The sequence below is a fragment of the Bradyrhizobium sp. FW305-F6 genome (genome assembly GCF_058782905.1).
On sequence record NZ_JBYSYD010000002.1, the window covers coordinates 618,424 to 673,978 of the forward strand.

A 55,555-nucleotide genomic window follows, 5' to 3' on the forward strand; every position below is an offset into this window, starting at 1 on the left:
CGCAGCACGACACCGAGCTCTTCGGACTGCACGCGGAAGAAGCCCGACAGCAGCCAGAATGCGACGATCAGCAGGATGATCAGCGTGATTCCGATGCCCGAGAAGTAACCGCCCGGCATGATCTGCTGGAGGCGGTCCTGGCTGCGGCGCAGAAGGTCTTCCAGATCCGGCGGCCTCGGCCCGACCGGTTGCGGGCCTGAGCCCCATGGTCCCTTTGGACCCGAGCCCCATGGGCCACCGCCCTGATTCTTCCACGGCATTCGACGCTCTCCTCGGCAGGGCAGAATGCCCCCGCCCGCTTTGTCCGGTCCGGCTTTATAGGGGACAGGCAGGTCCCTTACAACGCAACCCGGGCCGTCCTCCGAGCTAAGCTCAGGGGCAGAAAAGTCAATGTTAACATTGGCAAATGCGGTTAATGCCCCGCCCGCCGACGATATGTCACATAGGAGAAGTCGGCGCTGTCGTCAGGTCCTGCAGGATGACGGATGCGCGTCGTCTCGTCCCACCCCGCCTTGTCGATGGCGAAATGCGTGTCGCCTTCCGGCCGCGCATGCACTTCGGTGATTTCGAGGCGATCAGCGCGAGCGAGCCAGTGCCGGTAGATCTCGGCGCCGCCGATCACCGCGATCTCAGTGACCGAACGCCGCAGGGCATCGCCGCGCGCGACCGCCTCCGCATCCGCTGCGGCCGTCGTAACGATGGCGCCGGCGGCACGATAGGCCGCATCGCGCGTGATCACGATGTTGGTGCGGCCCGGCAACGGCCGGCGCAGGGACTCGAAGGTCTTGCGGCCCATGATCACCGGCCTGCCGATCGTGAGCGCCTTGAATCGGGCCATGTCGGATTTCAACCGCCACGGAATGGCGTTGCCCGCGCCGATGACGCCGTTCTCCGCGATGGCAACGACGAAGACGATCTCCATCAGGGCGCGTTCCCGGCGAGGCGCGTCAGCGCAGGCCCGGTGACGCGGCACAGCGTCCAATCATCCATCATGACCGCCCCGAGCGATTTGTAGAATGCGATCGACGGCGCGTTCCAGTCGAGCACCGCCCATTGCAGGCGCGACCAGCCGTTCTCGACGCATTCCCTGGCAAGATAGACCAGCAGCGCCTTGCCGAGACCCCTGCCCCGATGTGATGGCCTTACATAGAGATCTTCGAGATAGATGCCGTGGCGACCGCTGAATGTCGAGAAGTTCGCAAACCACACCGCGAAGCCGGCCGGCTCACCGTTCCACTCCGCGATCGCGCAATAGAGCTGCGGCTTTTCGCCGAACAGTGCGTCGGCGATGTCAGCCTCGGTCGCCTCCACCTCGTGCGACAGTTTCTCGTATTCAGCAAGCTCGCGGATGAAACCCAGAACGAGCCCGGCTTCGCCCGGGCGCACGTGGCGGATGTTGAGCGACATAGACGCTAGACCGCGACTTCCGCCTTGATGTGCGGATGCGGATCATAGCCGACGAGCTCGAAATCCTCGTAGCGGAAGGAGAAGATGTCCTTCACCTCGGGATTGATCCGCATCACCGGCAGCGGCCGCGGCGCCCGGGTGAGCTGGAGCCGCGCCTGCTCCAGATGGTTGGAATAGAGGTGGGCGTCGCCGAACGAATGCACGAAGTCGCCGGGCTTCAGGCCGGTGACCTGCGCCACCATCATGGTGAGCAGCGCGTAGGAGGCGATGTTGAAAGGCACGCCGAGGAATACGTCGGCCGAGCGCTGATAGAGCTGGCACGACAATTTTCCGTTCGCGACATAGAACTGGAACAACAGGTGGCAGGGCGGCAGAGCCATCTTCTCGACGTCGGCGGGATTCCAGGCGGTGACGATCAGCCGGCGGGAATCGGGCGTGCGCTTGATCATGTCGATGACATTGGCGATCTGGTCGATGCTGCGCCCGTCCGCCGTGGGCCATGAGCGCCATTGATGGCCGTACACCGGGCCGAGATCGCCATTGGCGTCCGCCCATTCGTCCCAGATGGTGACGCCGTTGTCGCGGAGATATTTGATGTTGGTGTCGCCCTTCAGGAACCAGAGCAGCTCATGCACGATCGCCTTCAGCGGCAGCCGCTTGGTGGTCAGCATCGGGAAGCCGGCGGACAGGTTGAAGCGCATCTGATGGCCGAATACCGAGAGCGTGCCGGTGCCGGTCCGGTCGGTCTTCTCCGCGCCGTCCGAAAGAATCCGTTCGAGCAGGTCCTGATACTGATGCATGTGTCATGAGCCTTTGGGAGGCGGCGAACTTAACGGTGCCTCCCGTGCGACGACAGCCGCGATTCGCTGCCTCCACCGATTATACCCGGAAAAGTGAGCCTTTCCGGCAAAACGACAAGGGGCGGAACTCAGCGTCCCGCCCCTCGCCTATCGACTTGATGGCTTTGCTTAATTTGCCGGCTTGAGCACCGGGCTCCACTTCGCGATCTCGCTCTTGACGAGGGCCCCCAGCGCCTCCGGCGTGCGGTCCTTAGGCCCCGGGATGACGCTGCCGAGCTCGAGCAGGCGCTTCTTCACGGTCTCGTCGTCGAGCGCCTTGTTGGCGGCGGCGTTCAGGGTCGCCACGATGGCGGGCGAGGTTCCCTTGGGCGCGAACACCGCGTTCCACGCCTGGGCCTGGAAGGCCGGCAGGCCGGCCTCCGCCGTGGTCGGCACGTTCGGCAGCGACGGGTTACGCTCGGCCGTGGCGATCGCGTAGGCCTTGATGGTGCCGGCATTGATCTGCGGCACGGCGTTGACGATCTGGTCGCACATGTAGTCGACCTGTCCGGCCACGAGCGCGTTCATCGCGGGTCCGGTGCCGCTGAAGGGCACGCCGACGGGCTTGATGTCGAGAATGGAGTGAAGGAGCTCGCACGAGACGTGCGAGACCGAGCCGATGCCGGCATGCGCAGCATTGACCTTCTCGGCATTCGCCTTCACGTAGGTGACGAACTCCTTGAGATCCTTCGGCGGAAAATCCTTGCGCGCCAGGATCAGGATCGGCGTGCCCGCCAGCAGCGCGACCGGCTCGAAATCCTTCTCGGGGTGATAGGCCAGCTTCGGATAGAGCGGCACCGAGGCGGCATGCGTACCCATGTGCCCGGTGATCAGCGTGTAGCCGTCATTGGCCGCGCGCGCAGCGCGCGTCGTGGCCGTGGTGCCGCCGGCGCCGACGACGTTCTCGATGACGATGCTCTGCCCCAGCGTCTGCGCCATGTTCCCCGTGACGATGCGCGAGATCACGTCGGTCGGCCCGCCGGCCGCGAACGGCACGATCATGGTGATCGTGCGGGTCGGATAGGTCTGCGCCTCGGCCGGCGCGATGAAGCTGCCCAGCGATGCGAGCGTTGCTGCACATGCGCCCGTGAGCGCGCGAATGAACGTCATGGCGATTCCCCTGTCGGTTCTTTGGGCTACAAACAAAATGCCGGCCCAAAGGCCGGCATCTCCATTTCACGAAGCCGTAACACAAGTCGATTCGACTTCCGAATGCGGCGCGCCGACGCAGGACTGAGCCGACGCAAGCGCACCCAACATCAATTCTCGGACTCGGTGAACACCTCGTCGCGCTTGGCGCGCAACGCCGGTAGCACCGTAAGCACAAGAAGGCCAGCCGCGACCGCCAGCAGCACCGCCGACAACGGACGCGTCAGGAACACGCTCCAGTCGCCGCGCGAGATCAGCAGCGCACGGCGCAGGTTCTCTTCCATCAACGGTCCGAGCACCATGCCGAGCAGCAGCGGCGCCGGCTCGAAATCGTGCTTGATCAACCAGTAGCCGACGAGACCGAAGATACCGGCCAGGATGACGTCGACCGGAGCATTGTTCACCGAATAGATGCCGATCGCGCAGAAGATCACGATCGAGGGGAACATCAGCCGGTACGGCACGCGCAGGAGCCGCACCCAGATGCCGACCAGCGGCAGGTTGATGATGATCAGCATCAGATTGCCGATCCACATCGAGGCGATCATGCCCCAGACGAGATCGGGCTGCTTCTGCATCACCTGCGGGCCCGGCACGATGCCGTGGATCGTCATCGCGCCGACCATCAGGGCCATCACCGCGTTCGGCGGGATGCCGAGCGTGAGCAGCGGGATGAACGAAGTTTGCGCCGCAGCATTGTTGGCACTCTCCGGCCCCGCCACGCCCTCGATCGCGCCGCGGCCGAACCGCGACGGGTTCTTGGCGAGCTTCTTCTCGAGCGTGTAGGCTGCGAACGAGGCGATCACCGCGCCGCCGCCGGGGAGAATACCGAGAATGGAACCGAGCACGGTGCCGCGCAGGATCGGCGGCGTCGCATCGATCAGATCCTTCCTGGTCGGCATCAGGCCCGTGATCTTCTGCTGAACGAGATCGCGGTTCATCTCGGCGCCATGGTCGAGATTGCGGATGATCTCGGCAAAGCCGAACACGCCCATCGCCACCGTCGCAAAGCCGAGGCCGTCGGCAAGCTCCGGAATGTTGAAGGCCATGCGCGAGGCGCCGGTCTCGATGTCCGAGCCGACCATCGAGAGCAGCAGCCCGAACACGATCATCGCGATCGCCTTCAGCACCGAGCCCTTGGCCAGCACCACCGCGAAGATCAGGCCGAGCACCATCAGCGAGAAATATTCGGCCGGACCGAACGCCAGCGCGAGCTTCGTGAGCGGCGCACCGAGGATCGCAATCAGGACAGTGGCCACGCAGCCGGCGAAGAACGAGCCGATCGCCGCGATCGCCAATGCCGGGCCGGCACGGCCCTGCTTCGCCATCTGGTGACCGTCTATGGCTGTCACGACCGATGTCGCTTCACCGGGTATGTTGACCAGGATCGACGTGGTCGAACCGCCATATTGCGCGCCGTAATAGATGCCGGCGAGCATGATCAGCGCGCCGACCGGCGGCAGTCCGAACGTGATCGGCAGCAGCATCGCGACGGTCGCGATGGTGCCGATACCGGGGAGCACGCCGACCAGCGTGCCGACCAGGGCGCCGATCAGACACATCAGAAGGTTGATCGGAGTAAATGCGACGGCGAAGCCGTGAGCGAGGTTCGCAAAAATATCCATCACGCCCTCACTGGATCAGGAAACGCGGATACATCGGCATCGGCAGTCCGAGCACGTACGGAAACAGGATTGCGCAACCGAGAGTCAGGCAGGCGCCGACGATCGCCGCTTCGAGCCAGCGCGTCTCGTGCGAGCCCGCTGCCGCGATCATGAAGCTCCCGAAGGCCGTGACGATGAGACCAAGGGACCGGATCGACAGGGCAAAGAAGACGATCGCGACCACAACGAACAGCGGTCCCCGCCAGGAATAGTGGGCCATCGCCGGCCCATTGGTCAGAAGACCGGTCAGCGCGATCGCGGCAGACAAGGCGACCAGCAGCCCGCCGAACATGCGCGGCGCGGTCCCTGCGCCGAACGAGAAGCCCCGCATGCCCTGCAAATCGCTCGATGCATACAGCGCGAACAGCGCAACGGCCATCAGGACGACGCCGCCGACATAGTCCTGTGCCGATCGGATCGTCATGAACAGCGTAAGGATCGCCACCGCGAACAGCGGGTAGGAATAGATCAGCGCCAGCAGCACCTCGGACGACATCTTCTTGGTGCCGCCGCCGAACGATCCGAACACGGCACTCGGCGCGCCAGCCAGCAGCGCCGTCACATGGCCGGTGATGACCGCCGCCGGACCGCGGCCGGCCCCCCAGCCGAAGATCGTCCCGATCGACCAGATCAATTCGAAGATCTGCGGCGCAATCGCCAGCAGACAAAATCCGAGCGCCATCCGGGTGTTTCGGTTGGCCGTCGCTGAGTGGCCCATCGTGTCGGCCATGCATGTCTCCTCCGCGACCCGTAAGTCACGAGCACTGTTGTTGTAAATCGCCTGGAACTGGATCCCCCGCCCCGGACCACTGCCTAGCGATTTTCGTCACACAATGCCAGCAAAACCCAACATCCCGCCGGCCAGCAGGAGCCAGAGTGGATTGATGCGCGAGACTGATGCGATCACCGCAACCACGACGGTCAGGAGCAGTGCAGCAATCGTGCGATCGGCCGACTGGGCGAGGATCAACGCGCTCGCCGCCATCAGACCGATCGAAAGCGGAACCAGTGCAGCCTGAATCACACCGGGCCAGCGCGATTGGCCGGGGCGGTTCAGAAGCCGGCTGACATAATAGGCAAACAGCGCCGTCGGCAGGCACATCGCCAGCGTCGCCGCCATCGCGCCGGGAATGCCCGCGACGGCATAGCCTATTAACGTCACGATAAGAACGTTCGGACCTGGCGAGAGCTGAGCGATCGCATAGGCATCCGTGAACTGCTTGTCGGTCATCCAGTGATTCACCTCGACCGCGATGCGGTGCATCTCGGGCACTGCTGCCGCGGCCCCGCCGACGGCGAACAGCGACATCAGGCCAAAGGTGGAGATCAGCGACCAGATCGGGCTATGGCTGGTCATGCTGCTACTTTCCGCCGCAGGAAATAGGTGAGGCCGACACTAACGGGGATCGCGACCAGCGGCACCGCCTGGAGCGGCAGGCGAAGCACGCCGATGGCTAGGAACACGCCGAGCATCAGGATCATCGCGGGCGGATCCGCCCGCTTCAGCAGCGGCGTCATCATGCGAAAGACCACCGCTATCAAGAGGCCGACTGCCGCGCAGGAGATGCCGGCGAGGATCCGGCTGAGCACCGCAAGGTCCCCGAAATGGGCATAGGCGATGGCAAGCACCGTCACGATCAGTGTCGGCGGCACCAACAGCCCCGCGAAGGCGGCAAGGCCCCCGGCGACGCCGCGCAGTCGCGATCCGAACACCATGGACAGATTGACGATATTGGGGCCCGGCAGGAAGTGGCAAAGCGCAAAGGTCTCATTGAACTCGTCCGCCGTCATCCAGCGGTGCTGCTCGACGATCGCGCGCCGGGCAAACACCAGGACGCCCCCGAAACCGGCCAGCGACATCCGGGCGAAGGCCAGGAATAGTGCGGCGACGCTCGGCGGGGTGGCAAGAATACCCGGCTGCTGGGCGGCCGGCGCTGAATCCGGGGACATGTCAGGAGCTTAGAACGAGGATTGCGCGGCGGCCAAGACGAGTCCGGAACTTACCCAGAGGGAATAACCCTCCAACCCTCTGTTTTTTGAGAGCTTTGTCCCCTATATTGGTGATGCCGGTTCGCCGGCTATGGAAATAAACGGTCGTCGCAATAAACCATTCGGACCCGGGGGCGGTACCCGGCGCCTCCACCAAAGCCCACGATCAGGGCATCCCGGAAGCGGGCTTTGGCGGGGGCGAAATAGGATCGACGAGGGCGTAAAGGGCGTACTTTTTCCCGGTATTGTTCCGCCGTTATCGGGCTACTGCAATAGTTGCCAACGACAACTTTGCTCCGGTTGCTCAGGCTGCGTAACGCAGTTTGAAAGACCACTCTAAAGTCCTAACGGGTTAAGCTCCGTTAGGCGGGGTTCGGAGGCACCTGGCAACAGAAGCCTCCACTTTACTCTTTTAGATTTCTCCCCGGCGGGACTCCTGCTCAACCGTCAGGCGCGGTACTATCGAGGCTTGACGAGTCGGGGCCGGCAGGGTCCGGCTTCGGGATGCAACAGGACGACCATGGCGACCGATCATATCCGATACGATGTGCTGGCCCGCGACGCGCTGCGCGGCGTGCTGCGGAAGGTGCTGACCGACGCCGCGGCCCATGGCCTGCCGGGCGAGCACCATTTCTTCATCACCTTCGTGTCGAAGGCCGATGGCGTGAAGCTGTCGCCGCGGCTGCTCGCGCAATATCCGGAAGAGATGACGATCATCCTCCAGCACCAGTTCTGGGACCTGACCGTGCTCGAGGATCGCTTCGAGGTCGGCCTGTCCTTTGGCGGCATCCCGGAGCGGCTGGTGGTGCCGTTTGGCGCCATCAAGAGCTTCCTCGACCCGTCCGTGAAGTTCGGCCTCCAGTTCGACACCTCCGACGTCGCCGAGGTCGCGGCCGAGACTTTGCCCGCAGCGCCGGCGCCGTCGGCTGTATCGGTCCCGGCACCTGCGACCGAGACAGCGGAAGCCACCGACGAACCGCCTTCGCCGAGCCAGGGCGGCGCCGAAGTCGTGCGGCTCGATCGTTTCCGCAAGAAATGATCTAGATTGGGCTCCCGCCCGTCGTACGCACCCAAACTGCCTATATAGAGAAGCACATGGAAAAGCCGCGCGGCGTTTCGCGCGGCAGAATGGATGTGCTCATGGCCAAAGCTTCCCGCGCGAAGACGACCCGCCCCTCAAGCGCCGCGACCCGGATCGAAACCGACAGCTTTGGTCCCATCGAGGTCCCAGCCGATCGCTACTGGGGCGCGCAGACCGAACGCTCGCGCCAGAATTTTCGCATCGGCACCGACCGCATGCCGATCTCGCTGGTGCATGCACTCGGGATCGTCAAGCTCGCCGCCGCACAGTCCAATCGCGAGCTCGGCCTGCTCGACGAGCGCCGCGCCAATGCCATCATCCGCGCCGCGCGCGAGGTGATCGAGGGCAAGCTGGACGACCATTTCCCGCTCGTGGTGTGGCAGACCGGCTCGGGCACGCAGAGCAACATGAACCTCAACGAGGTGATCGCCAACCGCGCCAATGAGCTGCTCGGCGGCGAACTCGGCGCCAAGACACCGGTGCACCCGAACGACCACGTCAACATGAGCCAGTCGTCGAACGACTCGTTTCCCACCGCGATGCACATCGCGGCCGCAAGCCGCATCAATGTCGATCTGGTCCCTGCTCTCGGCGAGTTGCTCAGCGCGCTGCGCAAGAAGGAGAAGGAGTTTTCCAGGATCGTCAAGATCGGCCGCACCCATACCCAGGATGCGACGCCCCTGACGCTCGGTCAGGAATTTTCCGGCTATGCCGCGCAGGTCGAAAGCGGCATCGCCCGCCTCAGGAGCGCGGTGAAGGAGCTCTATCCGCTGGCGCAGGGCGGCACCGCCGTCGGCACCGGCCTCAACTCCAAGCCGCGCTTTGCAAAGCTGTTCGCCAAGCACGTCGCTGAGATCACCAAGCTGCCCTTCACCAGCGCCGCCAACAAATTCGAGGCGCTGGCGTCGAACGATGCCTATGTGCTGGTGCACGGTGCCATCAATTCGGTCGCCACCGGCCTGTTCAAGATCGCCAACGACATCCGGCTGCTCGGCTCCGGCCCGCGCTCGGGGCTCGGCGAATTGATCCTGCCGGAGAACGAGCCGGGCTCATCGATCATGCCGGGCAAGGTCAATCCGACCCAATGCGAGGCGATGACCATGGTGTGCTGCCAGGTGTTCGGCAATCACACCGCCATCACCGTCGCCGGCAGCCAAGGCCATTTCGAGCTCAACGTCTACAAGCCCGTGCTCGCCTACAACATGCTGCACTCGATCCGTCTGATGGCGGACGCCGCACGCTCCTTCACCGAACATTGCGTCAGCGGCATCCGCGCCGACGAAAAGCGCATCCAGGAGCTGATGCAGCGCTCGCTGATGCTGGTGACCGCGCTGGCCCCGAAGATCGGCTACGACAACGCCGCCAAGGTGGCCAAGACGGCGCACGCCAACGGTACCACGCTGAAGGAGGAGGCGCTGCGGCTCGGCTTCGTCTCGGCCGACGAGTTTGACCGCCTGGTGCGCCCCGAGAAGATGACCAGCCCGGGCTAGCTTCCGAATTCCGATTGCCATCCGTAGTGATACGGACGCTCGGCGCCCTAAAAAGAAGCGGTTTTGCGGGCGGGATTTGATTACCGTCAATGTTGCCGCGGGGCGGCATGCTACGCAGCCCTACTGCCCCCGACGGGGCGAAATTCATCGTTTGATGGCCTGATGGCCGATTGACGAGGACGAGCGAATGGCGATCAAGTCTTCTGGGGCGCAACGAAGCGCTCTGTATCTGAATATTTCATCCGGCAAGAAGAGGATCGGGTGATGGAGACGCGGCATGGGGAACGTCATCAACCTGAATCGTTTCAGGAAGCGCGTCGAGCGGGAAGCCTCGGCGAAGCAGGCGGACGCCAACCGGGCGAAATTCGGGCGCACGAAGGCGGACCGGTCGGCGGAGGAGAAGCGGGCGGACCAGGCCAAGGAGCATCTGGACCAGCACCGGATCGATCGCGAGGAGCAGCCATGAAGTCGCCGGTCGTGAAACGGTCGATCGTCGTCGCCGGCCACAAGACCAGCGTCAGCCTCGAAGAGGCGTTCTGGAACGGCATGAAAGAGATTTCCGGGCTGCGCAACATGACCCTGTCGGAGCTGGTCGGCGAGATCGACAACAACCGTCAGCAGGGCAATCTGTCGTCTGCAATCCGGCTCTTCGTCCTGGACTACTTCAAGAGCCGCGCCATGGCCGCCCAGCCGGACAAGGTCCCGGCCCAGTAGCCGACCGGAGGCGCCCTCGACGGCGTCTCTCCCCTGCACCTTATAATCGCTCTAAGGTGCGGCTTCGGCGCGCGCGTACGCTTGACCTCCATGCCCGGCGTTGAAAATACAGGGCATGACCGACACTACTGACACGCGTCCCCACATGCCGCTGGGTCTGGCCCAGCGCGGCTATACCGGCGTCATCCAGCGCCTCGCCGCCCAGCAAGCCGGCTCGTCGCTCTCGGACGTCGAGCTCGAGAGCCGTCTGATCGAACTCGGCTTCGTCGAGGGCGCCCGGGTCGAGATCCTGCATGAGGGCTTGGTCGGGCGCGACCCGATCGCCGTCCGGGTCGACAGCATCACCATCGCGGTCCGCCGTCGCGAAGCCATGGCCGTCATCGTCGCCTGACGAGCGACCGAAATCCCGCCCCCAGGCCATCGATCCATGGAAGCACCCCTGCTGCATCTCGCCCTGGTGGGCACGCCCAACAGCGGCAAGACATCGCTGTTCAACGCCCTGACCGGCAGCCGGCAGAAGGTGGCGAACTATCCCGGCGTCACCGTCGAGCGCAAGGAAGGCTTCTTCGTCACCCCCGGGGGACGCCAGGTCTCGGTCGTCGACCTTCCCGGTACCTATTCGCTGCGCGGCCGCAGCCCGGACGAGGAGATCACCCGCGACTTCGTGCTCGGCAAGGCCTCCGGCGAGACCGTGCCCGATCTCGTGCTGTGCGTCGCCGACAGCACCAATCTGCGCCTGACCATCCGCCTGCTGCTCGAGCTCAAGCGCACCGGACGGCCGATGATCCTCGTCCTCAACATGTTCGACATTGCGAGCCGCCGCGGCGTCACCGTGGACGTCGAGCGGCTCGCCAAGGAGCTCGACGTACCCGTGGTCACCTCGATCGCGGTGCGCAAGGGCGGCACCGCCGACCTGCTCAAGCTGACCGACGAGATCTCCGCAAAGCTCGCCGCCGAGCCGGCCGAAAACAGCTGGCGCGCGCTCAGCGTCGGCGAATTGCGCGCAACCCAGCGCGAGGCCGACCGCATCATCGCCGATTGCGTCAGCCTGCCTGCCAGGCCCGACACCTGGACCGCGCGGATTGACGCGGTGGTGCTGCATCCCGTCGGCGGCCTCATCGTGCTGGCGCTGATCCTTTTCGTGATGTTCCAGGCGGTGTTCGCCTGGGCGCAGCCGCTGATGGAGCTGCTCAACTCCGGCTTCGAGGCGCTGGGCGAACTGGTCCAGGCCACCCTGCCCGGCGGCCTGCTGCAGAGCTTCCTCCAGAACGGCGTGATCTCAGGCGTCGGCAGCGTGATCGTGTTCCTGCCGCAGATCATCATCATCTTCCTGTTCATCCTGCTGCTGGAAGATTTCGGCTACATGGCCCGCGCCGCGTTCCTGATGGACCGCATCATGGGCGGCGCCGGGCTGCACGGCCGCGCCTTCATTCCGCTGCTGTCGAGCTTTGCCTGCGCCATCCCCGGCATCATGGCGACCCGCGTCATCGACAACAAGCGCGACCGCCTCACCACGATCCTGATCGCGCCGCTGATGACCTGCTCGGCGCGCATCCCGGTCTACACGCTGATCATCTCCGCCTTCATTCCCGCCAAGGAGGTCTGGGGCTTCATCAACCTGCAAGGGCTCGTGATGTTCGGCCTCTATGCCACCGGCATCGTCAGCGCGCTTGCCGTCTCGTACGTGATCAAGTTCTTCATGATCCGCGACTATGCGCCGGCGCCGTTCATGCTGGAGCTGCCGGACTACAAGATGCCGCGGCTGAAATCGATCGCGATCGGCATCTACACCCGCGCCAAGATGTTCCTCGTGCGCGCCGGCACGACGATCTTCTCGATGATGGTGCTGATCTGGTTCCTGGCCTCGTTCCCGCAGCCGCCGGCAGGCGCCACCGAGCCCGCGATCGACTTCAGCCTGGCGGCGATGATCGGCAAGGCGCTGGAGCCGCTGCTCGCTCCGGTCGGCTTCAACTGGCAGATCGCGGTGGCGCTGATCCCGGGCATGGCGGCCCGCGAGGTCGCGGTCGCAGCCCTCGGCACGGTCTACGCCATCGAAGGCGGCAAGGAAGCGGCCGAGCAGATCGGCCAGGTGCTGGCCACCAAATGGTCGCTTGCGACCGCGCTGTCGATGCTGGCCTGGTACATCTTCGCCCCGCAATGCGCCTCCACGCTTGCCGTGATCCGGCGCGAGACCGGAAGCTGGGCCTGGATGGGCGCGACCTTCACCTACATGCTGGTGCTGGCCTATGCGGCGAGCTTCGTGACGTACAACATCGCGGTCGCGCTGGGCGCGGGATGATCCCCCAAAACAAAACTGCGAAAACAACCCCATGCACAGTAGACCGTGGGTCGTAAAATCAATAACTTACGGATTTTCCTAAGTCTGCTTGCTCCGCCGGGCAAAACAGTGGCATGATGGCAGCGTGGAAAGGATTCGGAGCGCTCCTGCCTTGGCCGACACGGCCCGCTTGCTCGCCAGTCACTATGTGACCGCAAGCGCTGCAGCGATCGGCTCATTGCCACCGACACGCCCGCGGCGCGATGCATCACTGGCAATGAACCATTTCAGCACCCACAGACTGACCGCCGAACGGCTTCGCGAGCACCACCTTGCCGACCTCGTTGCGTTGCATCGCGATGCCGAGGTCTCCCGCTATCTCGGCGGGGTGCGGACGCCCGAGGTCACGAAGGCCTATGTCGCGACCAACATCGACCATTGGAACCAGCACGGCTTCGGCCTCTGGACGCTGCGGACGAAAGACGGGTTCTTCGCGGGACGGGCGGGCCTCCGGCACATCCTGGTGGACGACGTCGACGAGATCGAGATCTTCTACGCGTTCAAGCTCGAATACTGGGGGCGGGGATTTGCCAGCGAGATTGCCACCGCATTGACGGACATCGGCCTGTCGCAGCTGATGCTGCCGTCTCTCATCGGCCTCGTCTATGTGGGGAACGGTGCGTCCCGGCGCGTGCTGGAGAAATCGAACTACCTCCTGGAGCGTAGCGCGAACCGCCACGGCGAGGACCTCGTGATCTACCGCATCCGACGGTGAATGCCACGCGAGGATGGCAACGGAGGTGGAGCTTGTGTTCATTTTTGGACGGAGGCCACCCAGGGATCATCCGCATTGTCTTTCATAGCGGAACCGCTGACCCGATGACGCGTCAGCTTCCCTGATCCGCCCATGCTCCGAAGACGGGAACTGGAGCGCGGCCCGGGAGTTCCCCAAACGGACTCATTTCAACCGATTCGGCTCCCGGCGGGAGCGCATCGAGAGCTTTCTGAACATACGCTTAAGGGGGGTTCATGACCGGTCAATCCGCGGCTGCTCCAGGTAGCGACCTCAAGGATTTGCCGAGAGTTTCGACCGGCAGCGAAGGGCTGGACGACATCCTGGGCGGCGGCTTGGATGCCAACCGGATGTATCTCTACGAAGGGCGGCCGGGCACGGGCAAAACCACGATTGCGCTCCAATTCCTTCTGCGTGGGGTGCGCGAGGGCGAACGCGTTCTCTACATCTCTCTCTCCGAGACCAAGCGCGAGCTTACCGTGGTGGCCCGGCGACACGGATGGTCACTGGACGGTGTCGACATCTTCGAGCTCGTTCCGCCGGAAACAACGCTTGATCCCGAGCGGGAGCTCACGGTTTTTCATCCCGCCGAAATGGAGCTGAGTGAAACCACCGGTTTGATCTTCAAGGAAGTCGAACGGATCAATCCCTCCCGCGTGGTGCTCGACAGCCTGTCCGAACTTCGCCTGCTGGCGCAGAACCCGCTGCGATACCGGCGCCAGGTGCTGGCGCTCAAGCACTTCTTCACCAATCGCAACTGTACCGTCGTGCTACTCGACGATCTCTCGTCGTCTCAGGACGACCTGCAGCTGCACTCTATCGCGCATGGCGTGGTGATGCTCGAACAGCTTGCCATCGACTACGGTTCCGAGCGGCGACGGCTTCGCGTGATCAAGATGCGCGGCATCCGATTTCGGGGCGGCTTCCACGACTTCAAGATCACGCAAGGTGGGGTGCGGATCTTCCCTCGGCTGGTGGCGGCCGAGCATCACAGATTGTTCGAAGGTGAAACGGTGTCCAGCGGCAGCGCCGCCCTCGACCAACTCCTGGGAGGCGGGCTCGAGCGCGGCACCAACGCGCTTCTCCTCGGCTCTGCTGGCGTCGGCAAATCGTCCGTTGCACTGACCTACGCCATCGCAGCAGCGGAACGTGGCGAGCACGCCGTATTCTTCGCCTTCGATGAAGGGCGCGGAACGGTCGAGGCACGTGCCCGGGCGCTTGGCTTGCCCCTGGACAAGCATCTCGCCTCCGGGAAGATCCGGTTTCAACAAATCGATCCCGCCGAATTGTCGCCCGGCGAGTTTGCGGCAAGTATTCGCCGGAGCGTCGAGGTCGACAACGCCCGCGTGATCATCATCGACAGCCTGACTGGCTATCTCAACGCGATGCCGGATGAACGCTTTCTCATTCTGCAGATGCACGAACTGCTCAGCTACCTGGCCCAGCAGGGCGTATTTACAATCCTCATTCTTGCTCAGCATGGGCTTGTTGGCCCCATGGATACGCCAGTCGATCTCAGCTATCTGAGCGATGCAGTCGTAATGCTGCGCTATTTCGAGTTCGCGGGAACGGTTCGGCGCGCCTTGTCGGTCGTCAAGAAGCGCAGCGGCAGCCACGAGCATGGCATCCGCGAATTCCGGCTCGGTAGCAGCGGGATCAAGCTTGGCCCGCCACTTCTCGAGTTCAGCGGCATCTTTTCCGGCAATCCGCGCTATACCGGCACGGTACTCCCGGAAGGGACCGGCGAATGACCGCCGATCGCGATCACCGCGTTCTCGTATTCGCCCCGATCGGCCGCGACGGACAGGCCTCGGCCGAGCTTCTGCGTAGCGCGAATCTCGAGGCGGTCAATTGCCGGGACTTGCCCGAGCTCGTCAGCGAAATGGCGGCAGGTGTCGGCACCGTGTTTCTGGCCGAGGAAGGACTATTCGGCAAAGACACGGCGCCGCTGGCACAATGGATAGCGAGCCAGCCGCCTTGGTCGGACCTGCCTTTCGTCGTCCTCACCAGCCATCGCGAGCAGCCTTCGGTCGTCGCCTGGCGGCGCAGCATCGTCGGGCTTCTTCGCAATGTTTCGTTGCTCGAACGGCCCGTCCAGCCGATCACGCTGACCAGCGCCATTCAATCGGCGATGCGGGCGCGCCGGCGCCAATATGAGATCCGGGCTCTGCTCGAGGCGCGCGAGCAGACCGCGCAGGAGCTCGAAAAGCTGGTGATCGAGCGGACCAAGGCGCTGGAGGAAGCCAACAAGCAGCTTCGCCTCGAAATGGAGGAACGTGCGCGGGTCGAGGAAACGCTTCGCCAGGCTCAGAAGATTGAAGCCATCGGCCAGCTCACCGGCGGCGTGGCCCACGACTTCAACAATCTGTTGATGGTGATTTCCGGCGGCCTCGACATGCTCGACCGCCAGGCCGATCCGAACCGGCGCCGCCGGCTGATGGACGGGATGATCCAGGCGGCGCAGCGCGGGGCCAGCCTGACCAGGCAGCTTCTGGCGTTCTCACGGCGGCAGAAGCTCCGGCCGGAGCCCGTCGACGTCGCTGCGCAGATCGGCGGCATGCGCGAACTGCTCGATCGCAGCCTGAGGGGCGACGTCCATGTCGAGTTCGACTTTCCTGAGCAGCTCTGGCCGGTGGAGGTCGATCCCGGAGAGCTCGAGCTCGTCATTCTCAACCTGGCCGTCAACGCCCGCGACGCCATGCCCAACGGCGGCACCATCGTCGTGCGCGGGGAAAATCTTCCCGACCTAAAGGAGGGGGAGATCGCCGGCGACTATGTCCGCCTGTCCGTCATCGACACCGGCGTCGGCATGCCCCCGGATATCCTGTCGCGCGTGTTCGAGCCGTTCTTCACGACCAAGGACGTCGGCAAGGGGTCGGGACTGGGGCTGGCGCAGGTCCATGGCTTTGCCACGCAATCGCGCGGCACGGTGCGAATCCAGTCGGAAGTCGGCCGGGGCACCAGCATGGAGCTGTACTTGCCGCGATCCTTCGACGTTCCCTCCGGCGAAAGACACCTCATCGACATCACCAGGGTGCGCCCGAAAAAGAGCAATCAGGGGCAGATCCTGCTGGTGGAGGACGATGACGAGGTTGCCGCACTCGTCAGCGAGATGCTCGGCCAACTCGGTTACGACGTCACGCGCGCCGCCAGCGCTGCCGCGGCGCTCGGCGCCCTCGCCGACGGCCGCTCGGTCGATGTCGTCTTCTCGGATATCATGATGCCGGGCGGCATGAATGGCGTCGAGCTTGCGCACGAGATCAAGAAGCGACGAAGCGACATACCGATATTGCTGACCAGCGGATACGCCGAAGCCTCGGTCCGTGAGGCGGAGAGCGCGGGTATCGAGATCTTGCCGAAACCCTATCACATCGACGATCTGGCTGCGGCCCTGTCCGCGGCAAAATCCAGTCTGCAGCGCGATGCGGCATCCCAGCGCTCGAATTCGCGTTGAGAGCAGCTCGGATTTGGCTGGCGCTGTATCTGTGGCCATCCTTCGAGACGCCCGCCATTGGCGTGCCCTCAGGATGAGAGGACCTGGCCTACCTGAAATATCCCAGCACGAGATCGACATCCGCGCTGCGGGCCACCGTGCCGTTCAGCTCGGCGTCGATGACGCGGCGACAGGCTTCGATCGCGGCGTGGTCGCCGAGATCGTTGGCAGCTTCGAGCGCGAGCCAGGCGGCATCCACGGAAGCCTTGTCCGGCGCTGCGCCGCCGAGATCGGCGGCAGCGGCATTGCCGAGATTCTTCTTGCGAACGGCGGTACCGAATTGAGGCAACATTGCAGATACTCCCCTGTCCTTGGTGTACCGGTCAGTGAACTTGGAGCTCGGGCTGACGGCCCGCCGCGTCGGCGCCCGTGCCGGTCTTGCGCGACTGGTAGAACTTCAAGATGCTGCGCGAGGTCTCGATCTTGAGCCGGCCGAATTCGCGCTCGTTGTCCTTGAGATCGCGCGCCGTGATCAGGTGATCCTTGGCGCCGAGGAACAGCAGCGACATCGTCGTGTCCCAGGAGAAGTCGAGCGCCTTGCACAGCACGAGGATCATCTCGCGGTTGCGGTCCATCAGCGCGCGCTCGATCACGTCGACCGGCAGCGACGACAGCAGCGACAGGCCGATCTGCACTTCGTCGAAGCGGTGCTGGCGCGCGTAGTTCGAGATGGAGTCCTGATTGAGGTTGCCCTGACGGTACTGCGTCGTCACCACGCGCTTGGCGACGAAATAACTGCGCGAGGACGGGCCGAACTTGGACTGGAGATCGCCGGTGACGTCGGTCACCGAGCTCTGGATCTGCGCCATCATCTCGGGCCGCTCGGTCTCGAGGCGGCGGCGGACGTCTTCCGAAGCCTTCGCGATCAGCTGCTGGAAGATGTGGCGCGGCACGTCCTTGCGCAGGCCGAGCTGCTCGGCAAGGATCGAATCGCCCTCGGCGCGGCGGACCATGTGCAACAGGCCAGATCCGGAGAAGCGGGCCCCTTCGTTCTTCGCAACCGAGGTCACGACCTCCTGGTTGCCGCGCTTGACCAGCACGTCGGTCACGGCTTCGCCGAGCGACTGGCGCTGGGAAATCGCGAGCAGATGCGCCTGGCCCTTGGTCATGGCGCTCTCGACCAGCATCTTCTCGTCGATACGGGTGGAGTCGCGCAGCACGGGACCGGCGACGTCGATCTCGTCGTCGAGGGCGAGCTTTGCGATGACGTTGAGCGGTGCGTGATCGCAGCCCGACATCATCTCGGATAGCTGCGCGCGTGCGGCAACCTCGATCTCGTCGGCGAGCCGCCCGATGACCTCGCCGAACGTGGAGATCTCGTCGTCGCTGTAGCGGCCGGTGATCAGGATGTCGGTCGCATGCCACAACGCCTTCGCCCGGCTTTCTTCGCTGCCGCGCGCGATCGCGTCGTCCAGATCCTGAAGAAGCGATTTCGCCCCGTTCATCTCGATCACCCCAGTTCTTGGCCGTTGTTCGGTCCGCCGCGGGTGGCGGGACACCGAGTCCTCTGGGAACCAAATCTAGAGGCGAAACGCGAGAATCCAGTAAAATCGACAAATCAGTTTTGCCGGGCAAAATTCATTCAAATGAGAGGGATTGCGTTAGCGGGTGAGCAGTGGTGCCCACCTCTCCCGCAGGGAGAGGTGAACCAAGCCCAGCCGCGAGCGTCGTCCCTCACGGATTCTGCGGCGTCAGCACCAGCGGCGGCTTCGGCCTGGGCTTGGCGGGCGGCGGGCCCGGGGCCGGCTTCACGTCGATCGGCGGCGGGAGCGGTGCGAGTTGCTGACTCGCAAGCGGCGCGCTTGGGAGTTGCGAGCTTGGAAGTTGCGGGCTCGGCGCGGCCGGAGCAGCCTGCGGAGCTTTCGGGGTCGGCGCCGGCCTCGTTTCCACCTTGGGCTTTGCCGGCGCGCGGCGCGGGTCCTGGCCCGGCAGCGGCACGCTGGCGGGCGCAGGCTCGGGCGCAATTTCCGGAGACACCAGCGTCGGCAGCGCGGCGGTGGCCGGCGGAGGCTCGCCGCGCTCGATGGCGTCGAGACGGCGCGTCTCGCGGTCGATGGTCCGCACCGCAAGCCATGACGACAGCGGCGTGAGGTCGATGGTGCGGCTCAGCCTGTCCGGAGGCCCGGCCGCGAACAGCTGGATCTCGGGCGGCGCGCCGGAGAGCCCGGTCATGATCGGCGTCAGGCTGGCGCGGATGTCGGCCTGGTCGGCGGGAATGTCGTAGCCGCCCGAGACGATGGCGCGCGCGTTCTTCGCTTCCAGCGGCGTTGCCCCGACGCGCAGGCGGCCGTCGCGGATCGTGAACGGAATCTGTGCCGAAGGCACGGCGATGCGTCCCGCCGATAGCGCCGGCTCGACGAGTTGCCGCAACCGGTTGTCGTCGCTGACCTGGCCGCCGTCGCTGGCGCGGATGGCGATCTCGAAGGCACGCGGATTGAGGCCGCCGATCTCGGCGGATTCCAGCGTCACCGTGCCGTTGCCGGCGAGCGCACCGGTGAGCGCCGCGACGCTGCGGCCCTGGCTGGTCAGCGCCATCTGCACCGAGGCGCGCCCCTTGGGCAGCGCGAGGTCGCGATAGCGCAGCGCCGCCGCATCGGCATTGCCGAGATCGATGCGAGCGTTCAGCGCAAGGCCAGCCGGGCCATTGCGCGCGTCGAGGCTTGCGGACAATTCGCCGCCGCCGAGGCCGCCCTTGAGCGCATCCAGCGCGAGCGACTGGCCGTCGCTGCGAACCGTGCCGCCGAAGGGACGCAGCTCGATACCGCCGGGCAACGTTGCCCGCAACGCCTGGAACGCGATGCGGCCGCGCCAGCCGCTGACGAGTCCTGGCGTCAGCGGCTCCCCGGACTCCTGCCCGGTCGCGCCGATGGCGATTGCGAGCGCCGGCGCAAGATCGAGCGTATCGAGACCGACCTCGCCGTCGACGGTCCTGTCCTGATCGAGCGTAACCGAAACATGCCCGCGCAGATGCGAGCCGGCTGCATTGCCGTCGAGATCGTCGAAGGTCAGGCGATTGCCCGACAGCGTGAGGCGGGAGGACAGGCTGACATTCCGCGCCGATGTGCCGGCAGGGTTGATGCCGAGCAGCGGCGCCAGATTGGCGTTGCGCACGCGCAGGTTCACGCTGCCCTTCGGCTCCGACAGATCGACGCTGCCTTGCGCGTCCGCATCGAGCCCGCCGCCGCTGAGTCTCGCATTCAACTGCATCGGACGGCGCCAGACGCCGGTGAGCTTGCCCTCGAACTGCGAGGCGCCCTCGCCTGCGGCCACGAGGCGATCGAGCCCGAGCAGCGCCAGCAGCGCGCCGGCCTGCGGCGTCGAGACTTTCGACTCCAAAGTAAAGTCGCTGCTGCGGAGGCGATCGAGGTCGATGCCGCCGATCGCGGCCGCCGGCGTCTGCGCGGCCAGCGTCGCGGTCGCCTTGAGCTGCGGCGCGTCGAGTTCGAGCACGGCGCGGGCGCTGCTGCGATCGGCATGTTCGGCATTCTTGTCCAGGCTGAGGTCGAGCTTGAAGCGCGTGGCGCCGGGCTGTGACGGCATCGCCTCGAAGCGCGTGCGCACAGCGGGCGCAAACGGCTCGATCAACGCGGTGAGCTCGCGCAGCGAATTGGCGGAGGATTTCAGCGTGAGCTTGCCGGTCACCCTGGCGCGGTCGAAGCTGCCGCTCGCCTCGGTGGTGATGCCGCCGGCCTGGCCGAAGCGCAGTTGCTCCAGCGACAGCGATGCCGGGCTGTAGGCTAGCCTGGCGGCGAACGACCGCAGCTCCTGGCCGGCGGAGATCGCCCGGCCGATATCGAGCGAGAGTTTCGCCTCTACCGGCCACTCGCCTTGCGGCCCTGCCATAGCGCGCACGAAGCTTGCCGCGGCGTCGAGGTCGAGACGGTCGGCCTTGAGGTCGGCGTCGATCCGCGAGCCTTTGCTCGCGCCTGTCTGCACGAAGGCGATGCGGCCTTCGACGGCGCCGCCGTCGATGTCGGCCTTCAGCCTGTCGATGGCGAGATGATTGGCGGCGATGGTCACCTCGCCGGCGAGGCGCAGCGGCCGCGTGCTGCGGCGATTGACCTCGCTGCGGCCCTGGAGCCAGGCCACCAGCGTGTCGGGGTCCGAGGACTCGATGCTGAGCCGGCCGCTGAAACTGTCGGCGCCGGGAGCCGCGCCACTGAGCGAGAGCTGAGTCATGCCGGGCGCACGCAGCTCGAGCCGCCGGAAGGTCCAGGACCGGCCGTCGGTCGCGAGCTCGGTCGCGATGTTCTGGAGCGGACGGCCGCCGAGCATGATCTGGTCGGCGTTGAACTCGATCTGCGCCGGGATGGGCGCCTGCGGGATCGCCGCCAGCCCTGCGCGCAGTGCCGGCAGCACGCGCTGCGGATCGGCATCGTCCCTGGCTGCCAGCCTGTCGGCGTCGACCTGCCGCGCCGACAGCACCGCGCGCAGCAGCGGGGAGGCGCCGAACCTGAGATCACCGACGCCGCCGAGCTTCAGTGCGCCGTCCTCGGGGCCGAAGCTCGCGTCGATCTGCTCGAACTTGGCGCCGGCCGGATCGGCCTTGAGCCTGGTCGCGAGCTTCCATGGCATCGGCCCCGCCTCGCCGGTCTTCTTGGCAGCCGGGACAGCAAGCGTCAGCGCGCCGTCGAATTTGGGCTGGCGGTTGTCGAAGGCGAGCACGCCTTCGAGGTCGGCGAGAATGGCCCGCTCGCCGGGATCGATGTTGAGGTGCAGACGCGTGGCCTTGCCGTCGGCACTTGGACCGGAGGATATGCGGAACGGGTAGCGCACCCCATTGGCGCGGAAGCTGCCGTCGCCCCGTACCGAGCCCGCGAGCGAGCGCACGTCGCCGGAGAAGGCGATGTCGTTCAATTCCAGCGTCGAGCGGCTGGCGGCATCGTGCAAGGCGATGCGGCCGGTGAGGTTCAGCCGTTCGATGGCGAGGGACGCCAGATCGAAGGCCCCGCTCGCGATCGACGGCAAATCGACCCGCCCGCGCGAGTCCAGACCGAGATCCAGCGCCATGCCGCCAACCGAAAGCTCGGTGGCGCGCCATTCGCCGCGCATCAGGGAGCCGAGGCTGAACTCGACGTCCAGCTTGTCGGCGCGCAGGCGGCCGAGGTCGTTGTTGCCGCCGAAGGTGACGCCGCGCAGCCGCAGCGTCGGCGCCGGCAACAGCCGTGCATCGAGCTCGCCCGCGACCCGCACCGGCACGCCGATGATCTTGCCAGCCTCCGCCTCGAACTGGGGCCTGAACTGGTTCCAGTCGATGTAGTAAGGCCCGATCAGCGCGGCCAGCAGCGCAATGATGAAGGCAATCGCCAATCCGAGCAGCGTCGTCTGCACGGGTCTCCCCTCGGCCAAACCGGCCCGGGCCGAACCTGAGGGCCTCAGGCGCGCCGGAACAGCTCCCTATATAAAGGGAAGTGTGGCGAAGTCACAGCGACTGTTGCGCGCGGCGGTTAACGCGGAAGACCCTCACCAGCTCGCCGGCAGCCGCTTCAGCCCGCGCAGCACGAAGGTCGGCCGCCATTCCGGGTTTTCGACGTCGTCGATGCGCAGGTCCGGCAGCCGCCGGAGCAGCGTGGCGATGGCGATCTCGGCCTCGATTCGCGCCAATTGGGCGCCCAGACAGAAATGGATGCCGCCGCCGAACGACACCGGCTTGACGTTCGCCCGAGTGACGTCCAGCCGGTCAGGCCGGTCAGGATAGACCGCGGGATCGCGATTGGCCGAGCCGAGCAGGCACAACACGCTCTCACCCTTGGGAATCCTCGCGCCGCCGAGGTCGACATCCTCCAGCGCGACGCGCCCGGTCATCTGCACGGAGGAATCGTAGCGCAGGAATTCCTCGATAGCGCCCTCCATCAGTTCCGGCCGCGCCTTGAGCAGCGCCAGCTGGTCCGGATTGCGATGCAGCGCGAGCAGGCCGTTGCCGATCAGGTTGACCGTGGTCTCGTGGCCTGCGCCGAACAGGAGGATGATGTTGGCGGTCAGTTCCTCGTTGGTGAGCTTGTTGCCGTCCTCCTCGGCCTGCACCAGCTGGGTGATGAGGTCGTCGCCGGGATTCTTGCGGCGCAGCTCGAACAGCTGCTGGAAATACATCTGCGCCATCAGGTTGGCGGCGTTGCCCTGTTTGATCTCTTCCGGCGAAAGCGGCACGGGATCGAGCAGCCGCCCGCCGTCGCGCGAGCTCTTGTAGAACACCTCCCGGTGCTCCTCGGGGATGCCGAGCATGTCGCAGATGATGGTGACGGGCAGACGGAACGCGAAGTCCTCGATCAGATCCATGCGGCCGCGCTCGATCACGGCATCGATGGTCTGGTCGACGATCTCCTGGATCCGCGGCCGCATGTCCTCGACGCGGCGGGCGGTGAAGGCCTTCACCACGAGACCGCGCAGGCGGGTGTGGTCCGGTGGATCGGCCTGCAGCATCCAGTAGCTCATGCTGCGAAACACCGGCTCCTTCATGATCTCGGGGCCGTAGCGGCGCGTGGTGCGCTCGACGAAATCCTTGCCGAAGCGCCTGTCGCGCATCACGAGGCTCACCTCGGCGTGACGGCTGGTGACGAACTGGCCGAACGACGTCACATGGACGGGATCGATCGTGCGCAGCCGTTCATAATGCGGATAGGGATCGCGGATGAAATCGGGCGAGAGCGGGTTGAACAGCGGTCCGCCGGCGCCTTGCACTTGCTCGTTCATGGTGACCTCGGACCGGTTGCCGCATGACACGAATACGCAAGGCTGGCTCCATCGCCCGGCGTAACCATCCCTGAAATCATCAACTCGATACATTGTTGTATCGAGTTGCATTCTGCCCTAACCTGGTCCGATGTCAAGGGTGAGAACCAGGCCGACCAGGGACGACACGCGCGACAAATTGTTCGAGGCGGCCGCGCGCGTGTTCGAGCAGGACGGCATCGGCGGCGCCAGCATCGAGGCGATCGCGGCCGCGGCCGGCTTCACCCGCGGCGCGTTCTATTCCAACTTCAAGAGCAAGGACGAGCTGATCATCGCCATGCTCGAGGATCATGTCGCGCAGTCGATCCGGCGCAACATGGACATCCTGGCCCAGCACGACAATCTCGACGATTTCATCGCGGCGCTGAAGACGATGGACCGCAGCCGGCAGGATCCGCTCGGCCGCTCGCCGCTGCTGCACATGGAGATGATTCTGTTCGTCGCGCGCGCCGAGAAACGCCGGCCCGAACTCGCCAAACGCCTGCGCGCGCGGCGCAAGCTGGTCGCCGACATCGTCGAGGCGACGCTGAAGAATAGCGGCAGGAACAATTCGCTGAACCCGCCCTGGACGGCGTCGATCGTGCTCGCGCTGGAAGACGGCTTTCGCCTGCACCGGTTGATCGATCCGGAGACGACGCCGGCCGACAGCTTCCTGCGCGCGATCACCGAGCTCAGGCGCAGGACCGGGTTGGCGTCGGGCTAGCAAGCGTTTCGGAGGGCGGCGCCACCCGAGGCGGCTTGAGCGCGCGAGCGTTGCCATCTCGGATGCCGCTGGTGGCTGCAGCTCTCGCTACTTCTTCTTCGCGGGTCCGAAATCCGGTTGCCAGGCGGCGTCCTTGCGGGACGGCGCCGCGGCGATCACCTTGGTCTTCTCCTTCTTCGGCTTCTTGGTCTCGCGGTTGCCGCGTTGCTGGCCCTTTGCCATGTCGCTCTCCCTTGCTGGTTTGAGTTCGTCGAATTCATCGGGCTGCAAAACACGGCCACGCGGGGTGCAGACCCTGACGTCCATGTAGCCCTCGCGCAGCAGCTTTTTCGCGAGACGTAGCGCCACCGTCGCAGTTCCACGGCCGAGATTTGAGCTGCCGTATTCGTTGGTGCCGCTGACCAGATACGGCACGCGTATCGTCCTAGCCATTGAGGACCGCAGCGGCGCAGACGAGCAGAAGAAGAAACAACGGAACCATCACCGGCGGCACGATCCATTCCGAGATGCGAACACGCGACATCGAACGCTCCTGAAGCCTTCGGCGGGAGCACACGTGACCCTCAGTCACCGGTCGATACCGTTGAGACGTGCGGTGATGCGAATGACCCTACGCCCGCGCCGGGCCAATGGCGAGCGCCAAATGCCGTGCAGAAGGCCGCCGCCGCGGTATTATCGTTTCCGGCATCAGACGATATCGCTGGCTATTGCGCTGCCAAAGGCGCATGCTCGCGGCAGTCGGCACCGGTTGGGGCTTCACTTGCGAAAGGCACGCGTGCATGACCACCCGATCGCGGCGAGAGACCGTCGTCTTCAGGCATCCGTTCCGTATCCGCGGCATCGAGCGCATCTTGCCGGCGGGCGCCTATGAGGTGGTCACGGACGAGGAATCTATCGACGGCTTGACCTTCGCCGCCTATCGCCGGATTGCCACGATGATCACGGTGCCCGCCGAGAATGCGCGCGGCACCATGGAGAGACTGTCGATCGGCTCTGTCGATCTTGCGAATGCGCAAGCTGCGGACGCGAGTATCGCCAATGACTGACCATCCGGTCGATCTCGACAAGCGCCGTGGCATGGCCGCGCAGAAGGCCACCGACCTGCGCCGAGCGCTGGCCGAGGTCGAGGCCCATGTCCGGGAGCTGCGCGAGCGCGAGGCCGATCTCGAACACCGCATGATGACGGTGCCTGCGGCTTCCTGGCCGGAGGCTGCCGTGAAGGCACGGCATCTTCTCAACCTCTATGCTGCGAGCCTGCCCGCGGAGGACACGCGCCACCGCGCGCTCGTGTCGGCGCTGTTCGACGATTTCGCCCGGCTGGCTGGAGAGGGCTGAGGCGACCGGCACCCGCTGGATGCTCGATTACGCATGCTGGGCGCCAGCCGGAACAGGCGAGGTCCGGGTCAACGATTGCACGGCGAGCTTCGCCGAGCTGCAAACATGAAACGGAGTGTGCCATGACACTGACGAGCGGCCGCTTTATCGATCACGAATACGACCGGATGATCGTCCGGTTCTCGATGCATGACGGTGCAAGGGAGATTCCTTGCGCGATATCGACCTCCGCGATGGACGATCTCGAGCGAGGCCCCCAGGTGAAGCCCGAGCAGCGGGAAGCCCAATTCACTCGTCTCCGCGATCGCATCGAAGCATGCGCCGCGAACAAGTATCGCGCCACGGAGTTCGAAGGCACGCCGCCAGGCATCGTGCTCAGAGGAATCGATTTCAGGCCATAAGCAACGAAGATGGTCGCTACTCCGGCCTCGCCTTGATTTCCGGCAGCGGCGCCTTGCGCTCGAACGGCTTCTTCTTCGGCGGCGCGGGCAGCAGTCCCTCCCTGATCGCCTGCTTTCGGGCCAGCTTGCGGGCGCGGCGAATGGCCTCGGATTTCTCGCGGGTCTTCCGCTCGGACGGCTTCTCGTAAGACCGGCGCTGCTTCATTTCACGGAAGACGCCCTCGCGCTGCATCTTCTTCTTGAGAACACGGAGTGCCTGCTCAACATTGTTGTCTCTGACGAGTACGTGCAAATGATCCTCCTAGCTGAGGCTGCGCATGCGACACGTCCTGCAGGGCAGCCAATTGCGCAGGAGCTTTCATTGCGATTGTTGAGGATCATGGCGGCGACATTCGTCGCGGCCTCCGACGAGCCGATCTGCCTGTCACGGCGAGCAGCTTGGTGACCTTGACGTGACCACCGTCGCGCCGCGCTGTCAATCGATAACGACCGGCTTGCATGTCGAGGGACACACGCAAGGCGGCGCGATCGGGAACGGCAGATCGCTACGTCAAAACAAACCGGCTTCACTTCTTGCAAAACCGTGAAAGTCGTGTATATTGAAGCTGTTCGATTAGCCGCTGTGCCTTGTTGAATGCGCCCGCGGGCTCCTTTTCCAAAGACATCGACGAAGTTGAAGGTAACCGCGCGAGCGTCGCGCGGGATGCGCTTGCGCGCTTTGGAGAAGAAAAATGACGACAGGTACCGTTAAGTGGTTCAATGGTCAAAAGGGCTTCGGCTTCATTCAGCCGTCCGACGGCGGCAACGATGTGTTCGTTCACATCAGCGCCGTTGAAAGAGCCGGTCTTGCCGGTCTCGGCGAGGGCCAAAAGGTCAGCTTCGAGATCAAGACGGACAAGATGCGAGGCAAAGTCAGCGCCGAGAACCTCGCGCTGGCTTGATATTATGGCGCCGTTTCACGGATGTACTGAAACGGTCATTCTGCCCGCTCAATCCTTGGATTGAGCGGGTGTAGTCGTTTGCGGAGCCGGTGAGCGATGAGCACCAAGCGATCGGCTGAGCCGTCACCCGAGAGTATCGCGCGTTCCGATCGCAGGCGTCTGGCCGCCGAAGAAGGCGCAAGGGCCCTAGCAGACGTCGAAAAGCAGGGCATCGAGGTTCGCAAGAACATGGCGCGGCTCCGGGAGGCGCGCGAGGCGAAGGAAGCGGCCGATGAAGCTCTTCGGTTGACCTTGCCTGCGCCGACACTCAAGAAACGTTCAAGGAAGCCGCCGCGATAGTCGCCTTCGACGCAGTCGGCGAGGCTCTGACGTTCCGATCACATGCCGGAGAGTGCCGATCGTGCCGCGAATCAAGCCAGACCACGGAACCATCACTTTCTTTCTCGCGTCCGGCGCAAATCGGCAGTTGTGCCGGCTTGCCACGGAATTCGACACACAGAAGCAGGCCTTCAGCTATCTGCGGAAGCATCGGACCGAGTTCGAGCGCATAGCGCGGGCACGCATGGCCTCGGGAGAGTTCGAGGACGGCATCGTCGTGCTTTCGATGCTCTAGTCTGAACATGCGAGCATTATGGCTCTAACGCGTCCTTTCGGACTGGCCTTGTTGTTCCGCCTCTCTCGCCAGCCGTTCAGCCTTCAGCCGCTCCCGATTTGCCTGGAAAGCCTGGTCCGCCTTCTCATAATCAGTCGCGGGCTTGGTTGGGCTCTGTTTGAAGAAGCTGTTCGCCTCGGTCTCTGCACGCGATTGAGACTGCCGTTTCATTGCTGGTACTCCATATCTCCGGTACTTTCAGGCCCGGCGGTGTCGGCGCGTTGGTGCTCGACCTATTCTGTGATTGGCTTGTTGCGCTTCGACCGATCAAATCGTACCTCGTCGAACTCCTTGGGTCCATCGAGCAATTCCCGCTTGCGGGTTGCCCTGCCCTGCGCCGTGGCTGCCGCGTCCTCCATGTCATCGATCGCATCGGCGGCCATTTTGCGAGCGCGCCTTTTCTGACGATCCGGATCGGCGTGCAACGAAAGCCCCAGTTCCACCAATCGGCCTATCGCCTCGGACAGGCTGGGCTCGTCGCTTTGACGAGCGATCCATACCGTGATCGCCTTGAGCTGCTGTTGCGAAGGTCGAAAGCCTGCCGCTCGGGCGGTTGCTGTGCTTTCCGGTTTTTTCATCAGGCCAATGCAGTTTGAAAGCGCGGCATGACGCAATACCCGTCCAGCGGCGGTCAAAGACCAAATCGCCGGACGCAGATCCGTTCCAATCGGCCAGGGAATATCGCTCGAGGTAGCTACGCCGACCGCTTCACCGCCTCGCGTCCCGATTCCGCAACATCGAGCCGTCCCAGCATCGTCCTCGCCCGCTCGGCGCAATGCTCGATCAGCCAGCGCTCGAAGGCGACCGGCGGTAGCGCGGGGGCGTAGAGGAAGCCCTGGACAACGTCACAGCCGATCCCGGCCAGCGTCTTGCGCTGGCCCTCGGTCTCGACGCCCTCGGCAACGACGGTCATGCCGAGGCCCTGGCCGACGCGGACCACGGCGGTGGCAATCGCGAGCGCTCCGGCGTCACGCTCGATGTCGCGCATGAAACTGCGGTCGATCTTCAATTCGCGAATCGGAAGATGCGCAAGCCGGCTGAGACTCGAATAGCCGGTGCCGAAATCGTCGACGGAGAGGCCGACGCCGAGCTCGCGGATCGCGTTCATCGTCTCCAGCGCTGCGGCGCCGTCCTGCATGAACGCGCCTTCGGTGATCTCCAGCATCAGCGCGTCCGCAGGCAGATCGTGCTCGGCCAGGATGTCTTCGAGCCGCGCGGCCAGCGTGACGTTGCGGAAGTTGATCGGCGACAGGTTCACCGACACGCAAGAAATGTTCAGGCCGGCGCGGCGCCAGCTCGCCATCTGCCGGCACGCCTCGCGCACCGACCACAGGCCGATCTGCTCGATCAGGCCGCATTCCTCGGCGAGCGGAATGAATTTGGCCGGCGAGACGTCGCCGAGCACGGCATCATGCCAGCGCGCCAAGGCCTCGACGCCATGGATCGCGCCGTCGCAGCTGCGGACCTGCGGCTGGTAGCTGAGGCTCAGCGTGCCTTCCGCGATGGCACGGCGGAGCGCTGCGATCAGCGCCAGCCGCTGCTCGGTGAGCCCGTTCATCTCGGCGCTGAAGATGCGATGGGTCGAACGACCGGCCTGCTTGGCCATGTACATAGCGGCGTCGGCCTGCTGCATTAGGGTATCGATATCGGTGGCATGATCCGGATAGAGGCTGATGCCGATGCTGACGGACATCGGCATCAGCTTCGATCCGAGCCGCAGCGGACGAGCCAGCGCATCGGTGATGTCGGCCGCGACGCGGTCGGCGGTCGCGGCGTCACGCTGCGGCAGCAGGATGACGAACTCGTCGCCGCCGAGCCGGCCCAGCATGTCGCCGGGGCCGATTTGCTCGCGCAGGCGCTGCGCCAGCTGGACCAGGAGCTCGTCGCCGGCGGCATGACCGAGCGTGTCGTTGACGTCCTTGAAACGATCGACGTCCAGGAAGGCCAGCGCGACGTGGCCGCCGGTGGGGCAGGCGCCGATCGCGGTGGTGATCAGATGCCGGAGCTGAGCCCGGTTCGGCAGACCGGTGAGGATGTCGTGATAGGCGAGCCGCGCGATTTCGGCGCGGGCCTCCTTGCGCTCGATCGCGAAGGCGCCGAGGCTGACGCAGGCCTCGACGATGCGCCGGTGCCAATTGCTCGGCGCGCGCGGCTCGCGATAGTAGAACGCGAAGGTCGCGATGACGCGGCCGTCCTTGGCCTTGATCGGGGTCGACCAGCAGGCGCGCAGGCCGATCCCGAGCGGCATCGTCTTGTAAGGCTGCCAGCGCGGATCCGTCTCCAGATCGGTCGCCAGCACCGGCTCGCCATGGAAGGCCGCGCTTCCGCAGGAGCCGACGTTGGGGCCGATTGCGACGCCGTCGAGCGCACGGGAATAATCCTCAGGCAGGCTCGGACCCCCGAGCGGATGGATCAAGCCGGCGGCGTCGATGTGAAGCAGCGAACTGACGACGTCGGGTGCGATCTCCTCGACGCGGCGGCACAGCCGGTCTGCGATCTCACCGATCGGCACCTCGTCCGCGAGCGCGCTCATGATGAGTTGCTGGAGCGAGCGCAGCTGCTTCGTCTCGGTGATGTCGTCGAGCAGCACGAAGATGTATTTGACCCGCCCCTTGCCGTCGCGGAAGGCATCGATCCGCGCGGAGACCCAGATTTCCTCCCCGTTCTTGTCGTAAACCAGCACCTCCGTCTCGCCGCCATGACCACCGCGCTTGAGGCGGCCGACCCACTTGGCGACGGCCCTGCGATCGGTGTAGCGGCCGGCAATGAGCTCGCTGGCGCGGCGGCCTTCGGCCTCGTCGCTACTGTAGCCGAACAGCGCCGTGAACGCCGAGTTGACATAGACGATGTTCTGCTCGACATCGGTGATGATCACCGCGCGGTTGGTCTGGTCGGAAACGGCGTTGAGGAGCCCGATCCTTGCGCGGCGGTCAGCGTCGACAGTGACGTCGCGTGCAAACACGATATGATGGGCGGAGCTACCGACCGTCGCTGACGACACCGACACCATCGCCCTGATGCGGCTGCCGTCGCGCCGTACGAGGCTGATCTCCTCGCGGAAAGCGACGGTCGCGCCAGGCTGGAGGCAATTGAGGGTGAGAACGGCGGCATCGCAGCCGAGCACGTCGGCCGCGGGAAGCTTCCAGAGGCTCTCTGCGGCGGGGTTGAAATATGCGATACTGTGCGCGTCATCGACGATGACGACGGCATCCTCGGCGCGTTCGAGCGCGGCCCAGAGCACGTCCGGCTTTTCGGCTGCAAGACAATCGGTGGCGGACATCGTCAGACCAGAAATATCGGGAATAAACGGCAATCGGCTGAGACTAGCGTTCCGATGGTGTCCAAGACGTTCTTGCCGATCCACCGCATCCGGCCAAGGCGCGACATGCTTAACGTTCGGCGAAAGCGCCGAAGGTACCTTGATGCGTACAGGTCTTAGTCGGAGCCGGTCTTGACCGTATGCAGCCGGCCGGCCACGGCTCGCACTTTGCCCGGCGCTGCTCGCCAGATCGCGAGCGCCGACAAGCCACTCACGAGGATGGCGATGCCGAAAGCGAGCGTGTAGTCGCCGGAACGATCATGGAGCAGGCCGGTGACCCACGGTCCGGCCGCGCCACCCGCGAGCGCCGCCAGCATGATGGTGCCGAAGATGCTGCCCTGGTGCCGGCCCTGGAAGATCTCGAACACCACCGCGCCCATGATCGAGGTGAGACCGTAGCCGAGCGCGCCTTGCGTCAACACCATGAGATAGACCAGCCAGAGCGAAGGCTGATATTTCAGCGCGATCAGCGCGGCGAAGCAGACGACGAAGCCTGCGCAGCTGATCGCCCAGACCCATTCCCGGCCGATGCGGTCGGAGACATGGCCGAGCAGGATCTGGCCTGGAATGCCGAGGAGGCTGACGATGCCGAGCGCCCACACCGCAACACTGGAGCTGAAGCCGATGTCGAGCAGGAACTTGGTCTGGTGCACCTGCACCGCGTACCAGATGTAAAGGCCGCAGAAATAGCCGAGCGCGATCCACCAGAATCGCGCGGTCGCAACGGCGCGCTTCAGCGTCCAATCTGTATTGGCCCAGACGGCGTCGACCACATTGGAGATCGGTTTCGGGGCTCCTGCGGCCGGAGCGGCATCGCCGTCCGGCTGAAGGCCGATGTCCTCGGGACGCTTGCGCAGCAGCAGATTGATCGGCGCCAGCGCGATCAGGACAAGCAGGCCCATTGCGGTGCAGGCGGTGCGCCAGCCGGTCTGCTCGATCATGTGCTGCACCCATGGCAGCAGCGTCACCGAGCCGATGCCGACACCGGCGAAGGCGATGCCGATGGCGAAGCCGCGCTTGCGGATGAACCAGTTCGGCAGGAACAGTGACTGGCCGGAATAGCCGAGACAGACGCTGCCGGCGCCGACCATGACGCCGATGGTGACATAGAGATGCCAGGGTGCGCTGGTCAGCGGCGCCAGCAACAGTCCGCCGGCCATCAGCACGACGCCGAGCTCCATCACCGCGCGCGGGCCGGCGCGATCCATCAGGCGGCCGATCAGCGGGCTGACCACACCCGACACCACGAAGCCGAAGGAGAATGCGCCCGCAGTGACGCCGCGCTCCCAGCCGAACTCGGAGATGATAGGCGGAAAAAACAACGAGAAGGCCGTGCGCGCGTTGACGCCGATGGCCATGGTGACGAAGGTCACGGCGACCACGACCCAGCCGTAGAAGAACGGAAGCCGCATGTTGATGTGTTTCATCCCTGGACGGTCCTTCGGACCATCTCGGGTTCGCCGGGTCAAGCGCTTTTCGCGCATGGCCCGCAGACGCGCTCAGGCGGCGTCGAGGCGTGACGATTTGGCTGGCGCGTCGAACAGGATTCGCTCGATCGGCTGCGGCCGGCCGAACAGATAGCCTTGCGCGAAATTGACGCCGAGCGCCTTCAGCCGGTCGAACTCTTCGCCGGTCTCGACGCCTTCGGCGGTGACCGACATGTCCAGTCCGCGCGCCAGCGTGACTATCGAGGAGATGATGGCGGAAGAGCGCGGCTGCTGGGTGAGATTGCGAATGAACGACTTGTCGACCTTGATCTTGTCGAACGGGAACGCGGTCAGGTAGCTGAGCGAGGAATAGCCGGTGCCGAAATCGTCGAGCGCGAGCTCGACGCCGAGCTGCTTTAGCCTCTCCATGAAGGCGTGGTTCTCGCTGCCACGCTCCAGCAGCACGGATTCCGTGATCTCGATCTCGAGCCGCTGCGGCGGCAGCCCGGAATCCGCCAGCGCTCCGCAGATCATGTCGAACAGGTCGGCTTCCTTGAACTGGATCGGCGACAGATTGACGGCGACCATGAGATCGGAGGGCCAGCCAGCCGCATCCGCGCAGGCGCGCCGCAGCACGAATTCGCCGAGCGGCACGATCAGCCCGGTCTCTTCCGCGAGCGCAATGAACTGGTCCGGCGGGATCAGCCCGCGCAACGGATGCCGCCAGCGCACCAGCGCCTCGAAGCCGCGTCGTTCGCCGCTGAGGGCATCGACGAACGGCTGGTAATGCACCTCCAGCTGGCAACACGCGATGGCGTCGCGCAGGTCTCCTTCCAGCGTGTTGCGGGCCTCCAGCTCGGCCGACATCGCTTCGTCATAGATGGTGAAGCAGTTGCGGCCTGCCGATTTCGAACGATAGAGCGCGAGATCCGCTTTCTTCAGGAGCTGCTCCTGATCGCCGCCGTGATCCGGCGCGACCGCGATGCCGATGCTGGTGCCGATCTCGACGCGGTGTCCGGGCAGCAGGAACGGTTCGCTCACGAGCTTGGCGATCCGGGCCGCCAGCTCGGTCGAGCAGGCGCGTTGATCCTCCCCGGCTTCCTGGATGATGGCGAATTCGTCGCCGCCGAGCCGCGCCAGCACGTCGTTGGCGCGCAGTGCGGATTTCAGCCGCTGCGCCACCTGGCGCAGCAGCGCATCGCCGGCGGCATGACCGAGGGAGTCGTTGACGTTCTTGAAACGGTCGAGGTCGAGCATCAGGATCGCGAAGGGCAGACCCCTCACACCCAGCTGGTTGTTCATCTCGTCGAGCCGGGTGAGGAAGAAGGCACGGTTCGGCAGGCCGGTGAGGATGTCGGTCTGGGCAAGCTCGAGCACCCGCCGGTTGGCCAGCGACAGCCGCCGCGAGTTGCGGCTGGCGAGCATGAGATAGGTCGACAGCGACAGCGTCAGCAGCATGCCGACGATGAGGACCGCGACCGCGCGATCGTAAGTCGTCGCCAGCGGACCGCCGGCAGCAGGAACCGCCTTCACCTGCCAATCGATGTCGCCGATCCTGAGGTTGCCCGACCAATGCCGGGCGTTCGCGACGTCCCGCATCGACTGCGGCGCCGTGGCAGCCGACGAATAATCCGGCAATGTTTCCGCAAGGCTGACGATCTGCGCCGTGAAGGGCGGGTAAACGTTCATGCTGACCGCGGGGCTTGCTCCGGTGGTCACGCGAATGGACTGGATCAGCAGCGGCAGGTCGAAGATGCCGATCACGAAGCCGGAGAGATTTCTACGCCGATCGGCGATCTCCTCGCGCGAGGTTCCCTTGGCGTAGACGGGAACGGCGACGAGGACGTCGGGCACTTGGCCGCCGCCCTCCTTCGGTTCGAACAGGCGCGTGCGGAGGGCTGCGACGCGGTCGTTGTCGCGGGCGCGCTCCAGCACCGCCCGGCGCTCCGGAACGGTGGTGTAGTCCATGCCGTAGACCGACGAGGTCTTCGGCCGCGTCGAGTAGAACACCGGGAAATACTCGTCGCTCTGCGGCGCGGTGGCGAAGCTCTCGCCCTGGAGCGACTTGATGCGATAGCCCGACACGCCGTCCCTGATCGCGGCGATTTCGTATTCGGCGCGCTCCTTGCGGCTGACGCGCGGCAACCAGGCGACGCGCAGCATGCCGGGGTGACGCTCGAACAGGCGGGCACTGAAGGTCTCGAATTCGCTGCGGGTGACTTCCTCGTTGGTAGATTCGAACAGCGTGCGCAGTGCGAGAAGCCGCGATATGTACTCGTTCATGCCGTTCTGCATGACGATCGCCTGGGTCTCGGCCGCGTTCTCGAACTCGATTCTGTTGACGCGATCCTCCCACCGCGCCACGGCGGCAGCGCCCAGGACGGAGAATAGCAGGCCGACGCCGACCGCGACGAGCGCAGGCTGGTAGAGCCCGAGCAGCGGCGCGGCACGCCACCATCCGCCGCCGCGCCTCCGATCCTGATCATTCTGATCGCGACCGTCCATCTTAAAGCCGCTGTCCCCTTGTCCGCGACGAACCGAACCTCTGGTTGAGGTGCCGGCCGCGCTATCGGAGCAAGACGGCGGTTAAGAACTGCACAATTTCGGAAAGCAGTCTTTCCGCAATGCGGAAATTAGTTAACGAAGTGCCTGACCGATCCCGGAATTCCGGACTTATGTTGCCGACTTTGCCCGGACTACTACGGACATTCTTCGCCGTGCCGCTTAGCGAGCTATTCAGGCTCGCGAGGCTAGGTTGCGCAAGGTTTCCTCGAACGATCCGGCCAATGCTCACGATGTATCGATTCCGATCAGCCAGATCCGTCGTCCTGACCATCGTGCTTCTTGCCGCGGCCACGCTCCCGGCCAGGGGCGACGAGGCCGGCGTCAGCGTGGATACGATCCTGTTCGGCCAGGCCGCGGCTCTGGAGGGCCCCTCCTCCATGCTCGGGCGGCGCATGCGCCAAGGCATCGTCGCGGCGTTCACCGAGATCAACGCCAAGGGCGGCGTCCACGGCCGCAAGCTGCAACTCGTCAGCCGTGACGACGGCTACGATCCCGACCGCTCCGCGGCGCAGACGCTGAGCCTGATCGACGATGACAAGGTGTTCGCGCTGATTGGCGCGGTGGGCACGCCGACTGCGATGGCGACGATTCCGATCACCAGCGTCAGGAACGTCCCCTTCATCGGCCCTTTCACCGGTGCCGAATTCCTGCGCGATCTGGAGCTTCCGAACGTCGTCAACATCCGCGCGAGCTATGGCGCGGAGGCGGAAGCCTGGATCAAGCATCTCACCGAGGATCGCAGGTTCACCCGCATCGGGATCTTTTACCAGGACGATTCCTTCGGCCGCGACGGTCTCGTCGGCGTGAAGCGTGCGCTCGCCAGGCGCGGCCTCGAGCTCGCCGCCGAAGGCACTTTCGAGCGCAACACCCGCGCGGTCGCCCAGGCCTGGCGGATGATCAAGCGCGCCGACCCGGAGGCCATCGTGATGGTCGGGACCTACGGGCCCTGCGCGGAGTTCATCAAGCTCGCACGCCGCAGCGGCGCCGATCCGACCTTCGTCAACATCTCCTTCGTCGGCGCCAACGCGCTCGCCGCCGAACTCGGCCCCGAGGGCGAAGGCGTCATCGTCTCGCAGGTCGTACCGTTTCCCTGGGACCGCTCGCTCAAGCTCGTCGCCGACTACCAGGCGGCGCAGAAGGCGTTCGATCCGGCGTTGACGCCGGATTTCGTGTCGCTGGAAGGCTACCTCGCCGGACGCCTCGCGGCCGCCGCGCTGGAAAAGGCCGGTTCCAACCCCACGCGTGCAAACCTGCTGCGCGCAATCAACGATGTCGGCCGTTTCGACATCAGCGGCAGCACCGTCACCGTCGGCACGCGCATGCTCGACACGCCGCCGAAGGTGTTCCTGACGGTGATCCAGAAAGACGGTACGTTCAAGGCGGTGGACCGGCTTTAGGACTGCCGCGATGGGCCGCCCGGCATGGCCTGCCCCATTTTGCCGCAGCGTGATCCAGAGCACAGACCGACTCATGGTGCAGACTTATAAGAGATGACATCATCGCGCGCATTGCCGATGGAGGTGACTTCATGCGCCGTCCAGTTCTTCGTAGTTTGTTTCTCGCATCCGGTGTTCTCGCCCTCGCCCAATTGACCATCCCTACGGAGGCCGCCGCGGAAGCGCGGCTTGCGCTGGTGATCGGTCAGTCGGCCTATCGCACCGTCCCGGAGCTGCCCAACGCCGCCAACGACGCCAAGGGCATGACGGAACTGCTCGGCAATGCCGGCTTCACCGTCACCACCGCCGCCAACCTGGCGCAGACCGAAATGCGCGCGGCGATCTCGGACTTCGCCGGCAAGGTCAGTGCCAGCGGCCCCGACACGGTCGCCTTGGTGTTCTATGCCGGCCACGGGCTTCAGATCGACGGCGAGAACTATCTCGTTCCGGTCGATCTCGATCCCAAGCGCGAGGCGGACATTCCGCTCCAGGGCGTGCGGCTGAACGACATGCTCAACACGCTCGGCGCGCTGCCGACGCGGGCGCGCATCTTCATGCTGGATGCCTGCCGCAACAATCCGTTCCCCGCGCTCCGCGGCGCCGGCCACGGTCTTGCGATCGTCGACACCAAGGCCGGTGCGCCCGGCTCCTTCATCTCCTATTCGACCTCGCCCGGCGCCGAAGCCGAAGACGGCAACGGCCTCGACAGCCCCTACACGGCGGCCGTGCTGACGGTTGCCAAGCAGCCCAATCTGCCGATCGAGGAAATGTTCAAGCGCATCCGCGTTGCCGTGGCGCAATCGACCGACGGCCGGCAGATCCCCTGGGAAAGCTCATCCCTGACCACCGACTTCAGGTTCTTCGGCGAGAGCAGCGGCAGCACGCCCGCTCTTCCCGGCGCATCCGCGATGGCGCTCGCCGGCGGCACGCGCAGCCTCGAAGACTGGCGCAAGGAATTACGAGGCAAGCCGGCCATGGTCGCCTACGAGCTCGTGATCACCGATGACACCGTCGAGGCGTATCAGGCCTATATCGAGCTTTACGCGCAGGACACCCGCACGCCGCGCCTGCGCACCGTGCTGGAGCGCCGTCGCCAGATGCTGGCCTGGGAGCGCGCCACCGCGATCAACACCCGCGCCTCGTTCGAGGCCTACCTTGTGAACTGGGACAATAGCGACCTGGCTGCAACGGCTCGCCGGTTGCTGCAGCGCGTCCAGAACCGCAATTACGGCCAACCCGTCGCGGCTGCTTCGACACCCGTCCCGGTCGCCGTCGCGACGGCACCGACCTGCCCATGCTCGACGCCGACGCCGGCGACGCCCGTCAATCCGAGCGTTCCGCCCACCATCAAGAAACGCGTCGACGACACCCCGCCGAAGCGCAAGGTCGTCGAGACGCCGCCGAAGCCGCGCCGCCCGCCCCCACCCGACGAAGTGGTCGTCTACGAGCGTGCCCCGCCGCCGCCCCCGCCCGCAGCCGTGGGTGTCGGCATCGGGATCGGGATCGGGATGAGCCGCGGCGGCTACGGCGGAGGCTATGGTGGCGGCGGCTATGGCGGCCCGGCACGTGGCGACTACCGCAGGTATTGAGCCGATCCGGCATGAATTCGCACCGGCCCGCGCCCATCGCGCGGGCCGTATCTATTGCGACAGCACCGGACGATCGCGCGAAACAGCATCTGCGCCGTCTTGAGATCGTCCCCGATGGCGATCCGTGCGGTCGGCGCTGTGCGCTACGCTTGCGGCACGATCTTGCCGGGGTTGAAGATGTTGAGCGGATCGAGCGCTTGCTTCAGCGCTCGCATCGCATCCAGCGCTTCGGGGCCGAGCTCCGCCTCGAGATATTTCTGCTTGCCCTGGCCGATGCCGTGCTCGCCGGTGCAGGTGCCGTCCATGGCCTGCGCGCGCTGGACCAGGCGATGCATGAACTCCTCGCCGCGCGCCATCTCGTCGGCATCGTTGGTATCGCAGACCAGCGAGCAGTGAAAATTGCCGTCGCCGACATGGCCGACGATCGGCGATAGCAAATTGAGGCGCTTGAGATCCTCCTCGGTCTCGCCGACGCAATCGGCGAGCCGGGAGATCGGTACGCAGACGTCGGTCGCGACCACGCCGATGCTGTCGCCGGGCCGCAGCGCCTTGACGGACCAATAGGCATCGTGCCGCGCCTGCCATAGCTTGGTGCGGTCCTCCGGCTTGGTGGTCCAGGAGAACTCGCCGCCGCCGCAATCCCGCGCGATCTCGCCGAAGGCCTTGGACTGCTCGGCAACTTCGATCTCGCTGCCGTGGAATTCCATCAAGAGCAGCGGCGTCTCCGGCAGCGTCAGCTTGGAATAGGCGTTGCAGGCCTTGACCTGCGCGGCGTTGAGCAGCTCGATGCGCGCGACGGGAATGCCGGTCTGGATCGCCAGGATCACGGCCTGGCAGGCCCCGTGCACGGTCTCGAACGACACCGCGCCCGCCGCGATCGTCTCGGGAATGCCGCGCAGCCGGATGGTCAGCTCGGAAATGATGCCGAGCGTGCCTTCGGCGCCGACGAACAGATGCGTCAGGTCGTAGCCCGCCGAGGATTTCTTCGCGCGCGTACCGGTGGTGATGATCTCGCCATCGCCGCGCACCACTTTCAGCGCCAGCACGCTGTCGCGCATGGTGCCGTAGCGCACTGCATTGGTGCCGGAGGCGCGGGTCGAGGCCATGCCGCCGAGCGAGGCATCGGCGCCGGGATCGATCGGGAAGAACAGGCCCTGGTCACGCAGATGCTCGTTCAGCGCCTTGCGGGTGACGCCGGGCTGGATCACGCAGTCGAGGTCCTCGGCGTGCACCGCCAGCACCTTGTTCATGTCGCGCAGGTCGATCGAGATGCCTCCTGCGGGCGCGTTGACCTGGCCCTCCAGCGAGGTGCCGGTGCCGAAGGCAATGACGGGCACGCGATGTTTGGCGCAGATCCGCACCACGTCCTGGATGTCGGCAGTCCCCTGCGCCATGACCACGCCGTCGGGCGGCTGGTTCGGTATCCAGGTGGTGGTATGGCCATGCTGCTCGCGCACGGCCTGCGAGGTGATGAGGCGGTTGCCGAAGCGTGCGGCAAGCTGCTCCAGCGCGCCAGCAAGGGCTTTCGGCTCCGGCCGCGGCGGACTATTGGTGATGGTGGTGCCCACGGAATTCCTCCCGACAGAAGAACCGTGGCAAAGGACATAAAGCCGGTCAAGTCAAGCGACCGCACGCATAGCTTGGGAAGGAAACATGCCGGAGACTGCCGCCTCAAAGCCTGACGCAGCGCCGTTCCGCGCCTCGATCATGCAGATCGAGCCGCAATGGATCGACTATAATGGCCATCTCAACATGGCCTATTACAACGTGATGTTTGACCGGGCGATCGACCAGCTCTGGGCCGAGATCGGCATCGGGCCAGGCTATATGAAGGAGCGCGGCGGCTCGACCTTTACCGCCGAATGCCACGTGCGCTATCTGCGCGAGATCCATCTCGGCGATCCCGTGCAGGTCTTCGTCTGGCTGCTCGAGGCCGATGACAAGCGGCTGCACACATTCGAGGAGATGCGGCACGCAAGCGAGGGCTGGCTGTCGGCGACGTCCGAGAACATGTCGCTGCACATGGACATGAATGCACGGCGCGTCGCGCCGTTTCCGCCCGACATCCGCGACCGTATCGCCGGGATCACCAAGGCCCACGGCGCCGTGTCGCGGCCTGAGGGCATCGGCCGCAGCGTGGCGATGCCCTCAAAGCGCTGAGCGCTATATCCTGTTGCGCCCTCGGGCGAGGCCGACCACGGCCGAGACCAGGAACAGAACGATCGCGATGAAGAAGATGATCTTGGCGATCTCGATCGAAGCGCCGGCAATGCCGCCGAAGCCCAGGAGACCGGCGATCAGTGCGATAACCAGAAACGTCACAACCCAGCCTAGCATGGTCAAACCCTCGTCTTGATGGTGTCTGCAGTCGACGCGGCTGGCCGCGCCACTTGACCAGACAATCTCAAGGCGGGAACGATTGTTCCGCTCCATTGAACCGCGAAATTCGACACTTCGACGGGAACAAATCGGCCTGCCGCGCACGTGGAAAACCCTCCCCGGCGCCCCATATAGGGACCAATCCCTGTTAAGAAGGCTCCCTTCCCTCACCCCGCGGTGCCATCGTGGGGCCCATGATTCGCATGACCGAGCCGAGCAAGATCACCAGCGTTCCCGACCACCAGCCCGCCGCCGGCGGCATCGCCGCGCGTGCGCGCGCCTCAGTGGGCCCGAAATATCTCGCCGGGCTCAATCCGGAGCAGCGCGAGGCGGTCGAGACGCTGGACGGCCCGGTCCTGGTGCTGGCCGGGGCCGGCACCGGCAAGACGCGCGTCTTGACCACGCGCATCGCCCACATCCTAAGCCAGGGCCGCGCCCGCCCCGCCGAGATCCTGTCGGTGACCTTCACCAACAAGGCCGCGCGCGAGATGAAGCACCGACTCGGCCAGATGCTGGGTCACGCGGTGGAAGGCATGCCGTGGCTCGGCACCTTCCATTCCATCGGCGGCCGCATCCTGCGCTTCCATGCCGAGCTGGCACAGCTCAAGTCGAACTTCACCGTGCTCGACGTCGACGACCAGGTCCGGCTGCTCAAGCAATTGCTCCAGGCCGAGAACATCGACGACAAGCGCTGGCCGGCGCGCATGCTGGCGGGCCTGATCGACGGCTGGAAGAATCGCGGGCTGATGCCCTCGCAAGTGCCCTCCGGGGAGGCCGCGATGTTCGCCAACGGCAAGGGCGGCAAGCTCTATGCGAGCTACCAAGAACGGCTGAAGATCCTGAACGCGGCCGATTTCGGCGATCTGCTGCTGGAGAACATCCGCATCTTCCGCGAGCACCCGGATATCTTGCGGCAGTACCAGCAGCGCTTCAAGTTCATCCTGGTCGACGAGTACCAGGACACCAACGTCGCGCAATATCTCTGGCTGAGGCTGCTGTCGCAGGCGCCGTCGAAGGCCGTCGCGCCCATCGTCATTCCGGAGCGGCTGGAAGAGCCGAATCCGGAATCCCGAGATGAGTCCCCAGCTCCAGATTCCGGGTCTGCGCCTGCGGCGCATCCCGGAATGACGGAGCGAGCGGCGCTGGCGGCAGCAGCTGCTGCCCCCACCAAAAATATCTGCTGCGTCGGCGACGACGACCAGTCGATCTATGGCTGGCGCGGTGCGGAGGTCGACAACATCCTGCGCTTCGATCACGATTTCCCGGGCGCCAAGGTCATCCGCCTCGAGCGCAACTACCGCTCGACCGGCCATATCCTCGCCGCCGCCTCGCATCTGATCGCGCATAACGAAGGCCGGCTCGGCAAGACGCTGCGCACCGAGGACCACGACGGCGAGAAGGTCACGGTGACGGGCTCCTGGGACTCGGAAGAGGAAGCCCGCGGCATCGGGGAGGAGATCGAGCAGCTGCAGCGCCAGGGCGAGAAGCTGAACGAGATCGCCATCCTGGTGCGCGCGTCCTACCAGATGCGCGAATTCGAAGACCGCTTCGTCACGCTCGGCCTGCCCTATCGCGTCATCGGCGGCCCGCGCTTCTACGAGCGCGCCGAGATCCGCGACGCGCTCGCCTATTTGCGCGTCATCAACTCGCCGGCCGACGATCTCGCCTTCGAGCGCATCGTCAATACGCCGAAGCGCGGGCTCGGCGATGCCACCGTGCAGATGCTGCACGACCACGCCCGCAAGCGCCGCATTCCCCTGTTCGAGGCGGCGCGCGCCGTGGTCGAGACCGACGAGCTGAAGCCGAAGGCGCGCGGCTCGCTTCGCGATCTCATCGCGCATTTCGACCGCTGGCGCGCCCAGCGCGAAGTCACCACGCATACCGACCTAGCCCAGATCGTGCTCGACGAGAGCGGCTATACCGAGATGTGGCAGAAGGACCGCTCGGCCGACGCCGCGGGCCGGCTCGAGAACCTGAAAGAGCTGGTGCGCTCGATGGAGGAGTTCGAAAACCTGCAAGGGTTTTTGGAGCACATCTCCCTGGTGATGGACCGCGAGGGCGGCGCCGAGGACGACGCCGTGTCCCTGATGACGCTGCATTCGGCCAAGGGCCTCGAGTTCGACAACGTGTTCCTGCCCGGCTGGGAGGAAGGCCTGTTCCCGAGCCAGCGCACGCTGGACGAACAGGGCCGTGCCGGCCTCGAGGAAGAGCGCCGGCTCGGCCATGTCGGCCTCACCCGCGCGCGCCGCCGCGCAAAGATCTATTTTGCGACCAACCGGCGCATCCACGGCACCTGGTCGACCACGATCCCATCGCGCTTCCTCGACGAATTGCCGGCGGCCAATGTCGAGATCACGGAGTCCAAGGGCGGCTCGGCCTGGGGCGGCAGCGGCGGTTACGGCGCCTCGCGCTTCGACGACATGGAAGCGTTCGGCTCCAGCTACACCACGCCGGGCTGGCAGCGCGCCCAGGCCAATCGCAACCGCAATGGCGGCGGCAGAAGCGGCGGTTTTGAGGAAGAGGCCGCGACGTTCTCCTCGTCGTCCTCCGGACCGGACTTCGGCAGCTTCTCCTCCCGCCGCCGCGGGCCGCTGACCATCGAGGGCGAGCTGGTCGCCAAATCCACCGGCACCACCTCGGAATTTTCGCTGTCCGACCGCGTCTTCCACCAGAAATTCGGCTACGGCCGCGTCACCAAGATCGACGGCAACAAGCTCACCATCGCCTTCGACAAGGCCGGCGAGAAGAAGGTCGTGGACAGTTTCGTGCAGCGGGCGTGAGGCCCCACCATGGCTCAGTACGTCGCCATCATCGAGGATGACGATCCAGACGCTGTCAGCCTGTGGTTTCCCGACCTGCCCAGTTGCATTTCCGGCGGTGACGATCTCGACGAGGCGCTGGAGAATGCGCCCGAGGCGCTCGCATTCTTTGCGCAGGAGCTGGCCGCGGACGGCCGCCAGCTTCCCCCGCCGCGGACGTTGGACGAGCTCAAGGCCGATCCTGAATTTGCCGACGATCTCGGGAAACACACGGCTGTCCTGATCGAATGGCCGCCCCTCGATGCCTCGGAGTGAGGACTGTTCGCCGCACTCCGCGGGCGTTCGACGGTTCTCCCCCCGAACGCCCCTTGACCACCGCGAACTTCCCCGTATCAGATAAACCCATGGTCCGGGGCTCCGTCACATTGATCGTGCTCGCATTGGGGATGCCGTCGCTTGCGGCGGCACAAACCGCGAGCTTTGGCGATTCGATCGGGAAGCTGGCGGCGAGTTGCGGCGCGGAGATCGTCGCCAATTGCCGCGGCGTCAACCCGGATTCCAACCGGCTGAAGGAGTGCCTGTCGCGCAACCGCGACGTGCTCTCGCCGCAATGCTCGAGCGACTATTTCGGGGTGTTCGAAGCCATCCAGAAGCGTGTAGCCGCGCGCATCACGGTGGCGAACGCCTGCCAGCGCGAGATCGTCAAGGTCTGCGGCGGCTCGACCAAGGAGACCAGCAAGTCGGTCCCCTGCCTGGTCTCAACACCCAAGGGCATCAGCAACAACTGCCTGAAGGCCATCGACGATGCGGGGTATCGCTGATGCGCACGAAGGGGCTCACCATCGCGGGAATGGGCATCGCGCTGGGCTTCGTCCTGCTCGCCGGCACTGCACGCGCGCAGATCCCGGCACCGACCCGCGACGACATCGTCGCCAAGCTGAACCGTTTCGAGCAGGCTGCCGAGGTCGACCTTCCCGCCCTGAAGCAGCAGGTGATGGAGCGCGCCAAGACCAGGATCAAGAACGATCCCGGCCCGGTGAACCGGCCCCTGATCGCACCTGACCTCGCCAGGCTGCCCGCCTTCAACGCGCAGATCCAGTTCGACGCCGACACGCCGATCATCCAGCCGGTCTCCTACCAGACCGTCGGCCGCATCGCGGACGCGCTGGTGCACGCCTCGCTGCTGCCCTACACGTTCCTGATCGTCGGCCACGTTGAATCAAACTCGAAGACGCGCGAGGCCAATGCGATCCTGAGCCAGCGCCGGGCCGACGCAATCCGCGACGTGCTGGTCAACACGTTCAAGATCTCGACCAAGCGACTGCATCCGATCGGACTCGGCGAGGAGCAGTTTCTCGACCGGGCCAAGCCGACCTCCGCCGTCAACGGCCAGCTGCAGATCATGACCTATGCCAAGCTGCCGGAGGAGGCGCCGCATCCGGCTGCGGCACCTGCGCCTGCGGCGAAAAAACCCGCCAAGAAGCGCTGAGCCGGCGCGGCTTGCGCGCTCGACGGAACCTGTTGAAGTCCTGAGCTTTTGTGACCTGTCTCACAGCGCGTCCGCGCGGTTTCGCGCGACAATAGTGCCGGTTTGTGCACCGTCCTATCAGGTGCTATAGCCTCTCTTCGCCCTTCCCCGAACCCGTGCCGCATGAGACCGAAATGGGTGGCTTTTTCCAGCGCCAACTTGCCGTCTACGTCGAGTATCATCGCGATCCCCGGAACACGGCGATGCATGTGGTCGGAATCCTGCTGCTGTTCACCGGCGCCGTACTGCCGCTGACGCTGGTCAAGGTTCCGCTGTTCGGTTTCGACGTCAGCCTGGCAGTGATCCTGGCCGCGCCGGTGCTGGTCTATTGGCTCCTGCTCGATGTGGCGCTCGGGCTCGGCATTCTGGCCGTATCCATCGTGCTGTTTTCGATTGCGACGACCATCGCGGCGCAAGTCGGCACTGCGACGCTGTGGGCGATTTTCGCCGCGCTGGTGGTGCTCGGCCTCGCCGCGCAGACCATCGGCCACAAGGTTTTTGAGGGCCGCGAAGCCTCGCTATTCACATTTCCTTCGCATCTTTTGCTTGGACCGATGTTCGTGATGGCGAAATTATTCATCGCACTGGGCTTCCGTCGCGACCTTGCCGCGATTCTGGCGCCTCTTCCGGCCAATTCCTTTTCGACCCGATAACTCCAAAAGCGAAACAGCAACCTTCTGCATGGCTCTCGTCCTGGTTACCGGTGGCAGTGGCTTCATCGGACATCATCTCGTAGAAGCGCTCTGCGCCCGCGGGCAGCAGGTTCGCGTTCTCGATGTCCGTGCGCCGACAGGAGCGAATGCGGACGTTGAACACGTTCAGGGCTCGGTGCTGGACGGCACCGCCGTCGATGCTGCGATCGCCGGTGTCGATCAGGTCTATCACCTCGCCGGCCTGCCCGGCATGTGGGTCGCGAACAAGCAGGACTTCCACGACGTCAATTGCCGCGGTACCGAAATCGTGCTCGCGGCGGCCATGAAGCGCGGGGTGTCGCGGTTCCTGCACTGCTCGACCGAGTCGATCCTGTTCCCCTATTCCGACCTCAAGGGCGTTCCCGCCGAAGAGGCGCTGCAGCCGGCCGAGGCAATGCCCGGTGCCTATACGCGATCGAAGGCGCTTGCCGAGCATCATGCCGCCAAGGCGGCGGTCGCGGGGTTTCCGCTCGTGATCGGCACGCCGACCATGCCGATCGGCGCCGCCGACAACAATCTGACGCCGCCGACCGCGATGCTCTGGTACTTCCTCCAGAAGAAGGTGCAGCCGCATCTCGACTTCCTGGTCAATCTGGTCGACGTCCGCGACGTCGCCATGGGCCTCGTGCTGACCATGGAACGGGGCCGCCACGGCCAACGCTACATTCTCGGCGGCGATTGCGTTCCGCTCGGGCGCATCCTGCGCATGATGGCGGTGATGGCGGGCCGCCGGCAGTTTCCAGTCGTCGTGCCCGGCAAGATCGCCGAGCTCTCCGCCATCATGCTCGAATACATCGCCGATCACGTCACGCACCGGCCTCCCAACGGCACCGCCGAGGGCGTCCGCATCGCGCTCGCCGCCAGCGATCTTTCGATCGGCAAGGCGCGCACCGAGCTCGGCTATTCGCCGCGCCCGATCGAACCGGTCTTGCGCGAAACCATCACCCATCTGCTCGCCCGCAACGGACAGCAGGCCTCCGGCGCCATCAAGCATCACGCGCTCTCCTCGCGCGCGAGCTGAAGCCGCCGCTTCAAACGCAAAGAACCTTCATGCCCTTCGATTTCAACAAGCTTCTTTCTGTCGCCTGGGGCGGCTGGACCACGACCTGGCCGACGCAGCTGCTTGCCCTGCTCTGGCTCGCTTTTCTGGCCAGCTGGGTCGGCGCCTCGTTCTGGCAGGGGCAGACCAAGAAGCAGGTCATGACGCTGGAGTCGCAGCGCTATCGCCTGCCAATCCTGGTCGGCGGCATCCTGTACACCCCGTTCGTCGCGGAGATCCTGGGCTTGAAGCCGCTTTGGGTGCTCGGCAACACCGGCATCGCGATCGCCGCGATCCTCTCGGCCGGCGGCATCGCCTTCGCCTGGTGGGGCCGGCTGCATCTTGGAAAGTTCTGGTCCAACACCATCACCCAGAAGGAAGACCATCGCGTCATCGACACCGGGCCGTACGGCTTGGTTCGCCACCCCATCTACACCGGGCTGATCTTCGGGATGCTGGTGACGGGCTTCGCGATCGGCTTGGTGACGACAATCCTCGGCGCCATCCTGATCTCGCTCGGCATGTGGCAGAAGGGTCGGATGGAAGAAGTGTTCTTGTCCAAGGAACTCGGCGAGCACGCCTACGGCGCCTATTGCCGCCGCGTTCCGATGCTCATTCCGTTCACGTCGGCGCGGTGAAGGCGTAGAATCGCCTCACCCCTCGTGTCCCAGACGCGCTGCAGCGTGCAACGCTCCTGCGCAGAGCCGGGACCCTGCGGACAATAGATACAGCGGGGAGATGGGCCCCGGCTCTGCAGCGCATGGCGAAGGCGCGCTGCGCAGCGTCCGAGGCACGGCGGCGGCAACCTTGCCTCCGCACGGAACCGCCCTTGCCGACGCCCGTTACCCTCCCGACACACCTGCACTGACCGCAGAGCATCGAGCCATGTCGGACGCCTACGATTATTTTCGCGCGCACGCCATCGCCGCCGTCCGCAAAGCGCGCGCGCTGCCGCAAGGCCGCGCCAAGCAGAAGCAGCGCACGGTGGCGCGGGTCTACCACCTGCTGTCCAGGGAGGCGGCGTTGGCGCCGAACATCCAGCACCTGGATGATTTTCGCGCGGCACGGCGGCTGGAGCGGCAGGTCGGCCGCTGATTTCCTCCATGCAAATTTGATCGGCTGCCATTCCGCGAGATTGTTCCCCCGGCGCGCCGCACAGGTTGACGTCTTCCTCGCCAGCCAGTTGGATGCGCGCGCATACAGGGGCCTCTCATGTCATTTTCCAGCATCTTTGCGCAGTTCGTTGCGCTGCTCGGCGCCATCGCACTGCAATGGCGAAAGTTGTCGGGCACCGAGCCGGCGCCGGCCTGGGGCGACAAGCCGGCAATTCCGCAAGCGAAGCCGCAAGGCGCGATCCCGACCCTGAAGATGCCGACGGCGCGCGGCTGGCGCGAGGGACAGAAGCCGACGACCGCGCCCGGGCTCGCGGTCAATGCGTTCGCGACCGGTCTCGACCATCCGCGCTGGATCGAGGTGCTGCCCAACGGCGACGTGCTGATTGCGGAAGCGACGCAGATCGCGGGTCCGCCGCGCAGCGTGTTTCACTATGCGATGCAGGCGACGATGCGGCGCGCCGCGGCGCTCGGCGTGTCCGCCGACCGCATCACGCTGCTGCGCGACAAGGATGGCGACGGCGTCGCGGAGATTCGCGGCGCGTTCATGGAGAAGCTCAGCCAGCCGTTCGGCATGGCGCTGGTCGGCGACACCTTCTATGTCGGCAACACCGACGGCGTGATGGCGTTTCCCTATGTCGCGGGCGCCGATCGCATCACCGCACCGGGCAAGCGGCTTACCACGTTCAAGCCGGGCGGACACTGGACGCGCAGCCTGCTCGCAAGCCCCGACGGCAGGAAGCTCTATGCCGGCGTCGGCTCGCTCAGCAACATCGCCGAGATGGGCATGGAGGTCGAGCAAGGCCGCGCCGCGGTCTACGAACTCGACCTCGGCGCCGGCACGCATCGCATTTTCGGCGCCGGCTTGCGCAACCCCGTGGGCCTTGCCTGGGAGCCGAATACGAATGTGCTGTGGACCGTCGTCAACGAACGCGATGGCCTGGGCGACGAGACCCCGCCGGATTATCTCACCTCCGTGCGTGACGGCGGCTTCTATGGCTGGCCCTATTGCTACTGGGGCCAGACCGTGGACGACCGCGTGCCGCAGGATCCGGCGATGGTCGCCAAGGCTCTGCAACCGGACTACGCGCTCGGCGGCCACACCGCTTCGCTCGGCCTGTGCTGGATGCCCGCCGGCACCCTGCCCGGCTTCGGAGACGGCATGGTGATCGGCCAGCACGGCTCGTGGAATCGCAGCAAGCTGTCCGGCTACAAGCTGGTGTTCGTCCCGTTCGCAAACGGCAAGCCCTCCGGACCCGGTCGCGACATCCTGTCGGGCTTCCTGTCTCCGGACGAGAAGGAATCCTACGGCCGCCCGGTCGGCGTCACGATCGGCCCCGACAAGAAGTCGCTGCTGATGGCCGACGACGTCGGCAACGTGATCTGGCGCGTGACGGGGGCGTGAATAGAGATAGAGGCCGAGTGGCTCTCATGTCCGCTCCGTCATCCTAAGGTGTGACGTTTGCGATGCGAACGCATCGCAAACGGAGCCTCGAAGGATGCACGGCCACGGATGCAGCCGGGCCGCACATCCTTCGAGGCTTGCTCTGCGGCGCATGCGCTTCGCAGAGCAAGCACCTCAGGATGACGGGGATAGGGCACACGCCGTTGGGCCAATCGAGCGTCAACTCATCACGTCCCCACGCACAGCGTAGCGCGCTGTTTTTGCAGCAGGGCGATCACGGAGAGCGCGGTGATGAGTCCGGTCTTGGGATTCTCGGACGGGATGTTCTCGATGCCCATCGAGAAGCGAGCGGAATCCGCCTCGACCTCGATGCGGTGAACGTTGCGCGTCACGGTGGGGTCGGCCCAGACCTGGATCTGGGTGCGATCGGGCCCGATGCCCGCCAGCGCCAATGCAACGGCGACGTTGACGTTGGCCGGAAAGCCCTTCGCCGCCTCGCGCGCGCTGCCCTCGAACAGCTTGAGCGGCTCGCGCAGGTTGTCGATGTCGATCTTGTTCTGAACGATGAACGGCGCGCCCTTGAGGCCGTCGATCGGCTTGCGCGTCACCATCTTCACCGAATGAATGGTGCCGATCGCGGCGGCGTTGACGGCATCGAGACCGATCAGCGCGCCGGTCGGCACGAGGATGCGGCCGCCATTGGCGCGGGCCAGGTCGACCAGGTCGAAATTATCGAGCAGGCCGCCGACGCTGACCACGACCGCGGACTTGCCGCGCTTCACGGCAGGCTCGACGATCGCGCGCAGATGGTTGCTCGGCGCGCATTCGACAACGATGTCGGCGGCATCGCCGAGCTGGTCGATCGGCAGCACCGACGGCGGACGACGAAGGCCGCCGATGAAAGCCTGATGCTTGGCGGGATCGCGCACCGCGACGGCGGACAACGTCAATCCTTCGATGCCCTGATCGAGCGCAGATGCGATCTTGGTGCCGATCGAGCCCAGCCCGGCAATGGCCACCCGCAATTCGTTCAATGCTTTCCGCTCCGTCATCGCGCCCTGCTATCTCGTTGGACCGATATCATAGCGCATCGTCCTCTGCCGAAGCCAGCCGCGGCCGCATGCGGCTAGCGCGAACAGCCCTACTTCCGCGACGTCGCCGGGGCCACTTGAGGCGTTGCCATTGCGGCGGCCGGCTCGGGCGGGGTCAGATGACGGGGGACGATGATGGTCTGGCCGGGCGTCAGTTGCGCATTTTCCGGCAGCGAGTTGCTCTGCGCCAGCGTCCACAGCGGCACGCGATTGGCTGCGGCGATGCTCTCCAGGGTGTCGCCGCGGCGCACCGGCACGCGCACGCCGCTGTCCCACAACTCGACCAGCGTATCCGCCGGCACCAGATAGCGCAGCGGCACGGCATCGGCCTGGGTCTGCGGCGGAATGCGCGGCAGCTGCGTGACCATCTCGACGATCTGGCGATGGATGTCGTCGGACTTCTCGATGTTGATGTGGCTGACGCGCGCGTTCTGCTTAAGGTCGTAGCTGGCGTAATGGCCGCGGAAGCCGGGGACCGCCACGACGTCGCCGCCGCCGAGCACGCTATCGGACAGGAAGATGTTGATGAAGCGCTCGACGTTGAGGGGCACGTCACCCGTTGCCTGCGCAGGATCGATGGCGATGACGAGGCTGATCGGGACGTTCTCCTTGGCCGCCATCTCGGAGATGATGATCGAGCACAGCCCGCCCATGGAATGCCCGATCAGCACGATCGGTGCCGGCGATTCCTTGTAGCTCGAGATGGCGCGATCGCCGATCCACCGGCAGATGGTGAATTCGTAGACGTTGGCCGAGAAGCCGGCCTTCGTTAGCTTCTCTTCGAGCCGATCCATGCCGGTCGAAAAGATGGGACCCATGGCGCCGCGGAACAGGTAGATTTTCGGCGGGGACAATGGCTCGAACGGCGGAGGCGGGGGCGGCGCAGCGGGAACGGCCGCGCTGGTCTTGGACTTGGCTGGTGCGGCAGCGGCCGTGCCGGTGCCGAAGGCGAGCAGCGCAACCGCTGCCAGCACGAGGAGCCGCCTCAAATCAATCATCAGTTCAGCAGTCCCACCCACGAGAGGCAGAGGCCTCCCCTGACTCGCTTAGTGGCGTCCGATTTGGCGGATTTTGGGGCGCGGAACTGGAACGCGACGCACCGCGGCGCGCATCAAGACTCTGTGACCTGCGGGGTGGGCCGCTTCCGACCATTACTGCCTGCTCTTCAGCCGGCTGCGATGCGCCGCCTGCTTGGCGCGGTTGCCGCAGACCGCCATGACGCACCAGCGGCGCGCGCGCCTGTGGGTATGGTCGGCGAACAGCATCGTGCAGTTATGGCCCTCGCATGCCTTCACGTGGGAGAAGTCCTCCTCGCAGACGAATTTGGCCAAGGCTTCACCGACCGGCAGCAGCAGTGATTCCGACGATCGCCAGCGCCGCATCCCCTGCAGTGAAAGACCGTCCTCACTGTGGCGAGGCACGATTTGCAGGAAGGCCTCATCGCGCTCCAGGAGGCTGTTCAAGGGGCCGAGCTCGCGCAGCGCCTTCGCGGTCAGCGGCCGGCCTGCATGCTCCAGGACAAATCCCCTGAACCACTCGCGCAAGGCGCGCGCCTGATCTGCGACCTTGTCCAGTTCGCCCGGCTTCGCGCCCGCCCGGAATGCGTGCAGCTCATCCGCGGGCACCAGCTTCGCCTGCTCCAGCCAGTCGATCAGGCCATCGCCATCGTCGATCCAGTCGATCGGCGTATCGACCGGTGTCGCCACCGAATTGAGGAAATTAAGACCCGGCGAGTCGGCGACGAACATGGCGGGCGGGCGGTTCATGTGCGGGTCCCTGGCTCGCATAAGACATGCAATAGTAACCTGTCAAATAGCATTTGACAAGTTACTGACGATCTGTAACCTGATCTCAGGCTTTCAGCAGGTTACTGAGATTGGAGACAGCCATGGCCCTGACAACCTACCGCACCGCCGACGTCGACGGCTTCAAGGTGTTCTATCGCGAAGCCGGCCGCCGAGGCGCGCCGAAGCTCCTGCTGCTGCACGGTTTCCCAAGCGCCGGTCACATGTTCCGCGACCTCATCCCGCTGCTTGCCGACAAATTCCACATCGTCGCCCCCGACCTTCCCGGCTTCGGCCAGTCGGACATGCCTGCGCGCGAAAGCTTCCGCTACACCTTTGACAACGTCGCGCAGGTGATCGAGCGCTTCACCGAGGTCATCGGCTTCGATCGCTTCGCGGTCTACGTTTTCGACTATGGCGCGCCGACCGGCTTCCGACTTGCGCTGCGTCACCCCGAACGGATCACCGCGATCATCTCGCAGAACGGCAACGCCTATGAGGACGGCCTCAGCGACGGCTGGACTCCGATCAAGGCCTATTGGCAGGATCCCTCTCCCGCCAACCGCGAAGCGTTGCGCGGCTTCCTCACGCCGGAAGCGACGCGCTGGCAGTACACGCATGGCGTCTCGGACCCGGCGACCGTGTCGCCGGATGGCCAGAACCTCGACAATTTCTACCTGGCGCGACCGGGCTCGGACGACGTGCAGCTAGACCTGTTCGGCGACTACAAGAGCAACGTCGCGCTCTATCCCGCCTTCCAGGATTATTTCCGCAAGCACAAGCCGCCATTCCTGGCGGTCTGGGGCAAGAACGATCCGTTCTTCATCCCGCCCGGCGCCGAGGCGTTCAAGCGCGATAATCCCAATGCCGTGGTGCAGTTCTTCGACACCGGCCATTTCGCGCTGGAGACGCATGCGAGGGAGATCGCAGAGAGCATTCGCAAGTTCTTGAGCTAACGATGAACGTGCGCAGCGACGGGCTCCCGATCTGCGCGCCCACCGGCCATGGCCGATAGACAGAGCCGCAACCAGCCGGTCGCTGGCCGGAACTTTAGTTTCTCGCAGGCGCCGTAGCCGCCGCCGCGCGAGCGGGCCGCGGTACGCCGGGTTCGGCGACTCGCGCTGCCGGCGCGCGCGAGCGCATGATCGCGGCGTCGATCTCGGCGATGACACGGCGCTGGATCGCCTCGTTCTTGTCGATGGAGATGTGGCCGACGCCGGTGCCGCGGACGTCGACATTGTCGAGCTTGCCGCGGAAGCCGTTCGCAGCCCGCACCGGCTCGCCGGGACCATCACCGATGTAGATGTTGATGTAGCGTTCGGCACCGGTCGAGAGCTTGGTCTTGAAAACGGAATCGAGGCCGATCGCGAGCTTCACGGGCACGCCGAGCTGGTTGAGCTTGGCGATCATGTCCGGCAGCGCGGTCGCGCCGGAGGAATGGCCGACCAGGACGATGGTCTTGAGTCGGCCGGCCCGGTAGGCGGCGGCCGCTTCATCGGCGAGCGAGGACCAGGACACGAAGTTGGCGACGGTCACCGGGATGCCCTGCGCCTGCAGCCGGGCGCCGATGGTGTCGAGCCCGAGCGAGAAGATGTTGAGCACGCCGCGGAGCAGGTAGACATGCGTGGTTGCCACCGCGGCCTGGCTCGGCGCGGCCCTGGCGGTGGTCGGGCTGATGGCAACAGCTGACAGCAGAAGCAGGCCCATCGCCCACATGCGAAGGGCTGACGACTGGCTGGCGCCGGCGGTGTGACGGCCGTTCGGTCTCATCGATGCTTTCCCTGGGGACAATACGCTTCGCGATTGGGCGGAATCGTAGCCATGGCCCGCTCGCAGACGCAACAAAGAGCCGCGTGAGCGACAATCTTAGCAGCAAGCCGTGACCATCGCGCAACACCTGCCCGAAACATGCCATTGAAGGGCCTGTTTTAGGACCATTTTTCTCCGGGGAATTGCGGGCCGGCAACGGCGTTCCTATTTCAGGGCTCCGCTGACCTGCTCTTCCGGACAGGCTCGGCCTCCCCTCCCCCCACCCATCCTGCCTTGCGGCCATCATGTCTTCCATCATCTCCGTCGCCAATTTGTCGAAGGCCTACGGGTCCGGCTTCAAGGCGCTCAAGAACGTCAATCTCGACATCAAGCGCGGCGAGATCTTTGCGCTGCTCGGGCCCAACGGCGCCGGCAAGACCACGCTGATCTCGATCATCTGCGGCATCGCCAATCCGACGGAAGGCCGCGTCCTCGTCGGCGGCGAGGACATCCGGACATCCTACCGCAAGGCACGCTCGCTGATCGGCCTCGTGCCGCAGGAACTGCACACGGACGCTTTTGAAAGCGTGTGGGCGACCGTAAGCTTTTCGCGCGGCCTGTTCGGCAAGCCGAAGAACCCTGCGCACATCGAGAAGGTGCTGAAGGACCTCTCGCTGTGGGACAAGAAGGACAACAAGATCATCACGCTCTCCGGCGGCATGAAGCGCCGCGTGATGATCGCGAAAGCGCTGTCGCACGAGCCGCAGATCCTGTTCCTGGACGAGCCCACTGCGGGCGTCGACGTCGAGCTGCGCAAGGGCATGTGGGAGGTGGTGCGCGGCCTTCAGCAGTCCGGCGTCACCATCATCCTCACTACGCACTACATCGAGGAAGCCGAGGAGATGGCCGACCGCATCGGCGTCATCAACAAGGGCGAGATCGTGCTGGTCGAGGACAAGACCACCCTGATGCAGAAGCTCGGCAAGAAGCGGCTGACGCTGCATCTGCAGAACAAGGTCACGTCGCTGCCGCAGAGCCTCAGCCATTACGAGCTCGAGCTCTGCGACGGCGGCGCGACGCTGGTCTACGACTACGACACCCAGGGCGAGCGCACCGGCATCACCAGCCTGCTCGGCGATTTGCGCACCGCCGGCATCCGCTTCAACGACCTCGACACGACGCAATCGTCGCTCGAGGACATCTTCGTCGACCTCGTGAGGACGTCATGAACCACCACGCCATCCGCGCCATTTATCTGTTCGAAATGGCACGCACCTGGCGCACGCTGCTGCAAAGCATCGTCTCGCCGGTGGTTTCGACTTCGCTGTATTTCGTGGTTTTTGGCGCGGCGATCGGCTCGCGCATCACCGAGGTCGAGGGCGTCAGCTACGGCACCTTCATCGTGCCGGGCCTGATCATGCTCTCGGTGCTGACACAGAGCATCGCCAACGCCTCGTTCGGCATCTACTTCCCCAAATTCTCAGGTACGATCTACGAGATCCTGTCGGCGCCGATCTCCTATTTCGAGATCGTGCTCGGCTATGTCGGCGCCGCCGCGACCAAATCGATCATCCTGGGCCTGATCATCTTGGCAACTGCGGGCCTGTTCGTGCCGCTGCACATCCAGCATCCCATCTGGATGCTGACCTTCCTGGTGCTGACGGCGGTGACGTTCAGCCTGTTCGGCTTCATCATCGGCATCTGGGCCGACGGCTTCGAGAAGCTGCAGATGATCCCGATGCTGGTGGTGACGCCGCTGACCTTTCTCGGCGGCAGCTTCTACTCCATCGACATGCTGCCGCCGACCTGGCGCACGGTCGCGCTGCTCAATCCGGTCGTCTATCTGATCTCCGGATTCCGCTGGAGCTTCTACGAGATCGCCGACGTCAGCGTGTTCGTCAGCATCGGCATGACGCTGGCGTTCCTGGCGATCTGCATGGTCACGATCTGGTGGATTTTCCGCACCGGGTACCGGCTGAGGAATTGACCAGCGCCCACATCCCGGATGCGACGAAGTTGCAGT

Annotated in this window: 56 protein-coding genes and 1 other RNA gene (1 of these 57 cut by a window edge); 32 read left to right on the plus strand and 25 right to left on the minus strand. The window is 65.1% G+C overall.

Annotated elements, in window-relative coordinates; translation table 11 throughout:
* The 9 genes from hflK to AC3WLX_RS14270 all read right to left on the minus strand — a co-directional run.
* A protein-coding gene (gene hflK / locus AC3WLX_RS14230; protein ID WP_492336414.1) for an FtsH protease activity modulator HflK crosses the window boundary here: on the minus strand, nucleotides 1–260 show its 5' end (the start). 877 nt of this gene lie to the left of the window's left edge; only the first 260 of its 1,137 coding nucleotides appear in the window; it begins with the start codon at nucleotides 258–260; the stop codon falls past the left edge of the window.
* A gap of 152 nt (nucleotides 261–412) precedes the next feature.
* The gene (locus AC3WLX_RS14235; RefSeq protein WP_492336415.1) at nucleotides 413–922 is read right to left on the minus strand and encodes a dihydrofolate reductase; all 510 of its coding nucleotides are present in this window, start codon (nucleotides 920–922) and stop codon (nucleotides 413–415) included.
* Nucleotides 922–1,407, minus strand: coding sequence for a GNAT family N-acetyltransferase (locus AC3WLX_RS14240; protein ID WP_291625109.1), 486 nt, complete (start codon nucleotides 1,405–1,407; stop codon nucleotides 922–924). Before AC3WLX_RS14240 ends, AC3WLX_RS14235 begins: the two co-directional genes overlap by 1 nt.
* Before the next feature lie 5 nt (nucleotides 1,408–1,412).
* Nucleotides 1,413–2,207 carry a thymidylate synthase gene (locus AC3WLX_RS14245; protein WP_492336416.1) on the minus strand — a complete coding sequence of 265 codons (795 nt, stop codon included), beginning with the start codon at nucleotides 2,205–2,207 and terminating at the stop codon, nucleotides 1,413–1,415.
* Between the two features lie 168 nt (nucleotides 2,208–2,375).
* A complete protein-coding gene (locus AC3WLX_RS14250; RefSeq protein WP_492336417.1) occupies nucleotides 2,376–3,356 on the minus strand; it encodes a tripartite tricarboxylate transporter substrate binding protein BugD in 981 nt (326 codons plus the stop codon).
* 149 nt (nucleotides 3,357–3,505) lie between these two features.
* Nucleotides 3,506–5,020, minus strand: coding sequence for a tripartite tricarboxylate transporter permease (locus AC3WLX_RS14255; protein ID WP_492336418.1), 1,515 nt, complete (start codon nucleotides 5,018–5,020; stop codon nucleotides 3,506–3,508).
* Between the two features lie 7 nt (nucleotides 5,021–5,027).
* Nucleotides 5,028–5,789 (minus strand): tripartite tricarboxylate transporter TctB family protein, encoded by a 762-nt coding sequence (locus tag AC3WLX_RS14260; RefSeq protein ID WP_291625100.1) that lies wholly within the window; start codon nucleotides 5,787–5,789, stop codon nucleotides 5,028–5,030.
* A gap of 96 nt (nucleotides 5,790–5,885) precedes the next feature.
* On the minus strand, nucleotides 5,886–6,416 hold the full coding sequence (locus AC3WLX_RS14265; protein ID WP_492336419.1) for a chromate transporter: 531 nt from the start codon (nucleotides 6,414–6,416) through the stop codon (nucleotides 5,886–5,888).
* Nucleotides 6,413–7,009, minus strand: a complete 597-nt coding sequence (locus AC3WLX_RS14270) for a chromate transporter (protein ID WP_492336420.1) — start codon at nucleotides 7,007–7,009, stop codon at nucleotides 6,413–6,415. Before AC3WLX_RS14270 ends, AC3WLX_RS14265 begins: the two co-directional genes overlap by 4 nt.
* 76 nt (nucleotides 7,010–7,085) lie before the next feature.
* Here AC3WLX_RS14270 and ssrA point away from each other — a divergent pair.
* From ssrA to AC3WLX_RS14320, 10 genes are all read left to right on the plus strand, one after another.
* Nucleotides 7,086–7,452: a transfer-messenger RNA gene (ssrA, locus tag AC3WLX_RS14275) on the plus strand.
* A gap of 116 nt (nucleotides 7,453–7,568) precedes the next feature.
* Entirely contained in the window at nucleotides 7,569–8,087 is a 519-nt protein-coding gene (locus tag AC3WLX_RS14280; RefSeq protein WP_492336421.1) for an SspB family protein, read from the plus strand.
* Nucleotides 8,088–8,176: 89 nt separating this feature from the next.
* A complete protein-coding gene (gene fumC / locus AC3WLX_RS14285) occupies nucleotides 8,177–9,619 on the plus strand; it encodes a class II fumarate hydratase (RefSeq protein ID WP_492337289.1) in 1,443 nt (480 codons plus the stop codon).
* Nucleotides 9,620–9,896: 277 nt separating this feature from the next.
* The gene (locus AC3WLX_RS14290) at nucleotides 9,897–10,085 is read left to right on the plus strand and encodes a DUF4169 family protein (RefSeq protein ID WP_291629555.1); all 189 of its coding nucleotides are present in this window, start codon (nucleotides 9,897–9,899) and stop codon (nucleotides 10,083–10,085) included.
* Nucleotides 10,082–10,333 carry a ribbon-helix-helix domain-containing protein gene (locus AC3WLX_RS14295; protein ID WP_025038043.1) on the plus strand — a complete coding sequence of 84 codons (252 nt, stop codon included), beginning with the start codon at nucleotides 10,082–10,084 and terminating at the stop codon, nucleotides 10,331–10,333. The genes AC3WLX_RS14290 and AC3WLX_RS14295 overlap by 4 nt, the downstream gene beginning before the upstream one ends.
* A 115-nt stretch (nucleotides 10,334–10,448) precedes the next feature.
* Nucleotides 10,449–10,724, plus strand: coding sequence for a FeoA family protein (locus AC3WLX_RS14300; protein WP_492336422.1), 276 nt, complete (start codon nucleotides 10,449–10,451; stop codon nucleotides 10,722–10,724).
* Nucleotides 10,725–10,760: 36 nt separating this feature from the next.
* Nucleotides 10,761–12,632 carry a ferrous iron transporter B gene (gene feoB, locus AC3WLX_RS14305; protein ID WP_492336423.1) on the plus strand — a complete coding sequence of 624 codons (1,872 nt, stop codon included), beginning with the start codon at nucleotides 10,761–10,763 and terminating at the stop codon, nucleotides 12,630–12,632.
* 256 nt (nucleotides 12,633–12,888) lie between these two features.
* Nucleotides 12,889–13,386, plus strand: a complete 498-nt coding sequence (locus AC3WLX_RS14310) for a GNAT family N-acetyltransferase (protein ID WP_492336424.1) — start codon at nucleotides 12,889–12,891, stop codon at nucleotides 13,384–13,386.
* A gap of 254 nt (nucleotides 13,387–13,640) precedes the next feature.
* Entirely contained in the window at nucleotides 13,641–15,155 is a 1,515-nt protein-coding gene (locus AC3WLX_RS14315) for an ATPase domain-containing protein (protein ID WP_291626763.1), read from the plus strand.
* Nucleotides 15,152–16,858, plus strand: coding sequence for an ATP-binding protein (locus tag AC3WLX_RS14320; protein ID WP_291626761.1), 1,707 nt, complete (start codon nucleotides 15,152–15,154; stop codon nucleotides 16,856–16,858). Before AC3WLX_RS14315 ends, AC3WLX_RS14320 begins: the two co-directional genes overlap by 4 nt.
* Nucleotides 16,859–16,946: 88 nt before the next feature.
* On the opposite strand, the gene AC3WLX_RS14325 is transcribed toward AC3WLX_RS14320, so the two are convergent.
* The 4 genes from AC3WLX_RS14325 to AC3WLX_RS14340 form a co-directional block, all read right to left on the minus strand.
* Entirely contained in the window at nucleotides 16,947–17,189 is a 243-nt protein-coding gene (locus AC3WLX_RS14325; RefSeq protein ID WP_291626759.1) for a hypothetical protein, read from the minus strand.
* Nucleotides 17,190–17,220: 31 nt separating this feature from the next.
* Entirely contained in the window at nucleotides 17,221–18,342 is a 1,122-nt protein-coding gene (locus tag AC3WLX_RS14330; RefSeq protein WP_492336425.1) for a DUF2336 domain-containing protein, read from the minus strand.
* 229 nt (nucleotides 18,343–18,571) lie between these two features.
* A complete protein-coding gene (locus AC3WLX_RS14335) occupies nucleotides 18,572–22,228 on the minus strand; it encodes an AsmA family protein (protein ID WP_492336426.1) in 3,657 nt (1,218 codons plus the stop codon).
* Nucleotides 22,229–22,360: 132 nt separating this feature from the next.
* Nucleotides 22,361–23,587, minus strand: coding sequence for a cytochrome P450 (locus AC3WLX_RS14340; RefSeq protein ID WP_492336427.1), 1,227 nt, complete (start codon nucleotides 23,585–23,587; stop codon nucleotides 22,361–22,363).
* A gap of 130 nt (nucleotides 23,588–23,717) precedes the next feature.
* Between AC3WLX_RS14340 and AC3WLX_RS14345 the strand changes: the two genes are divergently transcribed.
* Nucleotides 23,718–24,329, plus strand: coding sequence for a TetR/AcrR family transcriptional regulator (locus AC3WLX_RS14345; RefSeq protein WP_492336428.1), 612 nt, complete (start codon nucleotides 23,718–23,720; stop codon nucleotides 24,327–24,329).
* A gap of 87 nt (nucleotides 24,330–24,416) precedes the next feature.
* Here AC3WLX_RS14345 and AC3WLX_RS14350 read toward each other — a convergent pair whose 3' ends face one another.
* A complete protein-coding gene (locus tag AC3WLX_RS14350) occupies nucleotides 24,417–24,743 on the minus strand; it encodes a hypothetical protein (RefSeq protein ID WP_291626584.1) in 327 nt (108 codons plus the stop codon).
* A gap of 365 nt (nucleotides 24,744–25,108) precedes the next feature.
* Between AC3WLX_RS14350 and AC3WLX_RS14355 the strand changes: the two genes are divergently transcribed.
* The 3 genes from AC3WLX_RS14355 (at nucleotide 25,109) to AC3WLX_RS14365 (ending at nucleotide 26,065) form a co-directional block, all read left to right on the plus strand.
* Complete coding sequence (locus AC3WLX_RS14355) at nucleotides 25,109–25,375, plus strand: hypothetical protein (RefSeq protein WP_291626586.1); 267 nt, start codon at nucleotides 25,109–25,111, stop codon at nucleotides 25,373–25,375.
* Nucleotides 25,368–25,664 carry a hypothetical protein gene (locus AC3WLX_RS14360; protein ID WP_291626588.1) on the plus strand — a complete coding sequence of 99 codons (297 nt, stop codon included), beginning with the start codon at nucleotides 25,368–25,370 and terminating at the stop codon, nucleotides 25,662–25,664. Before AC3WLX_RS14355 ends, AC3WLX_RS14360 begins: the two co-directional genes overlap by 8 nt.
* A 122-nt stretch (nucleotides 25,665–25,786) precedes the next feature.
* On the plus strand, nucleotides 25,787–26,065 hold the full coding sequence (locus AC3WLX_RS14365) for a DUF1488 family protein (RefSeq protein ID WP_291626590.1): 279 nt from the start codon (nucleotides 25,787–25,789) through the stop codon (nucleotides 26,063–26,065).
* Between the two features lie 16 nt (nucleotides 26,066–26,081).
* Here the strand turns inward: AC3WLX_RS14365 and rpsU are convergent, their stop codons facing one another.
* Nucleotides 26,082–26,357: a 30S ribosomal protein S21 gene (gene rpsU, locus AC3WLX_RS14370; RefSeq protein ID WP_028181639.1), complete on the minus strand. Its 276-nt coding sequence runs from the start codon at nucleotides 26,355–26,357 to the stop codon at nucleotides 26,082–26,084.
* Nucleotides 26,358–26,796: 439 nt separating this feature from the next.
* Here rpsU and AC3WLX_RS14375 point away from each other — a divergent pair, with 439 nt between their 5' ends.
* The 3 genes from AC3WLX_RS14375 (at nucleotide 26,797) to AC3WLX_RS14385 (ending at nucleotide 27,619) form a co-directional block, all read left to right on the plus strand.
* Nucleotides 26,797–27,006, plus strand: coding sequence for a cold-shock protein (locus AC3WLX_RS14375; protein WP_492336429.1), 210 nt, complete (start codon nucleotides 26,797–26,799; stop codon nucleotides 27,004–27,006).
* A 96-nt stretch (nucleotides 27,007–27,102) separates the two neighbouring features.
* Nucleotides 27,103–27,345, plus strand: coding sequence for a transcriptional regulator (locus AC3WLX_RS14380; protein WP_492336430.1), 243 nt, complete (start codon nucleotides 27,103–27,105; stop codon nucleotides 27,343–27,345).
* A 52-nt stretch (nucleotides 27,346–27,397) separates the two neighbouring features.
* Nucleotides 27,398–27,619 (plus strand): hypothetical protein, encoded by a 222-nt coding sequence (locus tag AC3WLX_RS14385; protein WP_291626597.1) that lies wholly within the window; start codon nucleotides 27,398–27,400, stop codon nucleotides 27,617–27,619.
* 272 nt (nucleotides 27,620–27,891) lie between these two features.
* On the opposite strand, the gene AC3WLX_RS14390 is transcribed toward AC3WLX_RS14385, so the two are convergent.
* The 4 genes from AC3WLX_RS14390 to AC3WLX_RS14405 all read right to left on the minus strand — a co-directional run bounded on the left by AC3WLX_RS14390 (nucleotide 27,892) and on the right by AC3WLX_RS14405 (nucleotide 34,909).
* Complete coding sequence (locus tag AC3WLX_RS14390; RefSeq protein ID WP_492336431.1) at nucleotides 27,892–28,293, minus strand: hypothetical protein; 402 nt, start codon at nucleotides 28,291–28,293, stop codon at nucleotides 27,892–27,894.
* Nucleotides 28,294–28,352: 59 nt separating this feature from the next.
* A complete protein-coding gene (locus tag AC3WLX_RS14395; RefSeq protein ID WP_492336432.1) occupies nucleotides 28,353–30,938 on the minus strand; it encodes an EAL domain-containing protein in 2,586 nt (861 codons plus the stop codon).
* 155 nt (nucleotides 30,939–31,093) lie between these two features.
* Nucleotides 31,094–32,389: an MFS transporter gene (locus AC3WLX_RS14400; RefSeq protein ID WP_492337290.1), complete on the minus strand. Its 1,296-nt coding sequence runs from the start codon at nucleotides 32,387–32,389 to the stop codon at nucleotides 31,094–31,096.
* 87 nt (nucleotides 32,390–32,476) lie between these two features.
* Nucleotides 32,477–34,909, minus strand: coding sequence for a bifunctional diguanylate cyclase/phosphodiesterase (locus AC3WLX_RS14405; RefSeq protein WP_492336433.1), 2,433 nt, complete (start codon nucleotides 34,907–34,909; stop codon nucleotides 32,477–32,479).
* A gap of 290 nt (nucleotides 34,910–35,199) precedes the next feature.
* Between AC3WLX_RS14405 and AC3WLX_RS14410 the strand changes: the two genes are divergently transcribed.
* On the plus strand, nucleotides 35,200–36,366 hold the full coding sequence (locus AC3WLX_RS14410; RefSeq protein ID WP_492337291.1) for an ABC transporter substrate-binding protein: 1,167 nt from the start codon (nucleotides 35,200–35,202) through the stop codon (nucleotides 36,364–36,366).
* Nucleotides 36,367–36,497: 131 nt separating this feature from the next.
* Nucleotides 36,498–37,994, plus strand: a complete 1,497-nt coding sequence (locus AC3WLX_RS14415; protein ID WP_492336434.1) for a caspase family protein — start codon at nucleotides 36,498–36,500, stop codon at nucleotides 37,992–37,994.
* Between the two features lie 143 nt (nucleotides 37,995–38,137).
* On the opposite strand, the gene AC3WLX_RS14420 is transcribed toward AC3WLX_RS14415, so the two are convergent.
* Nucleotides 38,138–39,562, minus strand: a complete 1,425-nt coding sequence (locus tag AC3WLX_RS14420; protein ID WP_492336435.1) for an FAD-binding oxidoreductase — start codon at nucleotides 39,560–39,562, stop codon at nucleotides 38,138–38,140.
* 85 nt (nucleotides 39,563–39,647) lie between these two features.
* Between AC3WLX_RS14420 and AC3WLX_RS14425 the strand changes: the two genes are divergently transcribed.
* Nucleotides 39,648–40,154 carry a thioesterase family protein gene (locus AC3WLX_RS14425; protein WP_492336436.1) on the plus strand — a complete coding sequence of 169 codons (507 nt, stop codon included), beginning with the start codon at nucleotides 39,648–39,650 and terminating at the stop codon, nucleotides 40,152–40,154.
* Nucleotides 40,155–40,157: 3 nt separating this feature from the next.
* On the opposite strand, the gene AC3WLX_RS14430 is transcribed toward AC3WLX_RS14425, so the two are convergent.
* Entirely contained in the window at nucleotides 40,158–40,331 is a 174-nt protein-coding gene (locus AC3WLX_RS14430) for a DUF1328 domain-containing protein (RefSeq protein ID WP_291628708.1), read from the minus strand.
* 236 nt (nucleotides 40,332–40,567) lie between these two features.
* On the opposite strand from AC3WLX_RS14430, the gene AC3WLX_RS14435 reads away from it, so the two are divergent.
* From AC3WLX_RS14435 to AC3WLX_RS14475, 9 genes are all read left to right on the plus strand, one after another.
* Nucleotides 40,568–43,153, plus strand: coding sequence for an ATP-dependent helicase (locus tag AC3WLX_RS14435; RefSeq protein ID WP_492336437.1), 2,586 nt, complete (start codon nucleotides 40,568–40,570; stop codon nucleotides 43,151–43,153).
* A 9-nt stretch (nucleotides 43,154–43,162) separates the two neighbouring features.
* Nucleotides 43,163–43,447 carry a type II toxin-antitoxin system HicB family antitoxin gene (locus AC3WLX_RS14440; protein WP_492336438.1) on the plus strand — a complete coding sequence of 95 codons (285 nt, stop codon included), beginning with the start codon at nucleotides 43,163–43,165 and terminating at the stop codon, nucleotides 43,445–43,447.
* An 89-nt stretch (nucleotides 43,448–43,536) separates the two neighbouring features.
* Nucleotides 43,537–43,953 (plus strand): hypothetical protein, encoded by a 417-nt coding sequence (locus tag AC3WLX_RS14445; RefSeq protein WP_291628703.1) that lies wholly within the window; start codon nucleotides 43,537–43,539, stop codon nucleotides 43,951–43,953.
* Nucleotides 43,953–44,621 (plus strand): OmpA family protein, encoded by a 669-nt coding sequence (locus tag AC3WLX_RS14450; protein WP_492336439.1) that lies wholly within the window; start codon nucleotides 43,953–43,955, stop codon nucleotides 44,619–44,621. Before AC3WLX_RS14445 ends, AC3WLX_RS14450 begins: the two co-directional genes overlap by 1 nt.
* 173 nt (nucleotides 44,622–44,794) lie before the next feature.
* Nucleotides 44,795–45,313 (plus strand): Mpo1 family 2-hydroxy fatty acid dioxygenase, encoded by a 519-nt coding sequence (locus AC3WLX_RS14455; protein WP_492336440.1) that lies wholly within the window; start codon nucleotides 44,795–44,797, stop codon nucleotides 45,311–45,313.
* A gap of 28 nt (nucleotides 45,314–45,341) precedes the next feature.
* Nucleotides 45,342–46,373, plus strand: coding sequence for an NAD-dependent epimerase/dehydratase family protein (locus AC3WLX_RS14460; protein WP_492336441.1), 1,032 nt, complete (start codon nucleotides 45,342–45,344; stop codon nucleotides 46,371–46,373).
* A gap of 29 nt (nucleotides 46,374–46,402) precedes the next feature.
* On the plus strand, nucleotides 46,403–47,029 hold the full coding sequence (locus tag AC3WLX_RS14465; RefSeq protein WP_492336442.1) for a methyltransferase family protein: 627 nt from the start codon (nucleotides 46,403–46,405) through the stop codon (nucleotides 47,027–47,029).
* A gap of 247 nt (nucleotides 47,030–47,276) precedes the next feature.
* Complete coding sequence (locus AC3WLX_RS14470) at nucleotides 47,277–47,486, plus strand: hypothetical protein (RefSeq protein WP_291624917.1); 210 nt, start codon at nucleotides 47,277–47,279, stop codon at nucleotides 47,484–47,486.
* A gap of 117 nt (nucleotides 47,487–47,603) precedes the next feature.
* Complete coding sequence (locus AC3WLX_RS14475) at nucleotides 47,604–48,908, plus strand: PQQ-dependent sugar dehydrogenase (RefSeq protein ID WP_492336443.1); 1,305 nt, start codon at nucleotides 47,604–47,606, stop codon at nucleotides 48,906–48,908.
* 227 nt (nucleotides 48,909–49,135) lie between these two features.
* Here the strand turns inward: AC3WLX_RS14475 and AC3WLX_RS14480 are convergent, their stop codons facing one another.
* The 3 genes from AC3WLX_RS14480 to AC3WLX_RS14490 all read right to left on the minus strand — a co-directional run bounded on the left by AC3WLX_RS14480 (nucleotide 49,136) and on the right by AC3WLX_RS14490 (nucleotide 51,765).
* The gene (locus AC3WLX_RS14480) at nucleotides 49,136–49,960 is read right to left on the minus strand and encodes an aspartate dehydrogenase (protein WP_492336444.1); all 825 of its coding nucleotides are present in this window, start codon (nucleotides 49,958–49,960) and stop codon (nucleotides 49,136–49,138) included.
* A gap of 89 nt (nucleotides 49,961–50,049) precedes the next feature.
* The gene (locus AC3WLX_RS14485; protein WP_291624923.1) at nucleotides 50,050–50,997 is read right to left on the minus strand and encodes a LysM peptidoglycan-binding domain-containing protein; all 948 of its coding nucleotides are present in this window, start codon (nucleotides 50,995–50,997) and stop codon (nucleotides 50,050–50,052) included.
* 153 nt (nucleotides 50,998–51,150) lie between these two features.
* Entirely contained in the window at nucleotides 51,151–51,765 is a 615-nt protein-coding gene (locus AC3WLX_RS14490; protein WP_492336445.1) for a CGNR zinc finger domain-containing protein, read from the minus strand.
* A 122-nt stretch (nucleotides 51,766–51,887) separates the two neighbouring features.
* Between AC3WLX_RS14490 and AC3WLX_RS14495 the strand changes: the two genes are divergently transcribed.
* Nucleotides 51,888–52,739: an alpha/beta fold hydrolase gene (locus AC3WLX_RS14495; protein ID WP_492336446.1), complete on the plus strand. Its 852-nt coding sequence runs from the start codon at nucleotides 51,888–51,890 to the stop codon at nucleotides 52,737–52,739.
* A gap of 94 nt (nucleotides 52,740–52,833) precedes the next feature.
* Here AC3WLX_RS14495 and AC3WLX_RS14500 read toward each other — a convergent pair whose 3' ends face one another.
* Nucleotides 52,834–53,553, minus strand: coding sequence for a hypothetical protein (locus tag AC3WLX_RS14500; RefSeq protein ID WP_492336447.1), 720 nt, complete (start codon nucleotides 53,551–53,553; stop codon nucleotides 52,834–52,836).
* A 284-nt stretch (nucleotides 53,554–53,837) separates the two neighbouring features.
* Here AC3WLX_RS14500 and AC3WLX_RS14505 point away from each other — a divergent pair, with 284 nt between their 5' ends.
* A complete protein-coding gene (locus tag AC3WLX_RS14505; RefSeq protein WP_492336448.1) occupies nucleotides 53,838–54,761 on the plus strand; it encodes an ABC transporter ATP-binding protein in 924 nt (307 codons plus the stop codon).
* On the plus strand, nucleotides 54,758–55,519 hold the full coding sequence (locus tag AC3WLX_RS14510; protein ID WP_492336449.1) for an ABC transporter permease: 762 nt from the start codon (nucleotides 54,758–54,760) through the stop codon (nucleotides 55,517–55,519). Before AC3WLX_RS14505 ends, AC3WLX_RS14510 begins: the two co-directional genes overlap by 4 nt.
* The last annotated feature ends 36 nt before the right edge of the window (nucleotides 55,520–55,555 follow it).

Coding starts and splice junctions, on each gene's coding strand:
- AC3WLX_RS14235 (WP_492336415.1), bottom strand. CDS start 922: ATGGAGATCGTCTTCGTCGTTGCCATCGCGGAGAACGGCGTCATCGGC.
- AC3WLX_RS14240 (WP_291625109.1), bottom strand. CDS start 1,407: ATGTCGCTCAACATCCGCCACGTGCGCCCGGGCGAAGCCGGGCTCGTT.
- AC3WLX_RS14245 (WP_492336416.1), bottom strand. CDS start 2,207: ATGCATCAGTATCAGGACCTGCTCGAACGGATTCTTTCGGACGGCGCG.
- AC3WLX_RS14250 (WP_492336417.1), bottom strand. CDS start 3,356: ATGACGTTCATTCGCGCGCTCACGGGCGCATGTGCAGCAACGCTCGCA.
- AC3WLX_RS14255 (WP_492336418.1), bottom strand. CDS start 5,020: ATGGATATTTTTGCGAACCTCGCTCACGGCTTCGCCGTCGCATTTACT.
- AC3WLX_RS14260 (WP_291625100.1), bottom strand. CDS start 5,789: ATGGCCGACACGATGGGCCACTCAGCGACGGCCAACCGAAACACCCGG.
- AC3WLX_RS14265 (WP_492336419.1), bottom strand. CDS start 6,416: ATGACCAGCCATAGCCCGATCTGGTCGCTGATCTCCACCTTTGGCCTG.
- AC3WLX_RS14270 (WP_492336420.1), bottom strand. CDS start 7,009: ATGTCCCCGGATTCAGCGCCGGCCGCCCAGCAGCCGGGTATTCTTGCC.
- AC3WLX_RS14280 (WP_492336421.1), top strand. CDS start 7,569: ATGGCGACCGATCATATCCGATACGATGTGCTGGCCCGCGACGCGCTG.
- fumC (WP_492337289.1), top strand. CDS start 8,177: ATGGATGTGCTCATGGCCAAAGCTTCCCGCGCGAAGACGACCCGCCCC.
- AC3WLX_RS14290 (WP_291629555.1), top strand. CDS start 9,897: ATGGGGAACGTCATCAACCTGAATCGTTTCAGGAAGCGCGTCGAGCGG.
- AC3WLX_RS14295 (WP_025038043.1), top strand. CDS start 10,082: ATGAAGTCGCCGGTCGTGAAACGGTCGATCGTCGTCGCCGGCCACAAG.
- AC3WLX_RS14300 (WP_492336422.1), top strand. CDS start 10,449: ATGACCGACACTACTGACACGCGTCCCCACATGCCGCTGGGTCTGGCC.
- feoB (WP_492336423.1), top strand. CDS start 10,761: ATGGAAGCACCCCTGCTGCATCTCGCCCTGGTGGGCACGCCCAACAGC.
- AC3WLX_RS14310 (WP_492336424.1), top strand. CDS start 12,889: ATGAACCATTTCAGCACCCACAGACTGACCGCCGAACGGCTTCGCGAG.
- AC3WLX_RS14315 (WP_291626763.1), top strand. CDS start 13,641: ATGACCGGTCAATCCGCGGCTGCTCCAGGTAGCGACCTCAAGGATTTG.
- AC3WLX_RS14320 (WP_291626761.1), top strand. CDS start 15,152: ATGACCGCCGATCGCGATCACCGCGTTCTCGTATTCGCCCCGATCGGC.
- AC3WLX_RS14325 (WP_291626759.1), bottom strand. CDS start 17,189: ATGTTGCCTCAATTCGGTACCGCCGTTCGCAAGAAGAATCTCGGCAAT.
- AC3WLX_RS14330 (WP_492336425.1), bottom strand. CDS start 18,342: ATGAACGGGGCGAAATCGCTTCTTCAGGATCTGGACGACGCGATCGCG.
- AC3WLX_RS14340 (WP_492336427.1), bottom strand. CDS start 23,587: ATGAACGAGCAAGTGCAAGGCGCCGGCGGACCGCTGTTCAACCCGCTC.
- AC3WLX_RS14345 (WP_492336428.1), top strand. CDS start 23,718: ATGTCAAGGGTGAGAACCAGGCCGACCAGGGACGACACGCGCGACAAA.
- AC3WLX_RS14355 (WP_291626586.1), top strand. CDS start 25,109: ATGACCACCCGATCGCGGCGAGAGACCGTCGTCTTCAGGCATCCGTTC.
- AC3WLX_RS14360 (WP_291626588.1), top strand. CDS start 25,368: ATGACTGACCATCCGGTCGATCTCGACAAGCGCCGTGGCATGGCCGCG.
- AC3WLX_RS14365 (WP_291626590.1), top strand. CDS start 25,787: ATGACACTGACGAGCGGCCGCTTTATCGATCACGAATACGACCGGATG.
- AC3WLX_RS14375 (WP_492336429.1), top strand. CDS start 26,797: ATGACGACAGGTACCGTTAAGTGGTTCAATGGTCAAAAGGGCTTCGGC.
- AC3WLX_RS14380 (WP_492336430.1), top strand. CDS start 27,103: ATGAGCACCAAGCGATCGGCTGAGCCGTCACCCGAGAGTATCGCGCGT.
- AC3WLX_RS14395 (WP_492336432.1), bottom strand. CDS start 30,938: ATGTCCGCCACCGATTGTCTTGCAGCCGAAAAGCCGGACGTGCTCTGG.
- AC3WLX_RS14400 (WP_492337290.1), bottom strand. CDS start 32,389: ATGCGGCTTCCGTTCTTCTACGGCTGGGTCGTGGTCGCCGTGACCTTC.
- AC3WLX_RS14405 (WP_492336433.1), bottom strand. CDS start 34,909: ATGGACGGTCGCGATCAGAATGATCAGGATCGGAGGCGCGGCGGCGGA.
- AC3WLX_RS14410 (WP_492337291.1), top strand. CDS start 35,200: ATGTATCGATTCCGATCAGCCAGATCCGTCGTCCTGACCATCGTGCTT.
- AC3WLX_RS14415 (WP_492336434.1), top strand. CDS start 36,498: ATGCGCCGTCCAGTTCTTCGTAGTTTGTTTCTCGCATCCGGTGTTCTC.
- AC3WLX_RS14425 (WP_492336436.1), top strand. CDS start 39,648: ATGCCGGAGACTGCCGCCTCAAAGCCTGACGCAGCGCCGTTCCGCGCC.
- AC3WLX_RS14430 (WP_291628708.1), bottom strand. CDS start 40,331: ATGCTAGGCTGGGTTGTGACGTTTCTGGTTATCGCACTGATCGCCGGT.
- AC3WLX_RS14435 (WP_492336437.1), top strand. CDS start 40,568: ATGATTCGCATGACCGAGCCGAGCAAGATCACCAGCGTTCCCGACCAC.
- AC3WLX_RS14440 (WP_492336438.1), top strand. CDS start 43,163: ATGGCTCAGTACGTCGCCATCATCGAGGATGACGATCCAGACGCTGTC.
- AC3WLX_RS14445 (WP_291628703.1), top strand. CDS start 43,537: ATGGTCCGGGGCTCCGTCACATTGATCGTGCTCGCATTGGGGATGCCG.
- AC3WLX_RS14450 (WP_492336439.1), top strand. CDS start 43,953: ATGCGCACGAAGGGGCTCACCATCGCGGGAATGGGCATCGCGCTGGGC.
- AC3WLX_RS14455 (WP_492336440.1), top strand. CDS start 44,795: ATGGGTGGCTTTTTCCAGCGCCAACTTGCCGTCTACGTCGAGTATCAT.
- AC3WLX_RS14460 (WP_492336441.1), top strand. CDS start 45,342: ATGGCTCTCGTCCTGGTTACCGGTGGCAGTGGCTTCATCGGACATCAT.
- AC3WLX_RS14465 (WP_492336442.1), top strand. CDS start 46,403: ATGCCCTTCGATTTCAACAAGCTTCTTTCTGTCGCCTGGGGCGGCTGG.
- AC3WLX_RS14470 (WP_291624917.1), top strand. CDS start 47,277: ATGTCGGACGCCTACGATTATTTTCGCGCGCACGCCATCGCCGCCGTC.
- AC3WLX_RS14475 (WP_492336443.1), top strand. CDS start 47,604: ATGTCATTTTCCAGCATCTTTGCGCAGTTCGTTGCGCTGCTCGGCGCC.
- AC3WLX_RS14480 (WP_492336444.1), bottom strand. CDS start 49,960: ATGACGGAGCGGAAAGCATTGAACGAATTGCGGGTGGCCATTGCCGGG.
- AC3WLX_RS14485 (WP_291624923.1), bottom strand. CDS start 50,997: ATGATTGATTTGAGGCGGCTCCTCGTGCTGGCAGCGGTTGCGCTGCTC.
- AC3WLX_RS14490 (WP_492336445.1), bottom strand. CDS start 51,765: ATGAACCGCCCGCCCGCCATGTTCGTCGCCGACTCGCCGGGTCTTAAT.
- AC3WLX_RS14495 (WP_492336446.1), top strand. CDS start 51,888: ATGGCCCTGACAACCTACCGCACCGCCGACGTCGACGGCTTCAAGGTG.
- AC3WLX_RS14500 (WP_492336447.1), bottom strand. CDS start 53,553: ATGAGACCGAACGGCCGTCACACCGCCGGCGCCAGCCAGTCGTCAGCC.
- AC3WLX_RS14505 (WP_492336448.1), top strand. CDS start 53,838: ATGTCTTCCATCATCTCCGTCGCCAATTTGTCGAAGGCCTACGGGTCC.
- AC3WLX_RS14510 (WP_492336449.1), top strand. CDS start 54,758: ATGAACCACCACGCCATCCGCGCCATTTATCTGTTCGAAATGGCACGC.